Consider the following 56,022-nt stretch of genomic DNA (forward strand, 5'->3'; position numbering starts at 1 on the left):
GCGGTAATCGCGGGCGGGCGTCCGATTCTAGGCATGACTTCGAGGCTGTCCAGGCAGAAGAAATGGTAACTTTAGTTTATTTTGTCTACACCTTCTAGGGTCTCAGCGCTAACACAAAAGTCGGAAGAGTGGTCGAGCGGCAGGCGTACGGAGACTCTCCTTTATACCCGCGCATAATTAGGTCATTTGATGATCAGTGGTCGCGGAGCATCCAGTTGGCTAAAAATCGGCGAACACTGGAACGGGGCGAAGCTCATTCGCCCCGTGCGCCATGAATTCCCTCCAGGCGTGTTAGGCAGGACCGCCCGCCCCGACATCGGCTACTCGGCCCGGCCATCAAGACGCCCCATGCACCCGCGCCGTCATGTCCAGCCCCAGTGCACGCATCACCGCCAGCAGGGTCTTCAGGGTCGGGTTGCCCTTGTCGCTGAATGAGCGATACAGCTGCTCGCGGGACAGCCCGGTTTCATGGGCCAGCTCAGTCATGCCCTTGGCCCGCGCCACCACCCCCAGGGCTTTGGCGATGTAGCCGGCATCGCCGGTCTCGAAGGCGTCCGCCATGAACAGGGCAATGGCCTGCGGGTCGCGCAGGGCCGTGGCGGGGTCATAGTCGAAAAGCGGTTCGTTCATGATCGGCTCCAACGACGGGCCAGCTGTTTGGCCAGTTCGATATCGCGGCCCTGGCGACTCTTGTCGCCGCCGCACAACAGAATGACGAGTTGCAAGCCGCGCTGCTGGAAGTAAACCCGGTAGCCCGGCCCGTAATGGATGCGCAGCTCACTGACGCCTTCGCCCACCGGCGACACGTCCCCGGCAAGACCGTTGGCCAGACGAAAAATCCGCGCAGCAATCAACGCCCTGGCTCTGGAATCCTTGAGCCTGTTTTCCCACTCCATAAAGGTCGCGGTCTGTTTGATCTCGATCATCCCGCGACTGTAGTTTCAAGACTACAGCATTTGAAAGTGTATTTGTATTGCAAATCGCTGCCAGCGCACAGGCAGATAGCGATCCGAGACGCAGCGTGTTGAAATCGAGCACTCGGCCATAAACCTGATGTCTCAACGGCTCAATGTCTTAACTCCTGTAAGGACGTCCCCATGAGAAAGCTGTTCTCCCTGCTGCTCCTCGCCGCGGCTTTCCATCAACCCCTCGCTCTCGCCGACTGCGCCAGCTCGCCCAAGCCGGTGGCCGAGGCTTTCTACAACTGGTACCTGCAGAGTTTCAGCAACGAAAAAGACCCGATCACCGATGACCTGCCGCACCTGCAGCAGTACGTCACGCAAGCGCTGATCGAACGGATCAAGAAACAGATGAACAGCCCCGAGGGCCTGGAAGAGGATTATTTCCTCAAGACCCAGGACTACATGGATGAGTGGCTGACCCAGATCAAGGTCAGCGAACCCCAGGTGCAAGGCACCTCGGCGCGCGAGTCGGTGACCCTGGGCAATACGCCGGACACCACGCAGGTCGTCGACCTGCTGCTGGTCAAGGACAAGGGCTGCTGGAAGATCAACGAGGTGCTGGCCACCACGGATCAGAGCGAGTGATCCGCGGCGGCCGGCCAGGCAGGATCAGATATCGAGAATGATCTTGCCGAAGTGCTGGTTGCTTTCCTGGTAGCGGAAGGCATCGACTATCGCATCCAAGGCGAAATGCTTGTCGAGGATCGGATGCATGCCGTTGGCATCGATGGCGCGGACCATGTCCTGCTGCTGCCGGCGGTTGCCCACCAGCACGCCTTGCAGGCGCAGCTGCTTGACCAGCGCGGTGACGATCGGGAACTCGCCGGCCACTCCGGTCAGGATGCCGATCACCGAGATATGGCCACCGGCCCGGGCAGCGATCATCGACTGTTCCAGGGTGGCCGGGCCACCCACTTCGATCACGTGGTCGACGCCACGGCCGGCAGTGAGTTTCTGCACGGTTTCGCCCCAGGCCGGATCCTCGCGGTAGTTGATCAGGTGATCGGCGCCGAGGGCTTTCAGCCGCTCCAGCTTGGCATCGCTGGACGAGGTGGCGATCACGGTAGCACCGAGCATCTTGGCGAATTGCAGGGCGAAGATCGACACGCCGCCGGTGCCTTGCACCAGCACGGTATCGCCGGCGGTCACCCGGCCGTCGTCCACCAATGCGCGCCAGGCGGTCAGGCCGGCAGTGGTCAGGGTCGCCGCTTCGGCGTGGCTCCAGCCCTTGGGTGCACGAGTAAAGGAGGTGGCGCGGGCGGTAACGACTTCACGGGCGTAACCGTCCAGGCCGTCGCCCGGCACCGTGGCAAAGCCGACGACATTGGGCCTGCCATCCAGCCACTCGGGGAAAAAGGTGCTGACCACCGAGTCGCCAACGGCGAATTCACTGACCCCCTCACCCACGGCGATCACTTCGCCGGCGCCATCGGCCATCGGGATGCGCGACTCGGTCGGCCCCCACATGCCGCTGACCACCGCGAAATCGTGGTAGTTGAGGGAGCTGGCGCGCAGGCGCACGGTGATTTCGCCCGCTTGTGGCGCCGCGGCCGGCGCCTCGCCGACCACTACTTTGTCGTAGCCACCACCGGGTTGTACGTAGATTGCTTTCATGAACAGATCCTCCTGGGTTGCCTTTTCATTTCGAAAAATAACGAAATGTTCAAGTAAAAAAACTCAGAGTTCGCGCTTCAGTTGCTCGGCAAAAGCAGCAATGGCCGCTTCGTTACGGCGAAAGTAAGTCCATTTGCCGATACGCGTGGCCTCGACCAGCCCGGCCTGCTGCAGAATCGCCAGGTGGCTGGACGTGCTGGATGCCGAAAGCCCGGCCTTGTGCTGCAGGTGAGTCATGCAGATGCCGATTTCTTTCGGCGCGTCATGCCCCTGGGGCGGAAAGTTGCCTTCCGGGTCCTTCAGCCATTCGAGCATCTGCATACGGATGTCGCTGGCCAGGGCTTTGATTTGGTCGATGAGCATGGCGAGGATATTACGGACTTTTACGAAATGTTCAAGACCCGAGCAATATCCCCCGCCCGTCCTCCTATTACTTGCTTTCGACGATCGGCCCCGGCGCTTTCACCTGGGTCATCAGGTCATCGTCCCACTGCCCTTGCACCTTGATCTGGGCCAGGGCCCCCAGTTCCATGGCCTCGATCAGGTTGTGGCTGAGGTACACGTAGGTGCCCGGCTGCTTGAAGGTATACAGCGCCGCGACCGCGGAGCCGCCGGGGATAAACCAGGTTTCCATGTTGCGTTGCGGCGGGTTGGCGAATTTGCCGGTGGTCCAGACCCAGTCCCCATGGCCACCAATCAGGTGTGGACGGCTGTCGCGGTTGGCTTGGGAATGGATGAACAGCACGCTTTCACCGACCTTGGAGGTCAGCGCGTTGGCACCGCACCACGTGGCTCGGGGTCAGGGTGCGCATGACCGCGCGGGTGTCCTGGTAGCTGGACGCCAGGTCCGGGTAGTCCTTGTAGTGGCCGTCCTTGTCCTTGGGGATATACAGGTCGGATTCGCCTATGGTGTAGACGCGGTCGTAATGCAGGGGCTTGCCCTGAGGATCGCGCAGGCCGTCACGGGGCAGCACCATCAGTGCGCCGTTCATGCCCGACACCACGTGCCACGGCATCATGCCTTGCGGTGCGCAATGGTAGACAAAGGTATCGCTGCGATCAGCCTTGAAACGCAGCACCACTTCCTGCCCCGGCACCACCTGGGTCAGGCCCGCCCCGCCCAGGGCGCCGGTGGCCGCATGAAAGTCGACGTTATGGGGCATGCTGTTGGTCGGCGGATTGACCAGTGTCAGCTCCACATAGTCACCCTCATGCACCACCAGCGTCGGGCCGGGCATGGACCCGTTGAAGGTCATGGCCTGGAGCGTGGTGCCCTGGTCGTCGATGACCATTTTTTCTCTTCGATACTCATGCGGAACTGCACCACCTTGGGCGGCCCGTTGACCACTTGCTCATGAGGATGAACCAGCGGCGGTGCGACCAGCTCGACCTGCACCCGCTGCAAACCCTCTGCCCCACCGGCCAGCACCAGGCTGCTGGCACAGCTGCCAAGCAGCACACAGGCCCCCAATACACTTCGAAAAACACTCATTGCAGCTTCTCCTTGCCAATCAACGATGGGGCATTGCAAGGCAAGTGCGCGCAACTTTCCTTGTCGCAAAGCAAGAAATGGCGACAGAAGGTCGACCCGCGCAACCGGCCCTGATCCAGGGCAAAAAATCGCCCTGCCGATCCGTTCCGCGAGCGCCGCTCATTTGCCCCAAAACCCCATGTCTGCTAGTGTCGCGCCGGTTTAACGTCAACCGGGATAGCCGCCATGGCCCGCAAAAAAGCTGCCTTAGATTTCGAACAATCCCTCGCCGACCTGCAAACGCTGGTCGAGCGTCTGGAGAACGGCGAGCTGTCGCTGGAAGACTCGTTGACCGCCTTCGAGCAAGGTATCGGCCTGACCCGCGATTGCCAGGCGGCGCTGGCCCAGGCCGAGCAGAAGGTGCAGATCCTGCTGGAGCGCGATGGCGAACTGGCCGAAGAACCCTTCGACGCGGAACGACCAGAATGATTACGGCCTATCAGGCCAGCAGCCAGGCCCGGGTCAATGCTGCACTGGAAACCCTGTTCCACGCGCCAAGCCCGGAGCTGGCCCGTCTTTACCAGGCCATGCGCTACAGCGTGATGAACGGCGGCAAGCGCGTGCGCCCGCTGCTGGCCTACGCCGCCTGCGAAGCCCTCGGTGCCCGGCCGGAACAGGCCAACGGCGCGGCCTGCGCGGTGGAGCTGATCCACGCCTATTCCCTGGTGCACGACGATCTACCGGCGATGGACGACGACGACCTGCGTCGCGGCCAGCCAACTACCCATAAAGCCTTCGATGAAGCCTGCGCGATTCTCGCCGGCGACGGTTTGCAGAGCCTGGCCTTCAGCGCCCTGCTCGACCCGCGCCTGAGCGATTCGAGTGCCGAGATCCGCCTGCAGATGGTCAGCGCCCTGGCGCTGGCCGCGGGCCCGGCGGGCATGGTCGGCGGCCAGGCCATCGACCTCGGTTCGGTCGGCCTCAAGCTCGACCAGAAAGCCCTGGAGTACATGCACCGGCACAAGACCGGCGCGCTGATCGAGGCCAGCGTCAAGCTCGGCGCCCTGGCCAGCGGCCGGGCCGAAAAAGACGAGCTCAAGTCCCTGCAGACCTATGCCCAGGCCATCGGCCTGGCGTTCCAGGTGCAGGACGACATTCTCGACGTGGAAAGCGATACCGCGACCCTCGGCAAACGCCAGGGTGCCGACATCGCCCGGGACAAACCGACCTACCCGGCCCTGCTCGGCCTGAAAGCGGCCAAGGCCTATACCCTGGAACTGCGCGATCAGGCCCTGCACGCACTGCAACCCTTTGACGCGGGCGCCGAACCCCTGCGGGAGCTGGCGCGTTATATCGTCGAACGACGCAGTTGATCGACCCCGGCGCGGCAGACCGCATATCGGCCAAGTTCCGCGCTCTGCGTGGGCAGCTTGCGATGCATAAGGTAAACTGCCGCCTCTTTTATACCTATAACGATTCGCCTGATGCCCACGACGTTTCATGAGATTCCCCGCAAGCGCCCGACCACGCCCCTGCTCGACCGTGCCAACACGCCGGACGGCCTGCGCCGGTTAGGCGAAGCCGAGCTGGAAACCCTGGCCGATGAGTTGCGCCTGGAATTGCTCTATACGGTCGGCCAGACCGGTGGACATTTCGGTGCCGGCCTGGGCGTCATCGAGCTGACCATCGCGCTGCATTACGTCTTCGACACGCCGGACGACCGTCTGGTGTGGGACGTGGGTCATCAGGCTTATCCGCACAAGATCCTCACCGGTCGCCGCGAGCGCATGGCCAGCCTGCGCCAGAAGGACGGCCTGGCCGCCTTCCCGCGGCGCTCCGAGAGCGAGTACGACACCTTTGGTGTCGGCCATTCCAGCACCTCGATCAGTGCGGCGCTGGGCATGGCCATTGCCGCCCGCCTGCAGAACAGCGAGCGCAAGGCCATCGCGGTGATCGGCGACGGCGCCCTGACCGCGGGCATGGCCTTCGAGGCGCTGAACCACGCGCCGGAAGTGGACGCCAACATGCTGGTGATCCTCAACGACAACGACATGTCGATCTCGCGCAACGTCGGTGGCCTGTCCAATTACCTGGCCAAGATTCTTTCCAGCCGCACCTACGCCAGCATGCGCGAAGGCAGTAAGAAGGTACTGTCGCGCCTGCCCGGCGCCTGGGAAATCGCCCGCCGCACCGAAGAATACGCCAAGGGCATGCTGGTTCCCGGCACCCTGTTCGAAGAGCTGGGCTGGAACTACATCGGCCCGATCGACGGCCACGACCTGCCGACCCTGATCGCCACCCTGCGCAACATGCGCGACCTCAAGGGCCCGCAGTTCCTGCACGTGGTGACCAAGAAGGGCAAGGGTTTCGCCCCGGCGGAAGTCGACCCGATCGGCTACCACGCCATCACCAAGCTCGACCCTCTGGACAGCCCCGCCGCCGCGCCGAAAAAGGCCGGCGGGCCGAAGTACTCCGGAGTATTCGGCGAATGGCTGTGCGACATGGCCGCCGCCGACCCGCGCCTGGTGGGCATTACCCCGGCGATGAAGGAAGGCTCGGACCTGGTGGCCTTCAGTGAGCGCTTCCCGCTGCGCTACTTCGACGTGGCGATTGCCGAGCAGCACGCCGTGACTCTGGCGGCCGGCATGGCCTGCGAAGGCGCCAAGCCGGTGGTGGCGATCTATTCGACCTTCCTGCAGCGCGGTTACGACCAGCTGGTGCATGACGTAGCGGTGCAGAACCTCGACGTGCTGTTCGCCATCGACCGCGCCGGCCTGGTGGGCGAAGACGGCCCGACCCACGCCGGCAGCTTCGACCTGTCGTTCCTGCGCTGCATCCCCGGCATGCTGGTGATGACCCCGAGCGACGAGAACGAGCTGCGCAAGATGCTCAGCACCGGCCACTTGTACAACGGCCCGGCCGCCGTGCGTTATCCACGCGGTACCGGCCCGAACGCCACCATCGAGAAAGACCTGCAGCCGATCGAGATCGGCAAGGGCGTGGTCCGTCGCCGGGGCAGCAAGGTCGCCCTGCTGGTGTTCGGCGTGCAACTGGCCGAGGCACTGAAAGTCGCCGACAAGCTGGATGCCACTGTGGTCGACATGCGTTTCGTCAAGCCGCTGGATGAAGCCCTGGTGTGCGAGATCGCCGCCAGCCACGAACTGCTGGTGACTATCGAAGAGAACGCCATCATGGGCGGCGCCGGTGGTGCGGTCGGCGAGTTCCTGGCGCGTGAAGCGATCCTCAAGCCAATCCTGCACCTGGGCCTGCCGGACCTCTACGTCGAACACGCCAAACCGGCGCAGATGCTGGCCGAATGCGGCCTGGACGAAGCCGGTATCGAAGCCGCCGTACGGGCACGCCTGCAACGGCTCGGCCTGTAACCTGTAGCCGCTGCCGAAGGCTGCGATCGCCCCCGAAGGGGGCGTTGCTTTTGAGGTCGCAGGAAGGTCCTGCGGACCTTATCGCAGCCTGCGGCAGCGGCTACGGTTTTTCCTCGCATGCTCCATTCGCTATAGATTGCCGATGAAACCCTCGCACCTCACCCTGGCCCTTTGCCTGCTGCCCACCGGCCAACTGCTGGCCGACACTCTCGACCGTGAACAGGCCCTCAAGCTGCCGGACACGCTGATCAGCGCCAACCGCCAGGTAGAGGCACGCAACGACAGCAGCGCCGCCAACACCGTATTCACCCGCGACGACATCGACCGCCTGCAACCCTCCAGCGTCACCGACCTGCTGCAACGGGTACCTGGCGTGCAAGTGGCGCAGAGCGGCGGCCGGGCCAGCGTGCCGGGGATCTATATCCGCGGCACTTCGTCGGCGCAGACCCTGGTGCTGGTGGATGGCCAGCGCATCGGCAGTTCGAGCTCCGGCGACAGCAATCTGCAGCATCTGAATATCCAGCAGATCGAGCGGGTGGAAGTGCTGCGCGGCTCCCGCTCGGTGATCTACGGCAGCGACGCCATCGGCGGGGTGATCCAGATCTTCACCCGGCGCAGCGCCGAGCAGGGCCTGCAACCCCGCCTGCACCTGGGGGTCTGCAGCCACCAGACCTGGGAGCGCAGCATCGGCCTGTCCGGCGGCGACCAGCAGACCCGCTTCAGCCTGGGCGCCAGCCTCGACGACACGGCCGGGAGCAATCGCACCCATGAGTCCTATGCCAGCGATCGCGATGATGACGCCTACCGCAACCAGTCCCTCAGCCTGAGTCTGAGCCATGCGTTCAATGACGACTGGGAGGCGGGCCTGAACCTGCTGGATAACCGCGGCAAAAGCGAGTTCGACAACCCCTTCGGGCGCTTTGACAGCAGCACCTTCGAGAGCTTCCCGCAGAAGCCCTACAGCGAATTCGCGGTCAGCAGCTTCAGCAGCTATGTCGACGGGCGTATCAACGACGTCTGGAAGTCGCGCCTGGAACTGGGCCACAGCGAGAACCGCGAGAAGACCTTCGACAAGCTCAGCGACGAACGCACGGTGTTCAACACCTACCGCGACTCGGTCAACTGGCAGAACGACCTGACGCTCGACGAACGCAACAGCCTGATCGTCGGCGGCGACTGGTACCAAGACCGGGTCAACAGCAGCACCGCCTTCGCCGAGGACAGTCGCTGGAACCGCGCGGCCTTTGTCCAGCATCGCTTCAAGGCCGACAGCTTCTCCACCGAGCTGGGCTTGCGTCGCGACCAGAACCAGCAGTTCGGTGGCCAGAACAGCTGGAGCGGCACCCTCACCCTGCCGCTGAACGCCGACAACGATGTCCTCCTGACCTACAGCGAAGGCTTCCGCGCCCCGACCTTCAACGACCTGTATTACCCCAACTTCAGCAACCCCGACCTCAAGCCCGAGACCTCGAAAAGCTACGAGCTGCAATGGCGCAGCCAGCTGAACGAAACCACTCGCCTGGAAACCTCGCTGTACCGCACCGACCTGGAAGACGCGATTATCTTCGGCAGCAATTCGCGCCCGCAGAACGTCGCCTCGGCACGCATCAACGGCTTCGAGGCGACGCTGCAGCAGGAGTTGTTCGGCTGGCAGAGCAATCTGGGGCTGGCGATCATCGATCCCCGCGACCGCGACACCGGCCACACCCTGGCCCGCCGTGCCCGGCGCACCTTGAGCCTGGACCTGGATCGGCAGTTCGACCGCCTGGGCCTCGGCGCCAGCTGGCAAGCAGTGAGCAGCAGCTATGACGACCTGGCCAACCAGCAACGCCTCGGCGGTTATGCTCTGCTGGGCTTGCGCAGCAGCTGGGCGCTGACTCGCGAGGTGCGCTTGGAATTGAAGGTCGACAATCTGCTCGACAAGTCCTACAGCCGGGTGCTGTACAGCCATGACGGCGCGCAGTACGGGTATCGGGAACCAGGCCGGGCCTGGATGTTCGGGGTGACCTGGACGCCGGAGCTTTAGTGGCGCCAGTAGCCGCTACTCGGAATCAAGCAACTCACAAAGCTTGGCCGTCGCGGCGATCATCTGCCCGCTCGGCCGCTCCAGGCCTTTATCGCTGATCAGCAACAACCGGCCTTGCGCCACAGCCTTCAATTGCGGCCAGGCTTTCCAGGCGTCAAGTTGCGCCTGGGTGCTGGCCAGGATCACCTCGGGGTTACGCTGCAATACTGCCTCGACACCGACCTGGGGCGCCGGCAGCGACAGGTCGACAAACACGTTGCGCGCGCCGCACACACTCAAGGCATCACTGATGATTTGCCCGCCGCCCACGGTGTACAACGGCGAGTCCCAGACCTGATAGAACACCGCCAGGGGCGCGCTGCGGGCATAGCGCTGACGCAGACTGGCCAACTGCTGCCGTAACGCATGGGCACGCTCCAGGCCGCGTTGCGGGCGTCCTAACCGGGCGGCAACGGTTTCAATTTGAGTGGTGAGCTGGTCGAGGCTGTGGGGTTCGGCCACCAGGGTCGGGATGCCCAGCCGGCTGAGCTGCTCGCGCTGGGCCGGGCCGACGCTGCCGGGCCAGAGCAGGAGCAGATCCGGCCTGAGGCTGAGCAGCCGCTCCATGTCCAGCTGACCATAACGGCCCACCGACGGCAGGTTGTGCAATTGAGGGGGACGCTCGCCGGCGTCGAGCACACCGACCAGCAGGTCGGCGGAGTCCAGTTCGACGACGATTTCCGATAGCGAAGGCGCGAGGCTGACCACGCGCTCCACGGCCAGCGCCGGGCCTGCGAGGGCCAGCAGCAGGACTGCCAGCCAGCGGCGCATCAACCGAGCTGACGCGGGATGCGGTAGAGGTAGAACAGCACCGCGGTGGACAGCGCCAGGAGGATCAGCGGCACCGCTTCCAGGCCGACGAACACCGCCAGGGCGCCGACCCAGGCTGGCAGGGCCGCGGCCAGAAACGCCGCGCGACGGCGGGCCGCCAGCTCGATCCAGGCCGCTGGCTCTTCGGGGGTATCGAGGGCTTTATGGGTAGCGATCAAGGCCCGTTTGTAGCCGCCGAAAAAACGCAGGCTGACAAACATCGAAGCTACACCAGCAATGAAAAACGGCATCGCCAGGATCGGCAACAGCGGCTCGCCCTGGCCAAACACCAGGTTGATCACGAACAGCGGCAGCAGCGCCAGCGCCAGGTATTGCCACCAACTGACGGCCAGACGCCGCCGGACCTGACCGCGGGTCACGCTCGGTCTACCTCGCCCTGGTGCTCGTTGCCCATCATGTGGTCGAGCTTGCTGGCCTTGGTGGCCAGGTAGAGTTTGTTGTGCGGGTTGTGGCCGGTATGCAGCGGCACGCGCTCGGCGACGACTATGCCCATCTCGGTCAGGGCCTTGACCTTGCGCGGGTTGTTGGTCATCAGGCGCAGGGATTTCACCCCCAGGTGCTCGAGCATCGGCAGGCACATGGCGTAGTCACGCTGGTCGGCGGCAAAGCCCAGGCGTTCGTTGGCTTCCACGGTGTCGGCGCCGCCATCCTGCAACTCATAGGCGCGGATCTTGTTCAGCAGGCCAATGCCACGGCCTTCCTGACGCAGGTACAGGAGTACGCCACGGCCTTCGCGGGCGATCGCCTGCAGGGCGGCTTCCAGTTGCGAACCGCAGTCGCAGCGCTGGCTGAACAGGGCATCGCCGGTCAGGCATTCGGAGTGCAACCGGCCGAGCACCGGAGCGCCATCGGCAATATCACCCAGGCTGAGCACGACGTGCTCGCGGCCGGTGGCTTCATCGAGAAAACCGTGCATGGTGAATTGCGCAAAAGGGGTGGGCAGCTTGGAAGCGGCGACAAAAACGACGGGCACCGTTGTGCTCCTGATCTGTATGGGACTGGAGATTCGCAGAGGCGGCATTGTAACAGCAGCTTCCGACAGACGCTTAGGCTGAATTATCGGACATAAAGATCGAGAAGTTAGATCAACGGTCTTCAGGCGGACGCCCGGTATCGAACGGATAGGGCTGCTGCCAGCGCTGGAAAATCGGGCGCAAACGGCCGTTTTTCACCAACTCGGCCATCCGCCGATCGAACAGCGCGCGCAGCACCCGGCCCCGTTCATTGTCGGCAAAACCCAGGAACAGTGGCAGTTCGGCCAAATGGCTGCGCCGGAACTGCGAGCGGTCCCCGGCCTGGGACAGAACAAAATCGACCTCGGTCAGGGCATCGATATAGAAGTCGGCGCGACCTTGCTGGAGCATCGGCAAGATACCGACCCGCCGGCGGATTTCATTGAAACGCTGAATATTGGGCAAGTAGTCCTGGTAGCGGTAGCCGCGCACCCAGACCAGGCGGTAGTTGCCGAGCGTGGCTAGGGTCGGCGGCGGGTTCGTCGCCAGGCCCAGGCTGTAGATATGGTCGGTGTCGTAGTTCCAGCGCGGATACAGGGCACCATCGGTTTCGTCCCGATAGGAGCCGACCAGGGCGTCGACTTCACGCCGCTGCACCAGCCCGACCGAGCGGGTGTACGGCACGCTGCGCATGTCGAGCTTCACGCCCTGGGTCTCGAAGACCTCGCGCAGGATATCCCAGGCCATGCCCTGGCCATCGGCCTGGGTGTAGCTGTCCCACTCCTCGCTGGCCACCCGGATTTCCCCGGGCAGCGCCGCCGGCTCGGCGGCCCGGACCAGGCTGGCGGTCAAGACACAGAGCATTACCAGCAGAACGCGAACGGCCGGCATGGCTGACTCCTCAGGTAAAGCACCACACCAGCCCCTGCATGGCCAACCAGGCGAAGACACCGGCCAGCACGTCGTCGAGCATGATCCCGATACCGCCGTGCACATGCCGGTCGATCCAGCGAATCGGCCAGGGCTTGAGAATGTCGAAGAAGCGGAACATCAGGAAACCCGCCAGCAACCACTGCCAGCCTTCCGGCACCAGCCACAGGGTGATCCACATGCCGACCATTTCGTCCCAGACGATGCCTTCGTGGTCATGCACCCGCAGGTCGTCGGCCACCTTGCCGCACAGCCAGAAGCCGAACAGCATGGTGATGCCGAGCATCAGCCAGTAGCCCCAGTCCGGCAGCATCTGCCACAAAGGGATGAAAGGTAGCGCCACCAGCGAGCCCCAGGTACCCGGAGCCTTGGGCAAGGTGCCCGAACCGAAGCCGAAGGCCAGAAAATGCCAGGGATTACGCCAGACGGAGGGCGGCACGAACTCTGCCGGAACCTGTTTGGGATGATCTGTCACGGTGTCTCCCGAAAATGTTGATAGCCCCGAGTGCTCGGGGTGATGTCCCGCCCCTCGGCATCCAGCAGCACCACGCCCTGCCCGGCCACGACCCGGCCCAGCACATGCACCGGCCAGCCGGCGGCGAGCAGCGGCGCCAGCTCGGCTTCGGGCAAGGTGAAGACCAGCACGTAATCGTCACCGCCGCTGAGTGCCGCCGAGCGGGCGCCATTCTCACCGAGAAAGCTCAACAACGCCCGGGACATCGGCAGTTTTTCACTTTCGATCAGCAAGCCGACAGCTGAAGCGGCGGCAATGTGCCCGCAATCGGCCAGCAGGCCATCGGAGATATCCATGGCCGCGGTAGCCTTGCCGCGCAGCGCCTGGCCCAGGGCCAGTTGCGGTTGCGGCGACCAGTAATGGGCCAGCAAAGGCTCGGCGACCGCCGGCTCGGCGCTGCGTTGTCCGAGCACCAGGGGCAAGGCACCGGCGCCATTGCCCAGCTCGCCGCCGACACACAGCAGCTCGCCCGGGCGGGCACCGCTGCGGGTCAGGGCCTGGCCGGCGGGCACGCGACCGAATACGGTCATGGTCAGGGTCAACGGGCCACGGGTGGTGTCGCCGCCTACCAGGCGCACGCCGCAGCTCTGCGCCATGGCGCTCAGGCCGTTGGCATAGGCTTGCAGCCAATCGGCGTCAACCGTCGGCAGGGTCAGGGCAAGGGTGAAGGCGACAGGTGCGGCGCCCATGGCCGCCAGGTCGCTGACCGCCACCGCCAGCGAGCGCTGGCCGAGCAGGAAAGGGTCGCAGGGATCTGCGAAATGCACACCGGCCACCAGGGTGTCGGTGGAAATCGCCAACTGTTCGCCAGGGGCAACAGCCAGCAAGGCGCAGTCGTCGCCAATCCCCAGTGCAACGCCCTCGCCGCCCTGCGCACAAGGCGCGGCAGCGAAGAAGTTACGGATCAGCTCAAACTCGCCCATGGCAGCTACAAGCGCGGATCAGCGCTTGAATGCCTTCACTTCAGCTTCACGCAGACGCGGGGCCAGCTTGTCGAGTACGCCGTTGACGAACTTGTGGCCGTCGGTGGAACCGAAGACCTTGGCCAGTTCGATACCTTCGTTGATCACAACGCGGTACGGCACGTCGACGCGCTTGAGCAGTTCCCAGGTGGATAGGCGCAAAACCGCCAGTTCGACCGGGTCCAGCTCTTCGATGGTGAGGTCCAGGCAAGGGGTGAGAGCGTTGTCGATCTCATTCTTGTTGGCCGGAACGCCGTGCAGGATCTCACGGAAGTAGGCACCGTCGATGTCGGTGAAATCGTTGTCGACCCGGAACTGCGCCTCGATCTCGTTCAGCGAGTGCTTGGCCATGTGCCATTGGTACAGCGCCTGGGTCGCGAGCTGACGGGCTTCGCGACGCTTGGCGCTCTTGGATGGCTTGCCAGCGTCCGCAGGTTTCGGGTCGCGCGGGTTGAAACGATCGCTATCGTCGCTAATCACTTGGCCTCCAACTGCGCCAGCAGGCTGACCATTTCCAGAGCGGACAAGGCAGCTTCAGCACCTTTGTTGCCGGCCTTGGTGCCGGAACGTTCGATAGCTTGCTCGATCGAGTCGACGGTCAGCACGCCGAAGGCGACCGGTACGCCGAACTCCATGGACACCTGGGCCAGGCCCTTGGTGCACTCGCCCGCCACGTATTCGAAGTGCGGAGTGCCGCCACGAATGACCGCGCCCAGGGCGATGATCGCCGCGAACTCGCCCTTCTGCGCGACTTTCTGCGCAACCAGCGGAATCTCGAAGGCGCCAGGGGCACGGATCACGGTGATGTCGCTTTCGCTCACGCCGTGACGGACCAGGGCGTCAACGGCGCCGCTGACCAGGCTTTCGACGACGAAGCTGTTGAAACGGCCGACCACCAGGGCATAGCGGCCTTTGGGGGCGATGAAGGTACCTTCGATGGTCTTCAGGGTCATTCGACAAATCTCTTAAAGAGCCGGAGCGCGTTCACTACGCGCTCGCTAGTGATATTTGAACCGCGAATTTCAAGCCCGCAACAACCGGCTTTTATTCGGAGGGCACGTATTCTACAACTTCCAGGTCGAAACCGGATATCGCATTAAATTTCATCGGCGCGCTCATCAAGCGCATTTTGCGTACGCCCAGGTCGCGCAGGATCTGCGAACCGGCACCGACGATGCTGTAGGTGGTCGGTTTTTTCGCAGGCACGTGCTCGGCCGTTTCGCGGATATGCGCCAGCAGCACGTCGCCGTCCAGCGGGTGGCCCAGCAACAGCACCACGCCGCTGCCGGCCTCGGCCACCGTGGCCATGGCGGCCCGCAGGCTCCAGCGGCCAGGCTGCTTGACCATCAGCAGGTCGCGCAGCGGGTCCATGTTGTGCACGCGAACCAGGGTCGGCTCTTCGGCGCAGATGTTGCCCAGGGTCAGCGCCATGTGCACGTCGCCTTCCACCGAATCACGGTAGGTCACCAGGTTGAACTGGCCCAATTCGCTGTCCAGCGGCTGCTCGGCAATCCGCTGAACGGTACGTTCGTGGATCATCCGGTAGTGAATCAGGTCGGCGATGGTGCCGATCTTGATGTTGTGTTCGGCGGCGAAGGCTTCCAGTTCGGCGCGACGGGACATGGTGCCGTCGTCGTTCATCACTTCGCAGATCACCCCGCTCGGCTCGAAACCGGCCATGCGCGCCAGGTCGCAGGCGGCTTCGGTGTGGCCGGCACGGGCCAGGGTGCCGCCGGGCTGGGCCATCAGCGGGAAGATGTGGCCCGGGCTGACGATGTCTTCGGCCTTGGCGTCCTTGGCGGCAGCCGCCTGCACCGTGCGTGCGCGGTCGGCGGCGGAGATGCCGGTGGTCACGCCGGTGGTGGCCTCGATGGAAACGGTGAACTTGGTGCCGAACCCGGAACCGTTGCGCGGCGCCATCAAAGGCAGCTTGAGCAGCTCGCAACGTTCGCGGCTCATCGGCATGCAGATCAGGCCGCGGGCGTGCTTGGCCATGAAGTTGATGTGTTCGGCCTTGCAGCACTCGGCGGCTATGATCAGGTCGCCTTCGTTCTCGCGGTCTTCGTCATCCATGAGGATGACCATCTTGCCTTGGCGGATGTCTTCAACCAGTTCTTCGATGCTGTTGAGCGCCACGCGGCACCCCCTTGAGTCAGGATTTGAGGTAGCCGTTAGCGGCCAGAAAACTTTCAGTGATGCCACCGCTCGAAGGCTCCGCGGCCTTGTCGCCCAGCAGCAGGCGCTCCAGGTAACGCGCCAGCAGGTCGACTTCGAGGTTGACCTGCCGACCCGGCCGGTAGTCGGCCATGATGGTTTCGGCCAACGTGTGCGGGACGATGGTCAGCTCGAACTCGGCGCCATTGACCGCGTTGACCGTCAGGCTGGTGCCGTCGACGGTGATCGAGCCCTTGTGGGCGATGTACTTGGCCAGGTCCTTGGGCGCGCGGATGCGGAACTGGATGGCGCGGGCATTTTCCTCCCGGGCCACCACTTCGCCGACGCCGTCGACGTGACCGCTAACCAGGTGACCGCCCAGGCGGGTGGTCGGGGTCAGGGCCTTTTCCAGGTTGACCCGGCTGCCGGCCTTCAACTGATGGAAAGCGGTGCAGTCCAGGGTCTCGCGGCTGACGTCGGCCCAGAAGCCGTCGCCCGGCAGTTCCACCGCGGTCAGGCAGACGCCGTTCACCGCGATGCTGTCGCCCAGCTTCACGTCGCCCAGGTCGAGCTTGCCGGTTTCCACATACACCCGCACATCGCCGCCCTTGGGGGTCAATGCACGGATGCTGCCGATGGATTCGATGATGCCTGTAAACATGGAGTCCTCCTCGAGAACAGGGTCGCCGCGTGGCGAAGGCCCGAAATTATACGCTCACTGCTGGCAGAGGAATGGCAATGACTCGCCAGTCATCGCCTACAGCGCGCATTTCAATGATTTTCAGCTGCGGCGCCTCGCTCATCTGCGCCAGCGGCCAGTCGAGCAGCGGCCGGGCCGTAGAGCCGAGGAACTTGCCGGCGACAAAGATCTGGTACTCATCCACCAGGCCTTGCTGGGCGAACGCCCCCGCCAGGCGCGGACCGGCTTCCACCAGCACCTCGTTGACGCCGCGGGCAGCCAGCTCGCCCAGCAGCCGACGGAGGTCCACCTGGCCATCGGCACCCGGCACGATCAGGCATTCCGGACCGTTGGCGTACTGTTCTTCCACCGCCGCGCAGGTGGCGACCAGCGCCGGCCCCGCCTTGAAGAACGGCGCATCGAGCGGCACCCGCAGGCGGCCGTCGATCAGCACACGCAAGGGTGGACGGCTCATGGCCAGGGCGGTCTGTTCCGCGTCCAGTCCCAGCTCCTCGGCACGCACCGTCAGCCGGGCATTGTCCGCCAGCACCGTGTCGGCACCGGTCAACACCACGCTGGCCTGGGCCCGCAGGCGCTGCACCGCGGAACGCGCGGCGGGGCCGGTGATCCACTGGCTTTCGCCACTGGCCATGGCGGTGCGCCCGTCCAGGCTCATGGCCAGCTTGACCCGCACGAACGGCAGGCCCTGCTCCATACGCTTGAGGAAGCCCTGGTTGAGGGCACGGGCTTGCTGCTCCATCACCCCGCTGTGGGTAGCGATGCCGGCCTGGGCCAGGCGCTGCAGGCCACGGCCGGCGACTTCCGGGTTGGGGTCCTGCATCGCCGCCACGACCCGCGCCACGCCGGCATCCACCAGGGCATCGGCGCACGGCGGCGTACGGCCGTGATGGCTACAGGGTTCGAGGGTCACGTAAGCGGTGGCGCCGCGGGCGGTGGCACCGGCGGCACGCAGGGCGTGGACTTCGGCGTGGGGCTCGCCGGCCCGCACATGCCAGCCTTCGCCGACGACCTGGCCGTCGCGCACGATCACGCAACCGACGCGGGGGTTTGGGTGAGTGCTGAAGCGGCCTTTTGCGGCCAGCTCCAGGGCGCGCGCCATATAGTGGGCGTCGAGTACCGCCTGTTCGCTGGAGGTATTCATTCTTTGCCCGGCTCGCGGGCGAGACGGTCGATCTCTTCGCGGAACTCATTGAGATCCTGGAACCGTCGGTAGACCGAGGCGAAGCGGATATAGGCCACCTCATCGAGCTTTTGCAGTTCGGCCATCACCAGTTCGCCGACGACCAGGGACTTGACCTCGCGCTCACCGGTGGCGCGCAGCTTGTGCTTGATATGCACCAGCGCGGCTTCCAGGCGCTCGACGCTGACCGGACGTTTTTCCAGGGCACGCTGCATGCCAGCGCGGAGTTTTTCTTCGTCGAAGGGCTGGCGGCTGCCGTCAGTCTTGATCAGGCGCGGCAACACCAGTTCGGCGGTTTCGAAAGTGGTGAAACGTTCACCGCAGGCCAGGCATTCACGCCGGCGGCGCACCTGTTCGCCTTCGGCGACCAGACGCGAGTCGATGACCTTGGTGTCGTTGGCACCACAGAAGGGACAGTGCATGGTGGCAGGCAACAAAAAAAGGGAGGGCCATGGTAGCGCATCCCACTGGCAAGACAAGCCATAGCCTTTACGGTATACAGACCGACTATTATGTTTTGCACATGGAATTTCACCTTGTTGGAGCTTCGCATGCCACTACGACCGCTCGTTTTGCTCAGCCTTTTCAGCCTGCTGGTCGCTTGCAGCAGCGACGCCCCGAAACCGGCCGCCTCCACCGTGCCGCCCCAGCAGAGTGTGAAAAAAGCCCAGGAGTCCACCGACCTCGGCCCCCTGCCGGCCTACCAGCGTGAACTGAGCGGCACCCTGCAGGGCGTACCGAGCGGTGCCGAGGTGGAACTGGCGCTGCTGGTGATCGACGAACGCGGCCGGCCGCAACGTTTGCTGGCTAGCAGCAACCTGATCGGCAACAACAAGGTCCTGCCGTTTCGCCTGCGCTTCAATCCCGATGTCTTCCCGGTAGGCGCCCGCGTTGAACTGCGCGGCCGCGCCAGCCAGTCCGGCCAGTTGATCCTGCACCTGCCGGCGCAACTCATCACCCAGCCGACCACCCAGGCCGTGGGCCAGTTGCAGTTCGTCAAAGCACCATGACCCCACCGCTCGACCTGCAACGCGCCCTGAGCGAACTGCTGGGCGACGCCCAGCTGGTGGCCTGCGAACTGCCGGACACCGAGCTGAAGCTGTGGTTGATCGATGCCGACAACATGGACCGCGCCTTCACCCCGGAAGAAACCCGGCGAATTCTCCACGAACCGCCGTACTGGAGTTTCTGCTGGGCCAGCGGCTTGGCCCTGGCGCGCTATCTGGCCGAGCGTCCGCAGTGGGTGCAAGGCAAGCGGGTCCTGGATTTCGGCGCCGGCTCCGGCGTGGCCGGTATCGCGGCGCTGAAAGCCGGCGCGCTGGAAGTGGTGGCCTGCGACCTCGACCCGCTGGCCATCGCCGCCTGCAAGGCGAATGCGGCGCTCAACGGGGTTGAACTGGGTTACTCCACGGACTTTTTCGCGCAAGCGGATCGCTTCGACTTGATCCTGGTGGCCGACGTGCTCTACGACCGCGCCAACCTGCCGCTGCTGGATGAGTTCCTCAGCCGCGGACGCCAGGCGCTGGTGGCGGACTCCCGGGTCAAGGACTTCCAGCATCCGCTATACCGACGCCTGGAAATGCTCCACGCCCTGACCCTGCCGGATCTGGCCGAGCCCTGGGAATTCCGCGAAGTGAGCCTGTATCACGCGCAGCGCGATTGAGTCCCTGCCAGCGCTACGTGATAACCGGCGAACGGACAGCCACCGCTTTCAGGCACACCCCGCCAGCCCTTATAGTTGGCCCATTCACGTTCTTCGAGATCCCCCATGAGTCAGGACACGCCGTACATTTTCGACGCCAGCACCGCCGACTTCGACCAGTCGGTGATCGAGAACTCGTTCCACAAGCCGGTGCTGGTGGATTTCTGGGCCGAATGGTGCGCGCCCTGCAAGGCGCTGATGCCGATGCTGCAACAGATCGCCGAGAGCTATCAGGGCGAACTGCTGCTGGCCAAGGTCAACTGCGATATCGAGCAGGACATCGTTGCCCGCTTCGGCATTCGCAGCCTGCCGACCGTGGTGCTGTTCAAGGACGGTCAGCCGGTGGACGGTTTTGCCGGGGCGCAACCGGAGTCCGCGGTGCGCGCCATGCTCGAACCCCATGTGCAGATGCCGCCACCCAAGGCCGCCGACCCGCTGGAGCTGGCTGAAGCGCTGTTCGCCGAAGGGCGCATCGCCGATGCCGAAGCCACGCTGAAAGTACTGTTGGGTGAAGACAACAGCAACGCCAAGGCCTTGATCCTCTACGCCCGCTGCCTGGCCGAACGCGGCGAACTGGGCGAAGCCCAGACCGTACTCGACGCAGTCACCGGCGATGAACACAAGGCGGCGCTGGCTGGGGCCAAGGCACAGATCACCTTCCTCAAGCAGGCCGCCGACCTGCCGGACAGCGCCGAGCTGAAAAGCCGCCTGGCGCAGAACCCGCAGGATGATGAGGCGGTGTATCAGTTGGCCATCCAGCAACTGGCGCGCCAGCAGTACGACGCGGCACTGGATGCCCTGCTCAAGTTGTTCATCCGCAACCGCAGCTACAACGAAGGCCTGCCACACAAGACCTTGCTGCAAGTGTTCGAGTTGCTGGGCAACGACCACCCGCTGGTGACCACCTACCGTCGCAAGCTGTTCGCCGCGCTGTACTGATTCATAGCTGATAGCCGCGCCGGTTTATCGCAAGCCGGCGCAGCCCTTGTCTACTCGACCCAGCTGTAGAGCGGCGTATCACCGCCGCTCACCACCTTGACCTGTGCGCTATGGCGCAAACGCACCAACAGCCGCTTGCCCGCCGCGGCGCTGCCGGTCAGGCCTTCCAGTTGCTCCAAAAGATCCGGGCCGCTCAATTGCCCGGCCTTGCGCAGCAGGTCCTGGGTGATCTGCCACAACGCATCATCCTGGCTCGCCGGCTTGGCCACAGGCGCGCCGCTTTCGGCTTTGGCCGCCTGCAACGGCGTCCCCAGCCGGGCACTCAACTGATCCCAGTCGGCCTCGTCCAGTTCCAGGGTCAAATCCACCGGCCATTCGCCGATGCTTCCACGAATCCGCACCATCGCTCTGCTCCCGAATTTTCTGACGAGCATGCTCCCATGCGTCTTGCGCAACGCCAAGCAGGCGGTCAAACTCTCGCCACTTCCGTTATAAGATTACATAACATTATTTTCATGTTCGCTCCCGGAGACTTGCCATGCGTCGTCTGCTGCTCGCCCTGCCGTTCGCCCTGTTGCCCCTGGCCATCGCTCACGCGGCCGAAAAACACGACCACGACCATGAGCATGGCAGCCTCGGTGCTCACGAGCATGGCGTGGCCCGCCTGAACGCGGCACTGGACGGCCAGACCCTGGAGCTGGAACTGGAAAGCCCGGCGATGAACCTGGTGGGCTTCGAGCACGCCGCCAGCACCGACGCGGACAAGGCCAAGGTCGCCGCCGTGCGCGCCCAGCTGGAAAAACCGCTGGCGCTGTTCAGCCTGCCGCCCGCCGCCGGTTGCGTGGTGGCGCAACAGGAACTGGAAAGCCCGCTGTTCGGCGACAAGCCCGAAGATCACGACGAAGACCATGACGACGCGAAGGATGCCGATGGCCACGAACATCACCACGAACACAGCGAGATTCATGCGCACTACCAGTTCACTTGTGCCACGCCGGGCGCGCTGAAGAACCTGGACCTGGCCGGCGTGTTCAAGACCTTCCCCGCCACTCAGAAAATTCAGGTACAACTCATCTCGCCAAGTGGCCAGCAAGGCGTGGAAGCGACCTCCAAGGCCGCCAGCCTGAAATTCTGACCGCAACTCCTGTAGCCGCTGCCGCAGGCTGCGATCGAGCCCGAAGGGGTCGTTGCTCTTGAGGTCTTCGCAAGGTCCTGCGGACCTTATCGCAGCCTTCGGCAGCGGCTACAAAACTCACTCCATGATCGGCCCAACATGACCCAAGCACTTATCGAACTGTCCGACCTGGGCTTCAGCTGGCCCGGCCATCCGCAGTTGCTGGATATCCCGGCCTTTCGCCTGGAAGCGGGTGAAACGCTGTTCCTCAAGGGCCCCAGCGGCAGCGGCAAGACCACCCTGCTCGGCCTGCTCGGCGGCGTGCAGAAACCCGGCCGCGGCAGCATCCGCCTGCTGGGCCAGGAGCTGACCGAACTTTCCGCCGGAGCCCGCGACCGCTTCCGGGTCGATCACACCGGCTACATCTTCCAGCAGTTCAACCTGCTGCCATTTCTCTCGGTACGCGAAAACGTCGAGTTGCCCTGCCACTTTTCCAAATTGCGCGCCAGCCGCGCCGTGCAGCGCCACGGCAGTGTCGACCAGGCGGCGGCCACCCTGCTCGCCCACCTGGGGCTTAAAGACCCCGGCCTGCTCGGTCGCCGCGCCGACTCGCTGTCCATCGGCCAGCAACAACGGGTCGCCGCCGCCCGCGCGCTGATCGGCCAACCGGAACTGGTGATCGCCGACGAACCCACCTCGGCACTGGACTACGACGCCCGCGAAGCCTTTATCCGCCTGTTGTTCGCCGAATGCCGCGAGGCCGGGGCCAGCCTGCTGTTCGTCAGCCACGACCAGAGCCTGGCGCCGCTGTTCGATCGCAACCTGTCGCTGGCCGAACTCAATCGCGCCGCCACGCCCGCGGAGGTCTGAGATGTATCTGTTCCGTCTAGCCATGGCCAGCCTGGCTAACCGCCGCTTCACCGCGATTCTCACCGCCTTCGCCATCGCCCTGTCGGTCTGCCTGCTGCTGGCGGTGGAACGGGTGCGCACCGAAGCCCGCGCCAGCTTCGCCAGCACCATCAGCGGTACCGACCTGATCGTCGGCGCCCGCTCCGGTTCGGTGAACCTGCTGCTGTACTCGGTGTTCCGCATTGGCAACGCCACCAACAACATTCGCTGGGACAGCTTCGAGCACTTCGCCAATAGCCCGAAAGTGAAATGGGCGATCCCGATTTCCCTCGGTGATTCCCATCGCGGCTACCGGGTGATGGGCACCACCGCGGCCTACTTCGAGCATTACCAGTACGGCCACCAGCAGAACCTGCAACTGGCCAGCGGCCGCGAGTTCGCCAGCGATCCGTTCGAAGTGGTTCTGGGCGCCGAAGTCGCCGAGGCCCTGCATTACAAGCTCGGCGACAAGCTGGTGCTGGCCCATGGCGTAGCGGCCATCAGCCTGGTCAAGCATGACGACAAACCCTTCACCGTGGTCGGCATCCTCAAGCGCACCGGCACCCCGGTGGACCGCACGCTGCACATCAGCCTCGGGGGCATGGAGGCGATCCATATCGACTGGCACAACGGCGTGCCGGCCCAGGGCAACGGCCGCATCAGTGCCGACCAGGCGCGCAACATGGACCTGACGCCGCAAGCGATCACCGCCTTCATGCTCGGCCTGAACAGCAAGATCGCTACCTTCGCCGTGCAGCGCGAGATCAATGAATACCGCGGCGAACCGATGCTGGCGATCCTGCCCGGGGTCGCCCTGCAAGAACTGTGGAGCCTGATGGGCACCGCGGAAAAAGCCCTGTTCGTGGTGTCGCTGTTCGTGGTGCTGACCGGCCTGATCGGCATGCTCACGGCGATCCTCACCAGCCTCAACGAGCGCCGCCGGGAAATGGCGATCCTGCGTTCGGTCGGCGCCCGCCCCTGGCATATCGCGACCTTGCTGGTGCTGGAGGCCTTCGCCCTGGCGCTGTCCGGTGTGCTCGCCGGGCTGGGCCTGCTGTACCTGGGCATCGCCCTGGCCCAGGGTTATGTGCAGTCGAGCTACGGCCTGTATCTGCCGCTGTCCTGGCCAAGCGAGTATGAGTGGACGCTGCTCGGCGGTATCCTGATCGCCGCCCTGCTGATGGGCAGCGTGCCCGCCTGGCGCGCCTACCGACAATCGTTGGCCGATGGCCTGTCCATCCGCTTATGAGGAACTTCTGGTTATGAGGAGCTCCGGCATGCCCCGTGCCCTGCTTGCGCTATTGATGCTGGTCGCCCTGCCACTGTGGGCCGCCGAACCCCGTGATCTGGCCTGGTCGGAAATGATCCCGCCGGACGCGCCGGCGGAGGTGCCGAACATGCAGCCGCTGCACGACCTGTCGCAGATGAGCGACGCCCTGGCCGCCGAGTCTGCCCCGGCGGCCAAGCAGGACATGCCCAACGCTCCGGTGGTGCAGAGCCTGGACGGCCTGTCGGTGCGCCTGCCCGGCTACATCGTGCCGCTGGAAGTCAGCGAGGAAGGCCGCACCACGGAGTTTCTGCTGGTGCCGTATTTCGGCGCCTGCATCCACGTGCCGCCACCGCCGTCGAACCAGATCGTGCATGTGAAAAGCGACGTCGGCGTGAAGCTCGATGAGCTGTATCAGCCGTACTGGATCGAGGGGCCGATGCAGGTCAAGGCATCCACCAGCGAAATCGCCGATGCGGGTTACCAAATGGAGGCAGAGAAGATTTACGTGTACGAATTGCAGGAGTGAAACCACGTTTTTCGCAGAGCCATTCATGACCTCATCGCAAGCAAGCCTGCGCCCACAAAACAGCACAGTTCCCTGTAGCCGCACGTTTGCCCGCGATCAGTTGCACAGCGTACACAACACCCGCAGTTCCCCTGCCTCCACGCTGATCCGCTTTTCATTGAGCTGAGTCAAAGCCTGTTCCTTGACGATCCTTACCATTGGACCTAGCCAACTCGAATCGTCCTTTGGAGCTCCCATGCACAAGTCCCTGCTCAGCGCCTCCCTGTTCGCGCTCGCGCTCGCTGCCCCGATCGCCCACGCCCACGAAGCCGGCGACATCATCGTTCGCGCCGGTGCCATCACCGTCAATCCGAAAGCCGACAGCGGCGACGTCAAGGTCGACCGCGGTCCATTGGCCGGTGCCAACCTCGGCGGCAAGGCGACCATGAGCAGCGACACCCAGCTGGGCCTGAACTTCGCCTACATGCTGACCAACAACGTTGGTATCGAACTGCTCGCGGCCACCCCGTTCGAGCATGACGTCAAGCTCAAGGGCACCGCGCTGGACGCCGCCAACGGCAAGCTCGGTACCCTCAAGCATCTGCCGCCGACCCTGAGCGTCGTGTACTACCCACTGGACCACAAGGCCGCCTTCCAGCCTTACGTGGGTGCCGGCATCAACTACACCTGGATCTATGACGAGCACGTCGGCAGCCGCGCCAGCGCCGCCGGTTTCGACAATTTCCGGGCGAAGAACTCCTGGGGCCTGGCCTGGCAGGTCGGTGCCGACTACATGCTGACCGACAACGTGATGATCAACGCCCAGGTGCGCTACGTCGACATCGACACCACCGCCTACGTGAACAACAACGCGGTCGCCGGCGGCACCCGGGCCAAGGTCGACGTGGACGTCGATCCGTGGGTCTACATGGTCGGCCTGGGCTACAAGTTCTAAATCGGCCAGACAAAAAAAGGCGCCTGCAAGGGCGCCTTTTTTCATGGCTGGGGGAAAGCTCAGCGGCCCAGCAAACGTGCCAACCCGACGCTCATCGGCGTCGGTTCGGGGAGCTTGAAGCGCTGCAACAGGCGCTGGTTGTTCGCCCGCGAATGGCGAATATCCCCGGAGCGCGCCGGGCCGTAGCTGATCGGTGGCAACTGCCCCACCACCTTGCCCAGGGCCTCGAGCAATTGCTTGAGGGTGGTGGCCTGGTTCAGGCCGACATTAACCGCGCCGACTTCCAGTTGCGGTGTTTCCAAGGACTGCACCAGCACGTCCACCAGGTCTTCGACATACATGAAATCGCGAGTTTGCTCGCCATCGCCGAATACGGTGATCGGCAGGCCTTTCTGCGCGCGCTCGCAAAAGATGCTGATGACCCCGGAGTACGGCGAGGATGGATCCTGGCGCGGCCCGAAGATATTGAAGAAGCGGAAGATCGCCGGCTCCAGCCCATGCTGGCGGCGATAGAAATCGAAGTAGTACTCGCTGGCCAGCTTGTCCGACGCATAGGGCGTCAGCGGTGCCTTGGGCGTGTCTTCGTCGATCGATTCGCCCTCGCCATTGTTGCCATAAACCGCCGCGCTGGAAGCAAACAGCACGCGCTTGACGCCAGCCTGGCGCATGGCTTCACAGACGTTGAGGGTGCCGATGAAGTTGCTCTGGTGGGTACGCACCGGGTCATCCACCGAAGCCTGTACCGAAGCGACCGCGGCCAGGTGCGCCACCGCGCGGCAGCCGCTCATCGCCCGCGCCACCAGGGCTGCATCGGCGACGTCGCCTTGGATCAGTTCGACCCGAGGGTTGTCCAGCGGCAGGTTGCCGGGTCTACCCGTGGACAGATCGTCGAGGATCCGCACCGAGTAGCCCTTGGCGAGCAAAGCGTCGGTCAGGTGCGAACCGATGAAACCGGCACCGCCGGTGATCAAGATTGGGCCATCAGCCATGACGATAAAACCTATCCAGTAGAGCCGGGAGTGCCGCGCGCCAGGCGCGAGGCTTGATCCCGAAGGTGTGCAGAATTTTTTTGCAGGCCAGCACCGCGTGCTGCGGTTCTTCGGCAGCGTCCGGCCGGGCGGCGTGGGCCTGGGCGGTCGGCGCTTCGATGGCCAGCGGATGCAGGCTGCGGGCCTCGGTGAGGATCGCCTGGCCCAGCGCCAGCGGCGTGGTCGCCTCATGGCCGGCGTAGTGGTAAGTGCCCCACAGCGGCGCGGCGCAATCGAGTTGCTTGAGTACCGAAATAATCACCCGGGCGGCGTCGTCCACCGGCGTCGGGTTGCCCCGGCGGTCGTCGGCCAGCAGCAGCTCTTCGGGTTGCTCGGCACGGGCCAGGAAACGCCCCAGGGTGCCTTCGGCGCTATCGTCCAGCAGCCAGCCGAAACGCAGCAGCACATGCTGTGGGCAGGTGGCGCGCACATTCTGCTCGATCCGCCACAAGGCCTGGCCACGCAGGCCCAGCGGTACCGGTTCGTCCTTTTCGCTGTAGGCGGTGGCCCGCGAACCGTCGAACACGCGATAGCTGGAAGGCTGCAGAAGAATGATGTTGTGATGCTGGCACAGCTCGGAAAGCCGCTCGACCGCCCGTTCCTGGCTGGCCAGGCGTGCCTCGGGGACACTCTCCGCCTGGAACCAGTCGAAGTAGTACGCAAGGTTGATCAAGGCATCCGGACGGGTGTCGTCGAGCAGTTGCGTCAGGCTCGCGGCATCCCAACCGTCTTGCGGCGGACGGGGGGCGAGGAAACCGATGTCTTCCTCCGCACCGAGGCGAATCAGCGCCTGCCCAAGGGCATTTCCGCCGCCCAGTAACATAAGGCGCATTCGCATAGAGTCAGCAGGCCCAATCTGTTCGGAACGATGGTTTGAATCGGCCAGACCCGCGGGGCTGGCCATGAATATTGCTCAGAATCGTTGCATTTTGCGGGTTTCCGGCGCAACCGTCACTGAGAAAGTGTAGAGCAACAAAGCACACAGCCCTTCAGGGCCGCTGCCGCCAGCGGCGACAAGGCAGGCTTGCAACTTCACTCCGGCGGTCGCATAACGTTGTGCATGAACCTTCCCCAGATCCCCGCCAACGCCCTGCCGGGTTTTCATCCCGCGGTCAGCGCCTGGTTCGACAGCTGCTTCCCGGCGGCGACCGCCGCCCAGGCCCGGGCCTGGCCGCTGATCCGCCAGCGCCGTTCGACGCTGATCGCCGCGCCCACCGGCTCGGGCAAGACCCTGACCGCCTTCCTCGCGGTGATCGACGAGCTGGTTCATCGCGGCCTGGAAAACGGCGGCACGCTGCCGGAACAGACCCTGGTGGTCTACGTCTCGCCGCTCAAGGCTTTGAGCAACGATATCCAGATCAACCTGCAGGACCCGCTGGCCGGGATCACCGCGCAACTCGAACGCATGGGCCTGCCGCAACTGCGCATCAGCACCGCGGTGCGCACCGGCGACACCCCGCAGAAAGACCGCAGCGCCATGCGCAAAAGCGCGCCGCACATCCTGGTGACCACCCCCGAATCGCTGTATGTGCTGCTGGGCTCGGCCTCCGGCCGGCAGATGCTGGCCAGCACGCGCACAGTGATCGTCGACGAGATCCACGCCATCGCCGCCAGCAAACGCGGCAGCCACCTGGCCTTGAGCCTGGAGCGCCTGCAAGCGCTATGCGCCGAGCCGCTGACGCGCATCGGCCTGTCGGCCACGCAGAAGCCCATCGAAGCGGTGTCGCGTTTCCTGGTGGGTCATGAACGCCCCTGCGAGATCGTCGATATCGGCCACGCCCGCCCCCGGGACCTGGCCATCGAAGTGCCGCCCGTGCCGCTGTCGGCGGTCATGGCCAACGACGTCTGGGAACTAGTCTACGAACGTATCGCCGAACTGGCGCGGGAACACCGCACCACCCTGGTGTTCGTCAACACCCGGCGCCTGGCCGAACGCCTGAGCCGCCACCTCAGCGAACGCCTGGGCAAGGACGCGGTGGCCGCCCACCATGGCAGCCTGGCCAAGGAGTTTCGCCTGGACGCCGAACAGCGTCTCAAGCGCGGCGACCTGCAAGTACTGATCGCCACCGCCTCGCTGGAACTGGGCATCGATATCGGCGATGTCGACCTGGTGTGCCAGATCGGCTCGCCGCGTTCGATCTCGGCCTTTTTGCAAAGGGTTGGACGCTCCGGGCACCAGGTCGGCGGCACGCCCAAAGGCCGCCTGTTCGCCCTGAGCCGCGACGACCTGATCGAATGCGCCGCCCTGCTCGACTGCGTGCACCGCGGCGAACTCGACACCCTGCAGATCCCCAGGGCGCCGCTGGATGTGCTGGCGCAGCAGATCGTCGCCGAAGTCAGCAACCAGGAATGGCAGGAGCAGCCGCTGCTGGACATGATCCGCCGCGCCTCGCCTTATAGCGACCTCGACGAAGGGCATTTCCAGGCGCTGCTGCGCATGCTCGCCGAGGGCTACAACGGGCGCCAGGGCATTCGCAGCGCCTATCTGCATCGCGATGCCGTCAACCGTAGCCTGCGCGGCCGGCGGGGCAGCCAGCTGACGGCGGTGACCAGCGGCGGCACCATCCCCGACAACGCCGACTACGCCGTGCTGCTGGAGCCCCAGGCGCTGAATATCGGCAGCGTCAACGAAGACTTCGCGGTGGAAAGCATCGCCGGCGATGTGTTCCAGCTGGGCAACACTTCGTACCGCATCCTGCGGGTGGAAACCGGCCGGGTGCGGGTCGAGGACGCCCACGGCCAGCCGCCGACCATTCCGTTCTGGCTCGGCGAAGCCCCCGGGCGCAGCGCCGAACTGTCGTTTGCCGTGGCGCGCCTGCTGGGCCGGCTCGACGAGTTGCTCGGCGCCACCCCCGGCCAACTGCAGCCCGCCCTCGACTGGCTGGGCGACAGCCTGGGCCTGGACGTCGCCAGCGCCGAACAACTGGTCGAGTACCTGGCCCGCGCGCGCCAGACCCTGGGCGCACTGCCGTCCCAGGACACGCTGATCATGGAACGCTTTTTCGATGAGTCCGGCGGCACCCAACTGATCATCCACACGCCGTTCGGCAGCCGGATCAACCGCGCCTGGGGCCTGGCGCTGCGCAAGCGCTTCTGCCGCACCTTCAACTTCGAACTGCAGGCCGCCGCCAGCGAAGACGCCATCGTGCTGTCGCTGTCCACCGGCCACAGTTTCGAGCTCGACGACGTCTGGCGTTACCTGCACAGCAACAACGCCGAACACATCCTGGTCCAGGCCGTGCTGGAGGCGCCGCTGTTCGGCGTGCGCTGGCGCTGGAATGCCGGCGTGGCCCTGGCGCTGCCGCGCTTTGTCGGCGGGCGCAAGGTAGCGCCGCAGATCCAGCGGATGAAAAGCGAAGACCTGATCGCCAGCGTGTTTCCCGAGCAGATCGCCTGCCTGGAAAATCTCGCCGGCGAACGGCAGATTCCCGATCACCCGCTGGTGGAACAGACCCTCGACGACTGCCTGCACGAAGCCATGGACAGCGAGGGCTGGCTGGCACTGTTGCGGCGCATGGAGCGCGGCGAGCTGCGCCTGATCAGCCGCGATCTGCCGGCGCCCTCGCCCCTGGCCGCGGAAATCCTCAGCGCCCGGCCCTACACCTTCCTCGACGACGCACCGCTGGAAGAGCGCCGCACCCAGGCCGTGCTCAGCCGCCGCTGGAGCGACCCCGAGTCCAGCGACGACCTCGGCGCCCTGGATGCCGAGGCCATCCAGTCGGTGCGCGAGGAAGCCTGGCCCGCCCCCGGCAACCCGGACGAAATGCATGAAGCGCTGATGAGCCTGGCCTGTATCGGCGAGGACGAAGCCCAGGCCAACCCGAGGTGGACCGACTGGCTGCAAGCCCTGGCGGACAGCGGGCGCGCCAGCCGCCTGCAGATCGGCGACGGACAGGCCCTGTGGCTGGCCGTCGAGCGCCTGGGCTGCCTGCGGGCGATTTATCCACAGGCGCCGCTGCAACCGCTCCTCGAGGCGCCGCCCGGCTTCGATGAGCGATGGCAGCGCGATGAAGCGGTGGTCGAAGTGATTCGAGCCCGGCTCAGTGGCTTCGGCCCGTTGCCGCTGGAGAGCATCGCCATGCCCCTGGGCCTGAGCGCCGGCGAGGTCGCCCAGGTCCTGGCGCAGCTGGAAGGCGAAGGTTATGTGCTGCGCGGCCGCTTCAGCCCCGGCGAGGCCCGGGAGGAGTGGTGCGAACGGCATCTGCTGGCGCGGATTCATCGCTACACCGTCAAACGCTTGCGCCGGGAAATCGAACCGGTGTCGCTGCAGGACCTGATGCGTTTTCTGTTCGACTGGCAGCACCTGTCCAGCGCCACCCAGGGCCAGGGCAGTGCCATGCTGGCGCAGACGGTCGCCCAGCTCGAAGGCTATGCCGCCGCGGCCGGCGCCTGGGACAGCGACCTGCTGCCGGCGCGGATCAAGGATTACTCCGCCACCTGGCTGGATGAGCTGTGCCGCAACGGCAAGGTGGTCTGGAGCCGGCTCAGCGCGCCGCACAAAACCGCCGGCGCGACCCTGCGCAATACGCCGATCGTGCTGCTGCCGCGCAACCAGGTCGCGCTGTGGAGCGGGCTGGGCGCACAGCCCGACAGCAGCGAGCTGTCGCCCAAGGCGCAGAAGGTCCATGAAGCCCTGAGCCAGCACGGCGCCTTGTTCTTCGATGAATTGCAGCATGAAGCCCATGTCCTGCGGACCGAGCTGGAGATCGCCCTGCAGGAACTGGTGGCCGCCGGGCTGGTGAATGCCGACAGTTTTGCCGGCCTGCGCGCCTTGATCACCCCGGCCAGCAAGCGTCTGGCCCGCAGCGGCCGACGCGGGCGCGGAGCCGTGGTCGGTGGTATGGACGATGCGGGGCGCTGGGCGCTGCTACGGCGTCCGTCGCCAGTACCGGAGGACGTCGGCGGTCATGGGCAGGCAACCCCACCGGCCATCCTGGAACACATCGCCATGACCCTGTTGCGGCGTTATGGCGTGGTGTTCTGGCGCCTGCTGGAACGCGAGGCCGACTGGCTGCCGAGCTGGCGCGAACTGTTGCGCACCTTCCATCGGCTGGAGGCCCGCGGCGAAATTCGCGGCGGGCGTTTTGTCAGCGGCCTGGCCGGCGAACAGTTCGCCCTGCCCGAGGCCATCGCCCTGTTGCGCGAAGTGCGCCGCCGCCCGCTGGATGGCAGCCTGATCGCGGTGTGTGGCGTCGACCCGCTGAACCTCGCCGGCACCTTGCTGCCCGGGCCGAAGGTTCCGGCCCTGGCCGGCAACCGGCTGGTGTACCGCGACGGCCTACCCGCGGCCGCCGAGATCGCCGGCAAACCGCATGTCTGGCTGGACCTTGAGCCGCAGGCCAGCCTTGAGCTGCGGACCCGGTTGATTCGCCGCTGATATCGGGCCGTGGGCCGCCTGGTGCATCGCGCCGGCCTTATCGCGAGCAAGCGTCGCGCCTACAGAAGCGCAGTGATCGCGCTCAGCTCGATATTTGCCTTCAGGTCAAATATCAAATACCGGAACCGCTATTTTTCCGCACGATTCAAATCCGGACACTGCGCTCCATTGTCAAATCCACCGGAGTTGCAGCCATGCCCATTGCCTTGCTCGCGCTGACCCTCAGCGCCTTCGCCATCGGGACGACTGAGTTCGTCATCGTTGGCCTGTTACCCACCATCGGCGCCGACCTCGGCGTCAGCCTGCCGTCCGCCGGGCTGCTGGTCAGCCTGTACGCCCTGGGTGTCGCCGTCGGCGCGCCGGTGCTCACCGCGCTGACCGGCAAGGTCCCGCGCAAACTGTTACTGCTGTCGCTGATGGTGCTGTTCACCCTCGGCAACCTGCTGGCCTGGCAAGCGCCCAGCTATGAATCCCTGGTCCTGGCGCGCATCGTCACCGGCCTGGCCCATGGCGTGTTCTTCTCCATCGGCTCGACCATCGCCACCAGCCTGGTGCCCAAGGAAAAAGCCGCCAGCGCGATTGCCATCATGTTCACCGGCCTGACGGTGGCCCTGGTCACCGGCGTGCCGCTGGGGACCTTTATCGGCCAGCATTTCGGCTGGCGCGAAACCTTCCTCGCGGTATCTGCCCTGGGTGTGATCGCCTTTATCGGCAGCCTGATCTACGTGCCGAAAAACATCACCCACAGCAAACCGGCGTCCTTGCTGCAACAACTGCAAGTACTGAAACAACCGCGCCTGCTGCTGGTGTACGCCATGACCGCGGTGGGCTACGGCGGCTCGTTCATCGCCTTCACCTTCCTCGCGCCGATTCTCCAGGACATTTCCGGCTTCAGCGCCAGCACCGTCAGCCTGGTGCTACTGGTCTACGGCATCTCGGTCGCCGTAGGCAACATCTGGGGCGGCAAGCTGGCGGACAAGCGCGGTCCGATCAGCGCCTTGAAGATCATCTTCGCCCTGCTGGCCGGCGTGCTGTTCCTGCTCACCTTCACCGCCGGCAACCCATGGCTGGCACTGGCCACCGTACTGGTGTGGGGCGCCGTGGCCTTCGGCAACGTACCGGGCCTGCAGGTCTACGTGGTGCGCCAGGCCGAACACCACACCCCGCAAGCGGTAGACGTGGCCTCGGGCCTGAACATCGCCGCCTTCAACCTCGGCATCGCCGGCGGCGCCTGGGGTGGCGGCCTGATCGTCGCCCACCTGGGGCTGATCCACACCGCCTGGATCGGTGGCCTGGTGGTACTGGGCGCCTTGGCCCTGACCGCCTGGAGCGGTCGCCTGGATCGCCTCGGCCCGGTATACGCCGAGCCGGCCGAGGGGTCGAGCCGGGTGGTGGTCGGGCACTGAGCCCACCAGCAGGCCCCAACCAGAAAAGCGCAGCCCTGGCCGGCTGCGTTTTTTTATGCCCGGTCGCAAAGGGTGGCGCCTGGCGGGGCTGGCGTCAGCGACTGCCCGGCGCAGGGTTTGCCACCGTCGGGCAGCCCATTGCCCGCCAGCCCGCGGCTACAGGCTGGAAAACACCGTCCGTAGGAAGGTCGAAACTTTCCCGTCAGCCGGGCAGTCATCAAAAGACAGAGGTGGTTCGAAGGCCCCAAGACGGGAGCGGACATGGCGGCGATTCATATCGGTATTTCCGGCTGGCGCTACAAGCCCTGGCGTGGAGATTTCTACCCCGAGGGGCTGACGCAGAGGCGCGAGCTGCAATTCGCTTCGCGCGCCGTCAACAGCATCGAAATCAACGGTTCGTTCTACGCGCTGCAGACCCCCGAGCGTTATGCCGACTGGTATGCCGATACGCCCAAGGATTTCGTGTTCAGCGTCAAGGCGCCACGCTACATCACCCATATCCTGCGGCTGCGGGATGTGCACAAGCCGATCGCCAACTTCTTCGCCTCGGGCGTGCTGGAGCTCAAGAACAAGCTCGGGCCGATCCTGTGGCAGTTTCCGCCAAGCTTTCGGTTCGACGCCGAATTGTTCGGCGCCTTTCTTCAGCAATTGCCCGCCGATACCGAACAGGCCGCCGCCCTCGCCCGCCAGCACGAACCACGCCTCAACGGCCACGCCAGCACCAAGGCCTATGGCAAAAAAGCCATGCGCCATGCCGTGGAAATTCGCCACGCAAGCTTTGCCGTGCCCGAATTCACCCATCTGCTGCGCCAGCACGGCGTGGCACTGGTGGTGGCCGACACCGCCGGTAAGTGGCCCTATTGCGAGGACCTGACCGGCGATTTCGTCTACCTGCGGCTGCACGGCGACAAGGAGCTGTACGCCAGCGGCTATACGCCCCAGGCCCTGAAGCGCTGGGGTGACCGGATCGAGGCCTGGCACAGCGGCAAGCAGCCTGCCGATGCCCGGCTGATCGACGCCCGGCACCCACCCAGGGCGCGCAAGAGCCGGGAGGTGTTCTGTTATTTCGACAATGACCTCAAGGTCCGCGCGCCCTTCGACGCCCGTCGGCTGCTGCAGCGCTTCGGGCTCGACAAGACACTGGCGACGGCACCCGGCGAGCCTGCCGCGCCCGGGGTGCTGCCATGAGCCATGACGAGTCGGCCAACAACCCGATACCACCCGCGATCGGGCTCGCCGCCGCGCGCCGCTTCACGGTGCTGACGGTAAATACCCACAAGGGGTTCACCGCCCTGAACCGGCGCTTCATCCTGCCCGAGCTGCGCGAGGCGGTGCGCAGCGTGGCCGCCGACGTGGTGTTCCTGCAGGAGGTGCACGGCGCCCACGACCAGCACCCGCAGCGCTACAACAATTGGCCGAGCATGCCGCAGTACGAATTCCTCGCCGACAGCATCTGGCCGCAGTTCGCCTATGGACGCAATGCGGTGTACCCGGCCGGCGACCACGGCAATGCGTTGCTCTCGAAATTCCAGATCATTCGCTACGACAACCTCGACATCTCCCTGTCCGGGCACGAGAGCCGCGGCCTGTTGCATTGCGTGCTGCGCCTGCCCGGCGACGGCCTGGAAGTGCATGCCATTTGCGTGCATCTGGGGTTGCGCGAAAGCCACCGGCAGCAACAGCTGGATCTGCTGCTGCAACTGATCGCCGAGCTTCCCGTCGATGCGCCCTTGATCGTCGCCGGCGACTTCAACGACTGGCGGCTGCGCGCCGATGCACAGCTCGCCCCCAGTGGCTTGCAGGAGGCCTTTGTCAGCCAGCACGGCAAACCGGCGCGCAGCTTCCCCGCGCGCCTGCCGCTGCTGCGGCTGGACCGGATCTACGTACGTCACCTGAAAATCCACCGCCCCCAGGTCCTGGACACCCATCCCTGGTCCCATCTCTCCGATCACGCACCGCTGTCGGTCGAGGTCGAGTTATGAACGACATGCCCCTGGAAAAAACCACGGTGGACCACCAGCCTGGCGCGGAACTGGCCCACGAGCCGCTACGGATGGACCTCGAATACGGTTGGCACAGCAACAACCGGGTGGTGCTGCTGGAGAATGGCGAAGCGTATTTCCCCCGGGTGTTCGAAGTGCTGCGCCAGGCGCAGAACGAGATCCTGCTGGAGACCTTCATCCTCTTCGAGGACAAGGTCGGCCACGAGCTGCACCGTATCCTGATCGAGGCCGCACAGCGTGGCGTGCATGTCATCGTCAGCCTGGACGGCTTCGGTTGCGGCGATTTGAGCACCGAGTTCCTTGCCGCCATGAGCAACGCCGGGGTGCGTTTGCAGATATTCGACCCGGCGCAGCCGATTTTCGGGGTGCGCACCAACTGGTTCCGCCGCCTGCATCGCAAGATCGTGGTGGTCGACGGCGCCATCGCCTTTGTCGGCGGGATCAACTTCTCCGCCGACCATCTGGCCGATTTCGGCCCCCAGGCCAAACAGGATTACTCGGTAGAGATCCAGGGGCCGGCGGTGGTGGATATCCACCATTTCGCCCTGCTGCAAGGCGACCGCCCGGCCCGCGCCCGCTACTGGTGGCAACGCCGCCGGCAGCGCCGCGCGGAACTGGCCCTGAGCGACCATGACGGCCAGGTGCGCCTGGTCTACCGCGACAACCGCCAGCACCACAGCGATATCGAAGAAGTCTACCGCCAGGTATTGCGCGGGGCCCGCCAGCGGGTGGTGATCGCCAATGCCTACTTCTTCCCCGGCTATCGGCTGCTGCGCGAGATCCGCAACGCCGCGCGCCGTGGCGTCAAGGTGCGACTGATCCTGCAGGGCGAGCCGGACATGCTGGTGGCCAGGCTGGCGGCACGCATGCTCTACGACTACCTGCTCAAGGACGGCGTGACCATCTACGAATATTGCGAACGGCCACTGCACGGCAAGGTAGCGCTGGTGGACGACGACTGGAGCACCGTGGGCTCGAGCAATCTCGACCCGCTGAGCCTGTCGCTGAACCTGGAAGCCAATGTGCTGATCCGCGACCGGGCGTTCAATCGCGACCTGTTCGAGCGCCTCGACCGGCTCAGTCGTGACCACTGCCAGGCCATGCCGGCCAAGGGCTCCGGGCGTGGCCGCTTGTGGCGCCTGACCGTGGGCTTCCTGGTGTTTCACATCCTGCGTCACTTCCCGGCCTGGGCCGGTTGGCTACCCGCCCACAAACCGCAATTGAAGCCCTTCGGCCAGGCCGCCACCCCGCGGGAGTCGCCCCATGAGCCGCACTGACGCCCATGGCTCGACGCCCGCCGCGTCGCACTCCCGGTCGCGCTGGCAACGCCTGAAGAAACCGCTGACCATCGCCTTCTTCCTGCTGTTGATCGTGCTGTTCACCCTGCTGGCCCGGCGCATCGACTGGAGCGAAGTGCTCGCCACCCTGGCCGACTTCAAGGAGCGCACCCTGGTCATCGCCGCGGGCCTGACCCTGGCCAGTTTCCTGGTCTATGCCTGCTTCGACCTGGTCGGTCGCACCTATATCCGGCAGAACCTCGGCTGGCAGCAGATCCTGCCGGTGGGGTTCATCAGCTACGCCTTCAACCTCAACCTCAGCGCCTGGGTCGGCGGGATCGCCATGCGCTACCGGCTGTACTCCAGGCTCGGGGTGAGCACCGGCAATATCGCCAAGATCCTCGGCCTGAGCCTGGCCACCAACTGGTTCGGCTACATGGCCCTGGCCGGCACGGTATTCGCCAGCGGCCTGATGACGTTGCCGCCCGGCTGGAAACTCAGCAACGACGCGTTGCAGGGCGTGGGCGTCCTGCTGCTGGTGCTGGGCGTGGGTTACCTGGCGGCCTGTCGGTTTTCCCGACGGCGCGAGTGGTCGATACACGGGGTCGAGATCAACTTGCCCTCGTTGCACATGGCCCTGCTGCAACTGGCCCTGGGCGCACTCAACTGGTCGCTGATGGCAGCGGTGATCTTTACCCTGCTGCCCAGCAAGCTTGATTACCCGGTGGTGCTCGGGGCGCTGCTGATCAGCAGCATCGCCGGGGTCATCACCCATATTCCGGCGGGGCTCGGGGTGTTGGAGGCGGTGTTTATCGCCCTGCTGCAACATGAGGTGTCCCGCGGCAGCCTGCTGGCCGGGTTGATCGCCTACCGGGCGATCTACTTCATCCTGCCGCTGCTGATCGCGTTGCTGATGTACCTGGTGGTGGAGGCCAGGGCCAAGGCGTTGCGCGTGGAGAAAAAGCCGCGCAAAAGCAGTTGAGGCTATCGCGTGCGCTCCTCTCCAGGAGCGAGCTTGCGCGCCTATTCGAGCAACGCCTTCAACCAGCGCTTGCGACTATCGCGACTGAATGATGCTCAAGCGTTCTCCCACCACCATTTCCGTGATCCAGTCCACCAGGATCGAGGTGTAGGCCTGCTGCGACACAGGATCGCTCAGGGCATGGTCGGCGCCGTCGATGATCCGATGGGTCATGGAATGGGTCTGCTGGCAGGCCGCGCGGTAGCTCATGAACGTGGCATGGGGCACATGCTCGTCGTTTTCCGATTCCACCAGCAGCACATCCCCGGTGAACGTCGAACAGGCATGCAGCGCCCGGTTGCTGTCGGCGCGCACCAGGCTGCTGCGGTAATCCAGCAGGTCGGCCTTGTCCAGGTCGCGCTTGGGGCTGTTCCAGGCTTCGTCGCGATACAGCGCCGGGACCCGCAGCGCCAGCCAGCGCACCGGTCGCAGCGAGGTCAGGATGCTCGCCAGGTAGCCGCCATAACTGGTGCCCACCACCGCAATCGCCGAGGTGTCGAGGGCCGGATGGGCCAGCAGGCGGTCATAGGCCGCCAACAGGTCGCGCAGGTTGTCTTCGCGGGTCACCCGGTTCAGCGGGATGCCGCTGCCGGCATGGCCCCGCAGGTCGAAGGTCAGGCACACGCAACCCAGCCCGGCGATGCCGCGGGCGCGCTCCAGGTCGCGCTCCTGGCTCCCACCCCAGCCGTGGACAAACAGTACGCCGGGGACTTTCGACTTGGGGCTGAGGAAAGTCCCGCGCATCTGCTCGTCATCGATGTCGATTTGAATGCTTTCGCTTCTAGCCGTCATAGGATTGGACCGTTACATATTTGAGAAGAAAGTCACTGCGCTCCGCGGGCCCGCGATAGACCTCGATGGCATCGGCCGGCAGGGGCCGGTCGACATAGGTTTCCACCGCGGACACACGAATCGCGCGCATCTCCGGATGATCGATAAAGGCCTGCAAAGCCGCCACTTCGGCGCTGCTGGCACCGCCCATGCGCCACGATTGCTCGAGTACGCCGCTGCGCTGCCGGCCTTCGGCGTCCAGGCCCTGGGCGATGTCGTAGTTGCGCCGGGAGGCGAAAAACCGTGGATAAGCCTCATCGGCGGCGGCATCAAAAACCCGCGCCTGCTGCACCGCCAGGCGCACGTCCTGCGGCAGTTGCAGCGCCAGCAACTCAGGGTAGCCACCCTGCACCACCAACAGCTCGGAACCGCCATAGACCTGCTCGCCGTCGCAGTCTTCGGTCAGGTACTGCTGGCCGCAGTAACTGAGGACGTGGCCGCCGATAAAGGACTGGCCGACGCTGTAGGTGGCCACCTGTTGCAGATCCTGCTCCAGGACCACGCCTTCATTGAACTGCCGGGCGACGTCCGGTTGCGCCAGCATCTCGTCGAAGCGATCCAGGTTCTCGATCACCTGCTGGCCGCGACCGGCGCAGGCATGGATCGGTTTCATGCGGATCGGCCCGCTGTAAAGCAAATGACTGGCCGCTGGCCGGGCGTCATTCAGGGAAAACACGCTCAGGCCGTCCAGCACCACATTGCGCACCCGCTGGGAGAACAGCGGCGCCCAGCCCGGCGGGGCCACGGCGTTCCTGTTCAACAGACCATGGGTAATGGCCTTGGTGCAGATAAAGTCATGCTCGACATACCCGCCCCACAGGTCGTCCGGCCCCTTGAGCCGCAATTGCCGGGCCGCGGCGGGGCCGACGATGGTCTGCGTCGGCAACAGGTACAGCTCGTCCTGGCCATGCACGAGCGGGTCGTAGTCACCGGCGAACTGCAACCCGAGGATCTGCGCCAGCCAGCGGGCCAGCGCGCGATTGGTCTCCACGACATGCTGCGAGGCCCCCGGATGGACCGAGTGGGCGACCACCAGCTTCTTGCGTTGCGTCGGGGTCATGCGTCCCCCTTCGTCATCGGCGTGATGAATGTACAAGACAGGGTGCAGGGATCACGCCAAGGCCAGGGAGAAGTCGAATGCCCCCATGGAATAAGCGCTCCAGGCCATCGCTGCTGGCATTGCGCCTGTTTTATTTTGCACGATCGGCCCACGACGCCCGGTATTTTGCACGACCCGCGGGGTCAGCCCTGCCCGGCCCGCGCCAGCGATGCCGGCGGGGTCACGCCGAAACGCGCGCGATACTCGCTGGGCGCCAGCCCGGTGATCTTCTTGAAGGTGGCGCGGAACGCCCCCGGGTCCTGGTAACCGACCGTCCAGGCGATATGGTCGATGGTGCCGTTGGTGAACTCGAGCATTTCCCGCGCCTTGCCCACCCGCAAGTGCTGGCAATATTCAGTGGGCTTGAGCCCGGTGGCGGCCCGGAAGCGCCGCAGGAAGGTGCGCTCCTCCAGCCCGGCCTGCTGCGCCATGACGGCGAGGGAAACGTCCACCGCGCCATTGGCCTGCAGCCAGTGCTGCACCTTGAGGATCGCCGCGTCGCCATGGCCGAGGATCGGCGCGAAGTTACTGCCGCACTGGCTGGCGCTGTCGCTGTGTTCGATCACCAGGAAACGCGCGGTGCCGCTGGCGATGCTCGGGCCCAGCAGGCGGTCGACCATGCGCAGCCCCAGCTCGGACCAGGCCATCAGGCCGGCGGTGGTGATCAGGTCGCCGTCGTCGACAATCGGCTTGTCGGCGTTCAGGCGGATGTTCGGGTAGCGCTCGGCGAACCGCTTCGCCGAGGTCCAGTGAGTGGTGGCTCTGCGGCCGTCGAGCAGGCCACTTTCGGCCAGCAGGATCGAACCGACACAGACCCCGCCCAGGGTCGCGCCATTGGCATGCTGCTGGCGCAGCCATTGGATCAGCGCCTGCGGTGCCTGCGCCTGGGAAAAACCGGCCATCGAGGGTGGGATCAGCACCGCCAGCAGTGGACCGTCAGCACCCGGGCGACTGTCGTACACCCGTACGGGCGCCTGGTCGGCCTGGGCCTGCCAGTGGCTGATGCGCAGCAACGGCAACTGTGTGCTGCGCTGTTCGGCGGCAATGCGGTTGGCGACCTCGAACAGGTCAGTCAAGCCATGCACCGCGGCCATCTGTGCGCCGGGATAGATCAGCACGCCCAGTTCGGCCACTGCGCTTTCCATACCCATTGTCAGTTTTCCCCCTGCTATTGTCGGTGCGGCCAATCCTCGACCGGCCTGCCGGAGCCAATACTGGACTCCACAGCCAACCACTACTTCAGAGGAAACACCCATGGCCAAGCAAGCGCTCATCGTAGTCGATATCCAGAACGACTACTTCCCCAACGGCAAGTGGCCCCTGGTCGGCGCCGAAGCCGCCGCCGACAACGCCGCGCGGCTGATCCAGGCCTTCCGCGACAGCGGCCAGCAGGTGGTGCACATCCGCCATGAATTCACCTCTGACAGCGCGCCGTTCTTCACCCCCGGCTCCAGCGGCGCGCAACTGCATCCTAAGGTCAGCAACCGCGCCGACGAGCCGGTGGTGCTCAAGCACTTCGTCAACTCGTTCCGCGAAACCGAGCTCAAGGCCATTCTTGACCAGCACGGCATCGAACAACTGGTGGTGGTCGGCAGCATGAGCCATATGTGCATCGACGGCGTCACCCGCGCTGCCGCTGACCTGGGCTATGGCGTCACAGTGATCCATGATGCCTGTGCCACCCGCGACCTCGAATTCAATGGTGTGGTGGTGCCGGCGGCCCAAGTCCACGCTGCATTCATGTCGTCCCTGGGATTCGCCTACGCCAGCGTGGTGTCCACCGATGAGTTTCTGGCGGGTAGCCGCTGATTCTTATCGGCTCATTCTTTGCTGGAGCCTCTGGGACGAACTGAAGGTTTCCAACACTGAATTCGCGATAGAAAGCAAAAGGCCCGTAGCGTTTGCGCGCTACGGGCCTTTTTCATGCCGTTGCCGAGAGGCTTCTCTTAAAATGGATATGCATACCTCAAAACGGTAAATATCTAGATTTATCCTTATAAAACAACACAGTAGGTAAAAACACCGTATTTCTGTGCGTTTTTTTGTAAATAAATCGAGTCATTCACACGTGTTCGTTTACACCTCATCTTGCGTTTGAGGCGTATCGACCATGAGGTTAACAAGTGGGATATTCAATGAAGCAGGTCTCCTTGAAAAGTGGACCTGCCCCCATGGGACTGATCCCAATGAGTGGTTTCGCTGTATGAAGGTGGGTGGCTGTTTGTTTGAGTAGGCCAGCAACCTACCATGACAGCAGGTTCTCAAGAGCCTGCTAGCAAGTACGCTACATTCTTCGCTGAGACAAAATAAAGGTCAAGGACTAAAAAGGCCGATTGACGCCAGACGCCAGGCCCGCAGAGCCTAGTCAAGGTCACAATTGAGCCCGAACGCAATAGGTGGTTCGGAGGGTGTATGAACTTCATACGCTTAAGAATATTTAACGCCTAGAATTCTAGGCATTGGAGCATCATTTCTCGCATTATGCCTAGATTTGTAGGCGTTAACTTGCACCGAATCCCTCCGGGCTCTATGAGTTGTCCCTAGTTTCGTAGACACCTCCAAACCTCATAATGAGGCCAAAATAGAAGATGCGATGAGTCGCCAGCGTTACCTCGAAGAATTCAAGATCGAAGCGGTCAACCTTAAACGCCGACACAGCAGTGCTATGCAGCTGTCACCAGTAGAATATGAGAAATGCTATTTTCTGAGCTTGGAGAGTATTTAGGAAACCAGGGGCGATTCAGACTTTAGGATTTTATCTGAAAGTTAGGATATTTTAAGTGTGCCTGCGCGCTTATAAGCTCGAGAAGTGCACGGCTTGTTATTTTTTGCATGCCAGCTATCTATTGTTTTTTGTTTTTATTGGTCGTGAAATCATAGTCAGGCACGCTTTCGAAATACATAAATTTATATTACGGCTTTGTAGTGTCCGAGTAGATTCTTGCGTTGCTTTTTTTGATGAGGTGGACCGGCTCAACCCCTCGTACGAGTGGGCTTCACCACTCGTCGACTTGAGCAAAAAAGTCGGAAAAGCTCTTTAAAAACACTGGACAAAAACCCACCACTGGCGATACTCTGAAGTCATCTTAATGTTCGAGTTTTATTGACTCGATATGGGTATGACAAAGGAATGGAGTCCTTTATATGTTAGCTCTCATTGATTCAGCCTGTTAGTTGTACTGCTTAGGGCAAGAATTGGTTTCACGAGTTGACGACTCTGAGAAACAACCTTATTGCAGGGCATATCAAATGGCTAATGGAAAAATACTCAGGCAACTCTTCAAGGCTGGGACACTCGGTGATCAAGCGGCATTTCGACGTGCTTCGGAAGCCATCATTGAAGAAGAACGCCAAAAGCAACATCACCTACTGGCAAATGACTTAGAGCAGATTCTCTATGGCGGGGATATGCATGTTCAATCTGCCCGTAAGCCGCAGTTCACTGTCGACATCCCTGTCGATAAAGAGCGGGGACTACCGCTGCTCGATATCAGGCCACCAAAGCGATCGCTTGAGGAAATCATTCTTCCCGAGAGCAGTGCCGCGATGATCGAAGAAATGCTGGAGGAGCACCGTCGAGCGGAGGTGCTACGCAGTTATGGCATGAAGCCATCTGGCAAGGTGATTTTCTTTGGCCCGCCAGGTTGCGGTAAGACGCTTGCTGCTGAGGTTATCGCTTTCGAACTTGATCGCCCGCTGGCAATCGTTCGTCTCGACGCGCTTGTCTCCTCTTTCCTCGGTGAAACCGCCGCTAACCTGCGAAAGGTTTTCGATTTCATCGCCAAGCATCAACTGGTCGTGCTGTTTGACGAGTTCGATGCTATTGGCAAAGAACGTGGCGATAGTGGGGAGCATGGCGAACTACGCCGCGTAGTTAACGCCGTACTGCAAATGATGGATGCCTACGACGGGCAAAGTCTTATTCTGGCGGCAACCAACCACGAGAGCATTCTTGATTCAGCAATTTGGCGTCGGTTTGATGACGCTATTGAGTTCCCATTGCCGGATCAGAAACAGCTGATGGAATTGTTGAAACTCAAGCTACGTGGCATTCGTCGGCAGTTCGAACTGGATGAGCCAGAACTTCTAAAAGAGTTTCAAGGTAAAAGCGGTGCAGACGTCGAGCGTGTTATTCGGCGCGCGGTTAAACGTATGATACTCAGAAACCAAGAGTTCCTCACCGTCAAAGAGCTACGTGGCGCGCTGGTGCGAGAGGGGCTTCGAAAACACTAACCTGCTGCAATCAAGGACGATGAATTGGCAACTTACAAACACCTGAGCTTCGAGCGCGAGAACCTTAATAACCCTCGGCGGACGAAAAATCCGCCCAAGTTTACAAAACGTGATGACTTGCGCGGTCATGGTCAGAAATTGAATGGCTACTTTGCCACGGCTGCAGGGGCTGCCCGCCGGCAGCACAAATCCGCTGAAAACTCACCCTTTGTGTTCAAGCTCCAGTACGACGGTGCGATGACCTTCGAGAATCTCCAAAAACATGGTCTGGAGTTCATCAGCCAAGAAGGTCGGCAGGTGTGTGTCGTGTTTGCAACCGAGGCCGGTTTGGCCATGTTCCAGGATCACCTGAACAAACTGGGTGTGCTCGGCCAAAGCGTTAGCTATAAGCAGATCCTGGAAGCAATCGAGGGAATCGATGCCTGGTCTGCGGAGGATCGCAAAAGCTGGGCGCTGCGGCATATCGGTCTGCCAGGTACCGATACATTCAAGCTGGATGTTGAGCTCTGGCCACACCACGTGGCCAACCATCCCACGCGTATCCGTCTTTGCGCCGCTTTTGAGAAGTGGCTTGCAGAGGCCGGCATCACGACGATCCACAAGCTTAATTACGACAGCCTGGTCATGTACCGCGTCGAGGTGAGCGAAGCCCAAGCACAAATGCTGCTGGATCATAGCGATGTACGCTTGGTGGATCTCATTCCGCAGACAGGCATCTCCTATCCCCAGTTGAACCGTGACATTGCTGAACTGCCGGGGAACATTCCGATGCCCGCCCAAGATGCGGCACGGATTTGCATCCTCGACAGCGGCATCAACACCAACCATCCCTTGCTCAAGTCGGCCATTGCTGAGAGCCAGTCATTTGTCGCAGATCAGGACGCATTCGACGAGGCCGGCCACGGTACCGCTGTGGCGGGCATTGCACTGTACGGAGATGTGGAAGCCTGTGATCGAAGCAATTTCTGGCGGCCCGAGTTCTGGCTATACAACGGTAAGGTGATGCGCAGGTGCCCAGTTACCAGCAATGCCGTGTACGACGAACATACAGTGGAAGCGACTCTGACTGAGGCCGTGGAGCATTTTGTCGGACTGGGCTGCAGGGTGTTCAACCTTTCGTTGGGCAATTCCAACGCACCCTACGACGGTACTCACATTCGAGGTCTGGCCTATATCCTGGACGTGCTTGCCCGCAAGCATAACGTCCTATTTGTCGTGTCGACCGGTAACTTTGTCGGATCCGAGGAGCCGACAGTTCCTCTGAACAGCTGGCGAGAGGAATACCCTGAGTATCTACTGCATGAGCGCAGCGTCATTATTGACCCGGCACCTGCACTGAATGTGCTCACTGTGGGAAGCGTTGCACGCCATGACGCCACCTATGACAGCCAGCGTTACCCTGAGATTCATCAGTTGACCCCCGCGTCTGAAAATCAGCCGTCGCCGTTCACCCGGCATGGCCCATCGGTCAAAGGCGCTTTGAAACCGGAGCTGGTGGCTCCTGGTGGGAACCTGGCCTGTCCAATGCACCTTCCGAACAATCAGTGGAAGGCCGACATGCGGGGGTTGGGCGTTCTGACGATGAACCACCAGTTCCAAGGCAGCACGCTGTTCAAAGAGATCAGCGGCACTAGCTTCTCTGCGCCCTACATCACCCACTTGGCAGGGCGGCTTCTGAACGAGTACCCCGACGCGTCGGCCAACCTTTTGCGGGCGATGCTGGTCAACCATGCCTCACTGTCTAGTGATGTCGAAACCACGTTCCCCGACGAGATGAGGAAGGCCTACAAAGCCAACAAGGCCACGTACAACCGTGAAATATCCCGCGATGTGGGCGGTTACGGCCAGGTAAGCGAGAGCGACCTGTTCCGATCCTCCGATCATTGCGTGGTGTTGATGTGCGAGGAGGCTATTGAGAAAGATACTTGCCAGTTCTACGAGCTACCTCTTCCGGTCTCGTATCTTCGCAAGACGAGGGGGCTCAGAGAGTTGAGCATCACGCTTGCCTACTCGCCTGCCGTCAGAACCACCCGGCTGGATTACCTTGCGACCCAGATCAGCTATCGGCTGGTTAAAGGCAATTCGTTGGATGAGGTTCAGACCTTCTTCAACAAGGACAAGCAGGATGAAGCCGATACGCGCAATGATGATGCCGCGCCAAACCGTGACATCTCCGCTCAGCTGAGAAGCCGGGGCACGGTGCAATCATCGAAGTGGACCTTTAAGCAGCGTAATCCTGCTGAAAAGTGGTACGTGGTGGTGATCCGCCAAGACCGTGAGTGGAACCACCCAGATGTGTTGGACAAAGAGCCGTATGCTCTGGTGGTGACTGTGGCTGACCGTGACAACGAACAGGCTCAGCTGTATACCGAGATCCAGGCCACCCTTGCAATTCAGGTTCAAGCACGCGAGGAGGCGAGACAGCGGGCAGCGCTATAATTGCGTCGTGGAGTGAGGCTTGTACTGATGTCGAGGTGAATCGCCCCGGCTTTTGTGGAGGCCGTTTCATTTAAGTCAGGCCGCCATGGCCTGACCTGTTTGTTGCTGGTGGAAGTTTGCCTCAGCCTCCGCAGGCGGGATATAGCCGATAGATCCCAACAGGCGCTGGTGGTTGTACCAGTGCACCCATTTCAAAGTCGCCATTTCTACAGCTTCGCGGCTCTTCCACGACTGGCGGTAAATCAGTTCGGCCTTGTACAGGCCGTTGATGGTTTCGGCCAAGGCGTTGTCGTAGCTGTCGCCCTTGCTACCCACCGAGGGCTCGATACCGACCTCAGCTAGCCGTTCGGTGTAGCGAATAGAAACGTACTGGGCTACCACGGTCGCTGTGATGAATCAGGGCACCCGTGCGATGCGGCTGCCGGGCATACAGGACTTGCTCCAGGGCATCCAGTACGAAGTCGGTCTTCATGCTGGTACTGACTCGCCAGCCGACGATCCGTCGCGCAAACACGTCAATCACAAAGGCCACGTACAGCCAGCCCTGCCAGGTCGACACGTAGGTGAAGTCCGACACCCACAACTGGTTCGGGCGGTTGGCATGGAATTGGCGCTGGACACGATCCAGCGGACAGGCCGACTTGTCGCCGGCCAGCGTTGTCCGCACGACCTGGCCACGCCTTATACCCTGCAATCCAGCTCGGCGCATCAACCGCTCCACCATGCATTTGGCTGCTCCGATGCCTTCTCGCCGGAGCTGCTTCCAGACCTTCCGCGCCATAGCACTGCATATTGGCGTCCCATACGCGAGGCGGAACCTGGTCCATTTTTTGATAGGTGGCCTGGACAATTCTCCAGAACAGTCAATCCTTTTTGGATGGGAAGCTTGCTCGTTACGGCCTAGGGACGGTCAATCATGTATATCTCCTCAAATAGTACTCCCTACCCTGCCGAAGTCTTCGTCCACGCAGACAAGCGTGGCCAAAGGCACTGCGTTGTGGTCTTGAAAGCGACTTTTGATGTAGCCCCCGATGGCTATTGCCGGCCAGCCGAGCAGCAACTCCCCTTGGTTTATGTCGACCAGCATTGGGAAGATCCAAGCTGCACCGCGTTGCGCTATGAGAGTGACTTCTCCCCAGTGAAGCCGAGGGCGGATGTCTTGATCGATGGCTATGCTGTGGATCCTAGTCAGAGTGGAGTGAAGGTGCTTGACGTGGCGGTCGCTGGGCCAGGTTTGATGAAGCGTGCCCGAATAAGTGGGGACAGAGTCTGGGTAGGTGGCCTGTTGCAAGAAATCTTAGCCTCGGAGCCGATTCCATTCGTATTGATGCCGTTGAGCTGGGATCGAGCCTTTGGCGGTTCGGATCTATCCCATGAGTCGACCTCTCGTCGAGGCTCTGAGTTGCGAAATCTGGTGGGGCGCGGTTTTCGGCTCAACGGTGGTAAGGCATCGGTACTGGGGAGTCTGCTACCGAACATCGAACGTCTGGACAGGCCCATGCGCTACTGGGATGACAAGCCAGAACCTATCGGTTTTGGCCCGGTCGGGCGTGCTTGGCAGCCACGGGTTAATTATTGCGGGACCTATGACCGGCACTGGATGGAGCAAGTGAAACCATTCCTACCGCAGGATTTTGATGACAGGTACTTCCAGTCAGCGCCGACTGATCAGCAGCTCGACAGGCTCATTCCGGGTAGCAGCTTTGCCTGTATGAATATGAACTTGAGGGGCAGATTCGTTGCACACCTACCAAATCTGAATGTTCCGATACGTTTCTGCTTTCAGAGTCGCTCCGAGCTGTTGACCCTGGTTGCGGACACATTAACTCTCCAACCTGGCCAGGATCGAGTAGTGCTGGCGGGACGCGTTAGCGTTCCCCTGCCGCGTAAGGTGGCTGCTCTGCAGGAAGTTCAGGTAGGCAGGCAGCTTTACGTAGAAGATGGATCGAAGAAACGCTACTCGGGTCTCAATGAGGCTATCGCAGCCCTGAGCAGGAGGTACTAGCGATATGGCTTCTTCCCTCAACGTCAGTTGCCTTGGCCTTGTTTCTGCAGTTGGTTTAACACCGGAAAGTACTTGTGCTGCCATGCGTGCGGGCTTGATCGGCTTCGAGGAAACGCCATTCAAGGACGACTCCGCCGAGCCGATCATTGGGGCAATGGTACCAATAGTGGATGCTGGGGTACGTGGCAAGGAAAGGGTCGCGGAGCTGATGATTCATGCCCTTGCTTGTCTGCCGGAACGACTTCCTTCAGATGTCTTTTGCTCCGATGCGCCACTGTTGCTTTGCACACGGGAGGCTGGAAGGCCTGGTGCCGAACTGCAAGGTGTCGTCGCCCAAGTTGAGTCACGGTTGGGCTTTTCCTTCTGTCGAGAAGGTGCGCGACACTTTCCAAGCGGGGCCGTGGCCGCGTTCGAATCCCTTGCGTATGCGAGGAGCCTGCTGGATGAGGGGGTGACAAAAGCTTGTCTGGTGGTCGCTGTTGATACGTTGATAGATGTCCGCACCTTGCACTGGCTGGACAATGCTAGGCGCCTGAAACGGGATGGCAACAGCGACGGAATAGTGCCAGGCGAAGCAGCCTGTGTTGCCTTGGTGACTGCCCAGCCGGTTTCACCTTCATTTATCGGCGTACAGGGGCTGGGGTTTGCCACTGAGACAGCAACGGTATTCAACGACGACCCCTTACTGGGCCAGGGGATGGCGCAAGCCATTCGTGGAGCACTGCGGGAAGCAGATGTTGAAATGCACGAGATTTCTTTCCGCCTCAGTGATGTGAGCGGCGAAGCCTATGCATTCGAGGAAATTGCGTTGGCCCAGTCACGCCTTCTAACGCGTACTCGTGAATCTCAGGATGTACTGCACCCAGCGGGCTATGTGGGAGACTGTGGAGCGGCGAACGGTCTGTTGCAAGTGGCCTGGGCAGAGCAGGCCATGGTAAGACGCTATGCATGCGGGCCTTTGGCTCTGGCTCATGCCACCGCTCCTTTCGGCGCGCGAGCTGCCGCGGTATTAAAGGGAGAGCACGATGGGACATAAGGTTTACGCGGGTGGTATGGCCATCGCAGGAAAGAGCGGCACTAATAAATCCATTGCGCGATTTCCCGATGTCTGCATGTCTCCTCCAGCCCCTCCGGCCGGCCCTATTCCCGTTCCATATCCTGATACCTCCCTGTCCGGTGACCTGAAGAAGGGTACTCGTACCATCAAGCTGGGCGGTCAGCCTGCTGCACTCGCTCAGCAGTCCTATTATCAGCCGTCGGCTTTGGGGGATGAGGCTGCTACTCGCGCTTGGGGCATGAATGTGCTGACACACCAAATTACTGGCAAGACCTATTTCCAGTCTTGGTGCCTGGATGTGATCTTTGAGGGCAAGAATGTTTGTAGGCACCTCGATCTGACTACCAGTAACCATGCAAGCGCTGGCTCGACCACTGTGACCGCACCAACAGGGGAGGACCAGACCAAGGCCTTGATAAAAGATGGCAAGTGTCCATGTTGTGAAAGGGACCTCCACCCAAACCAAGTCGACGCCAATGGCCGTCCCTATGATTTGATTTCCGAGGAGGAGTATTATGATAAGGGTGTAGCCACCATGCAGAAAAAGCTGGACAGCATTCCTAAAGATATAGCTGAAGGTAAATCGTATACTCAAGACCCAGCGACGCTGGAAATTGTGGTACAGGCTACCGCGAAACAGCTCGACGCCGCTAAGGCCGCACGGCAGATTGTTGCTGGTGCGCGGAGCATTGAGCCACCCTGTCAGAACTTGCACAAGCCCAAGGGAGAGAGGTGTGGCGCTCATTTCGACACGAAGCGCTCGCTCCGCAGCCTTGCTCCCGATAGCCTCGAAGAGAAGAGAAAGAAGAACTATGTGCGAGAGAATGTCCTTGGCTTCGATAACGATGTAAAGCAGTTGTGTCGTAAGTTATGGCGAGATAAAGGACATAAAATCTCAAAAAAGGCGCCGGTGAACCATATGACCCCACTCGACGCTGGAGGCTGCCCCACTAGCCAGGAGAACTTGGTTCCTTCTGACGCTTTGCCGCCGGAATGCCTTAAAGTCGATGTTGCTCAGACCAAACTCCAAGGGATTGGAGAGAAAGAATGGTAGCAAGGAAACCCTACGACCATTTGCTCTTTCTCTCGCGAGGAAGTGGCTTTCATTTTGTCTCTGCTCCGCCGCCCAACCTGCGCGATCTTGTCTATGATCAGGATCCGCGCATTGCCGTTAATGCAGTGCTTGCCAATGCCTTGGAGGGCGATTTCGATCATTTCACCAGGCTTATTGACCTTATGCGAACGCACGACGATGGTGTCGTATGGGGGGACTGTGCGGCTCTGTATTCCTATGCAGCGCCTTACTCGGCGCTTCGTGAAATGATGGAAGCCTTCGCACCGGTACTGTTTAGCGGCAGGGATATCGTCTCTCAGCAGTGGATCAGCGAAATTCTCTGTAAGAGTGGTGCTCTGTGGTGTGTACCCTATGTATTAAAGATCTTCCGACTCAATACCGAGCGAGAGCATTATTTCGCAACACCTATGTATCTGTCGCGTTTGCTTGAAGAGGAGCGCGACGACATTGCCAACGGCCCGCCGATCTTACCGAGGACGGATGTCTTACCCGAGTGGTTCAATATTCCCCTAGAGTATAATGACGATAGCTTTGAGGAGCGCGTGATGACCCGTCACTCCGAGCTGTGTGACTTGGTCGCTGAATCGGACCGCGCGGCCGTATGGGAAGGACGTCCTCTGTCGTTGGTAAGTATTGCAGAAAAGGCTCGTACACGAATTGAGGCCGGAGAAGACATCGAGGAAATTTCCATCGCGCGCGCATGGCTGGAGGCGACTACAGGAGAAAACTTTTCATCTTGGTATAACAAAGATAATCTACTAGCGAATCTAACTGCGTCCGCCCATGTCGAGACGTTGTTGCGTTCCAGGCGCTTAGAGGCTTTCATTCCCGGGCATCGCTATTTCTTTAGTCGCAGAATTCCAGATTGAAATAGCGACTCTTCAGAGCTAATTGTGGGAAATCATACCGCCCATCGAGCTAGCTTGGCTAAACGGGAGTCAAAACACTATGAACATAGTGCTGCCGATTCCGCTAGTTGTAGCGACTTGCAATCGAAAACGGCCATACTTTAAATCAACGCTATTTCAGGTTCGGATTAATTGCGATTGAAGCGTATCCGTCCGGCCAAGCCATCTACCCAGCCCCCGCAAAGCCATGACATGGTATGCACTTAAATTTAAGTGGGCACCAGTTCTAGGGAAGTTCCGATTAACTTGTCGGGCTTTGTCAGCCCATTTCTCCGTGTTACACGCGTAACTCGCCCATACCCATCAGCTGTTTTCGAACCAGAACTGTAAGCGTCCGGTAATTACACATTTCAACTTTGAAATGTCTGTGCGTTACCAGAGCACGTTGACTCCGGGCGGCTACAATTGGCCGGCTAATGTGCAGTTCAAATCATACTGTTCAGCCATGCTGACAATCCTGCGCGTACTTATTGCCACTGAGCCCTCTTTTGTCCATAGGAATGGATAGAACGACACGCACTGATCACCGCTCACACGCTGAATGTCATCGTGCCAGGATTCCCAGCGCAGGCTCTCATAGAAGGCCGCCGTACGATTGCTCACAGCCCATTCCAAGAAGGCCGTATAACCGATGCCCAAGGGTTCCCAACGCAGATTGTCGGGCGCCCAGTAGTACACCGCTCCCACATCATCACCCAAGCCGCCGCCGTTGATGGAAAAGCATCCACCTGCCGCGTCATCTGCTACCAGCAGATGCCCTTGCGCCCGTCCCTCGCTCCATCCCGCTAAGGTTCTTGTGAGTTTTTGATGACCTGAACCAAGAATACGAAGCCAGCCATGATCAATCAGTATCCCGCCAGTCTCAAATGCTATAGCGCCCAAAGTTGACTTGGTCGTTACCTGTAGCTGTAGGAGGACGCTGGTGTTCTTAGGTGAGGGCGGAAGCAGGTCGTAGGGGCGGTCGGCCTGCTCCAGCATCTCTCGTATGTAGATCATGGCTGGGTCATTAGTTTCAACCAAATCTTCTATGCATTTCATTAGCCAATCCTTGATGGCAAGAATTCTAAGTTAGACGGACATCCACTGATGCGGCAGTAACTTCCCGATCTCACTGGCCCGCGGCGTTGGCAGTCGCGTCAGCACATCTTTGAGATAGGCATACGGATCATGCCCATTCATGCGCGCCGACTGGATCAGGCTCATGATCGCCGCCGCCCGTTTGCCGCTGCGCAGCGATCCGGCAAACAACCAGTTCGAGCGACCTAGTGCCCACGGCCGGATCTGGTTCTCAACCTGATTGTTGTCGATGGGCACAGCTCCATCGTCCAGGTAGCGCGTCAGCGCTACCCAGCGTTTCAGGCTGTAGTCGAGGGCTTTGGCCGTGCCTGATCCGTTGGGCACCAGATCGCGCTGGGCCAACATCCACTCATGCAGTTTTTTGAGGATCGGTACCGCCAGTTCCTGACGTATTCGCCAACGATCTTCATCACTCATGTCCCGCGCCTGGCGCTCGACCTCGTACAAACCGCTGATCGAGTGCAGCGCTTGCTCGGCCAACTGACTTTTGTTCGCCACATGCAGATCGAAAAACTTGCGACGGGCGTGGGCCATGCAGCCGATCTCAGTGATGCCTTGCTCAAAACCAGCTTTGTAGCCAGCGAAGTCGTCGCAGACCAACTTGCCGCTCCAGTCGCCCAAGAAGTTGCGCGCATGTTCGCCAGCACGGCTTGGGCTGAAGTCGTAAACCACCGCGTTGAGCACCGAAAACGGCGTAGTGCTGTAGGCCCAGACGTAGGCCCGGTGGGTTTTCTTCTCGCCCGGCGCAAGCATTTGCACAGGCGTTTCATCAGCGTGAATCACGCCCTGGTTCAGCACAGCTTCACGCAGTGCATCGACCAGAGGCTGGAGCCGCACGCCGGTTTGCCCAACCCACTGGGCCAAGGTCGAGCGAGCGATTGCCAGCCCGGCGCGGCCAAAGATCTTCTCCTGCCGGTAGAGCGGCAAGTGATCGGCAAACTTGGCCACCATCACGCGGGCCAGCAGGCCTGCGGTCGGGATACCTTTGTCGATAACCTGCGCTGGCACCGGCGTCTGGATCAGTGTTTCGCACTGACGGCAGGCCCATTTGCCACGCACATGTTGCTCGACAATAAACACGCCCGGCGTGTAATCCAGCTTCTCGCTGACGTCTTCGCCGATGCGTTGAAGTTGGCAGCCACAGGCGCACTGGGTGTTTTCGGGTTCGTGACGAATCACCGTGCGTGGAAACTGCGGCGGCAAGGGCGTACGTTTCGGGGATTGCCGTGGTTCGGCCTGTGGCGAAGCGGGAAGAAGCTGTTTTAGCTCTGCCTCGATAGCTTCAAGGTCTGTATCGAGCAGGTCATCCAGCAAGCTGCCTTGCGCCGGGCTGATTTGCTCGCTCCGCTTGGCAAACTTGTGGCGTTTGAGCAGGGCGATTTCGAACGTGAGCTGTTCGATGATGGTTTCATCGTGCTGGATCTTCCTGCTCATCGCCTCGACCTGTGACTGCAACTGCAACGCCTGTGCCGCCAAGGCACGAAGCTGTTCCGGGGTCATCTGGTCGAGGCTGGGCGAGAAAGTCATGCCGCCGATTGTGCCAGAGCAGGCCCGAAACAACGACAAGCAGACCGGTCAAATGGCCGGCGGTTACAGCATGCTGATCACACCACCTACGCCAACTCGCTGCCACGGCAAGCCCAGTATCAACGCCTGGAGTTGTTCACTGTCGAGTTCGACCTCGCAACCATGGCGAATGCCAGGCCAGTGAAACTTGCCTTGATTCAGTCGTCTCGCGGCAAGCCAGACTCCCACGCCATCGTGCACCAGCACCTTCATCCGGTTGGCCCGGCGATTGGCGAACAGATAAGCGCAGTGCGGCTTCGCCGCACCGAACACCGCGATCACCCGGGCCAATGCCGTCTCGGTGCCGGCGCGCAAGTCCATCGGCTCGGTGGCCAGCCAGATTGCATCGATGCGAATCATTGAGCGACAGCCCGAATAAACTGAGCACAGCCCTCAGGATCCGAGGCTGGCCATTTCACCGAGATCACCTGCCCGGCCATGGGCAACTCTATGATCACTGACGCTTCGGCTGGCCGTTTAGGTGAGGCTTTTAGCGGGACGAAGGCTGGCAGTAAGGTTGTTGCGGACTGGTCTCGATAGAGCGGCATCCATTTGCGGATGACGTTGGCGTTGATGCCGTGGCTGATGGCGACACTCGACACGGTTGCACCAGGTTGCAGGCATTCCTGAACGACCTGGGCTTTGAACCGTTTGGGATAAGAGCTTCGTTGGCGCATGGAAATCCTGGCGATAAGGGCGATCGCGTCCGCTTAAAAATACGCGGACACCATCGCCCTTAATGCTGGAGTTCGGAAGGTGAGTTCGCCGGACGCTTACCCAGAACTGCGCCCTTTAGCGATGCAGTTGATGCTAACTCACCAAAGTGGCCCCGGTAGGCGCGTATGTCTTGCATTCATCCAAAAAATTGGGCTACCGTCATCGCTGTGCTAGTGCGGCGCATTGAAACCTGAGAGGGACGCACTGCTGTACTCATGGCTCTATCTAGCTGACGTTATCTGTCGTAAGCGAGCCGACCTTTACCACCGTAAGGTGCCCATATCTCGGGCGCCAAGGGGCAAATATGGCGATTTCCTTGATTCGCAGTCTCACTGCGTCTGTCGTTCGTAACGTTTCGGCATTGAAGCGCGATGCTAAACGTCTCCAGAAGCACTCCAAACTCGTATTTGGAACAGAGTACCCGCTTAAGATTTGCCAGCAGGCCGTGGCTGTTTCACGGGGGTTCCGTTCGCTCACCGATGTTGAGAATCTAGCCCAGCGTCTTGGTATGGATAAATCGACACCTTTCTGGACGATTCTTAGCCGCAACGATACGCATCAGGATGTGTTAGATGCGATCTATCGCCTAAACCTTGAATATACAGAGAACGGCCCAGTTGTCTTCACTGGCGAGCAGAAGTACTCCGTGCTTCCGGCTCTAGTTCTTTTTCTTGAGCAAATGAGTTTCAAGAAAATGCCGGGCCTGATTCTCATAGAGACAGAGGCCCCCTCAATTCAGGATACGCTCATTTGCGACGAAATAAAGAAACTTGAGGTTGAGGCGGTTCTCGAGGGTTTCCGTTCGTTGGATTTGCGAGAACGGAATTTACCGGTATCACTTTGCACCGAGGCCAGGTGCTGGGTTAACGCGATCACTGACGTATTGCCAATGGATCTTCAGACCTCGCTGAATAGAAACGGATGGTCGATAGGACTGGAAGTTAGCGCTAGGGAGAACGCAAAGTCGCGTCATCAGGTAAGTGGTTCAGCAGAGTTTGCAGCTATCCCGTTTTTCTCGGTGAAAGAGGCTGCATTTCACCTTACCTCAGGATATTCGTGGCCTTCTTGGATAGGTGAAGATGCCGCACGGTACACGTCTGAAATAGGTACGCGACCTCCAGAGCTCCATATGGAATCGAAGGACGCTGTACTAAATCTTATCAAGGCATTAGACAGTCGCAATTTCGGCCTGGGCGTGTCGTGCGAGCACGAGAGCCGGTGGCGTCCGCACATTGTTCTCTTTTCAAGAAATGACCCGGTGAGCGAGGTACTTGCAGGCGTAGTCCGTTCCTACTTTTCTTGGCGACAGCATCGAGATCATCACTCGCCAATCCTATATGTGTCTGATGGAGCAACGCCATATGCCCCTCGGTGCCTAAGCTTTGGCGGGCATACCATAGTGGTAAACGGGCTTGATTCGATTCCTGTGGGCGATGGTTCTGGAGAGTTTTACGGCTACAAAAATGCTCTCAAGGTGGTCGGTACTCCAGACGGGCTTCAGTTCATGGGCAAGCGAATCCCTTGGAAATAACTGCCAGCGAATAGGTGTAGATGGTGATCAGGTGAAGTTCCACGCTGAAGCTGATCGCCATCAGATTTAGACCAGACAGGTTTGCCGACATACATTTCCACTGACTGGTCAGTAGCAATGCAAATGGGTGGTCAAGTCCGTGCAATTACCCAGAAGGGGGCGGTGATCAGCTGATCATTGTTCCGCTGGGCCGCGCAGCGGCCCTAATTGCTGCAGCCACATCTCTTCAGTGTAGTGGTCAACTAATCCCGGACACTGCGTTAAGTTTCACCTCGGCCAC

At 62.0% G+C, this 56,022-nt stretch carries 53 protein-coding genes and 3 pseudogenes (1 of these 56 only partly in view); 27 read left to right on the forward strand and 29 right to left on the reverse strand.

What is annotated here, in order from left to right:
• Positions 1-336: 336 nt before the first annotated feature.
• Both CRO75_RS23255 and CRO75_RS23260 read right to left on the reverse strand, forming a co-directional pair.
• Positions 337-630 (reverse strand): addiction module antidote protein, encoded by a 294-nt coding sequence (locus tag CRO75_RS23255; protein WP_007924096.1) that lies wholly within the window; start codon positions 628-630, stop codon positions 337-339.
• The gene (locus tag CRO75_RS23260) at positions 627-926 is read right to left on the reverse strand and encodes a type II toxin-antitoxin system RelE/ParE family toxin (RefSeq protein WP_062824477.1); all 300 of its coding nucleotides are present in this window, start codon (positions 924-926) and stop codon (positions 627-629) included. Before CRO75_RS23260 ends, CRO75_RS23255 begins: the two co-directional genes overlap by 4 nt.
• Before the next feature lie 171 nt (positions 927-1,097).
• Between CRO75_RS23260 and CRO75_RS23265 the strand changes: the two genes are divergently transcribed.
• Positions 1,098-1,547 carry a DUF3828 domain-containing protein gene (locus tag CRO75_RS23265; RefSeq protein WP_097138518.1) on the forward strand — a complete coding sequence of 150 codons (450 nt, stop codon included), beginning with the start codon at positions 1,098-1,100 and terminating at the stop codon, positions 1,545-1,547.
• A gap of 24 nt (positions 1,548-1,571) precedes the next feature.
• Here CRO75_RS23265 and CRO75_RS23270 read toward each other — a convergent pair whose 3' ends face one another.
• The 3 genes and pseudogenes from CRO75_RS23270 to nirK all read right to left on the reverse strand — a co-directional run bounded on the left by CRO75_RS23270 (position 1,572) and on the right by nirK (position 4,068).
• Positions 1,572-2,582 carry an NAD(P)-dependent alcohol dehydrogenase gene (locus CRO75_RS23270; RefSeq protein WP_177409782.1) on the reverse strand — a complete coding sequence of 337 codons (1,011 nt, stop codon included), beginning with the start codon at positions 2,580-2,582 and terminating at the stop codon, positions 1,572-1,574.
• 57 nt (positions 2,583-2,639) lie between these two features.
• Positions 2,640-2,939 carry a helix-turn-helix transcriptional regulator gene (locus CRO75_RS23275; RefSeq protein ID WP_097138522.1) on the reverse strand — a complete coding sequence of 100 codons (300 nt, stop codon included), beginning with the start codon at positions 2,937-2,939 and terminating at the stop codon, positions 2,640-2,642.
• A 67-nt stretch (positions 2,940-3,006) separates the two neighbouring features.
• Positions 3,007-4,068: pseudogene (gene nirK, locus CRO75_RS23280) on the reverse strand (copper-containing nitrite reductase).
• 225 nt (positions 4,069-4,293) lie between these two features.
• On the opposite strand from nirK, the gene CRO75_RS23285 reads away from it, so the two are divergent.
• The 4 genes from CRO75_RS23285 to CRO75_RS23305 all read left to right on the forward strand — a co-directional run bounded on the left by CRO75_RS23285 (position 4,294) and on the right by CRO75_RS23305 (position 9,456).
• Entirely contained in the window at positions 4,294-4,536 is a 243-nt protein-coding gene (locus CRO75_RS23285; protein ID WP_097138523.1) for an exodeoxyribonuclease VII small subunit, read from the forward strand.
• The gene (ispA, locus tag CRO75_RS23290) at positions 4,533-5,420 is read left to right on the forward strand and encodes a (2E,6E)-farnesyl diphosphate synthase (RefSeq protein ID WP_097138525.1); all 888 of its coding nucleotides are present in this window, start codon (positions 4,533-4,535) and stop codon (positions 5,418-5,420) included. Before CRO75_RS23285 ends, ispA begins: the two co-directional genes overlap by 4 nt.
• 111 nt (positions 5,421-5,531) lie before the next feature.
• Entirely contained in the window at positions 5,532-7,430 is a 1,899-nt protein-coding gene (gene dxs / locus CRO75_RS23295) for a 1-deoxy-D-xylulose-5-phosphate synthase (protein ID WP_097138527.1), read from the forward strand.
• A 142-nt stretch (positions 7,431-7,572) separates the two neighbouring features.
• Positions 7,573-9,456 carry a TonB-dependent receptor gene (locus tag CRO75_RS23305; RefSeq protein ID WP_097138531.1) on the forward strand — a complete coding sequence of 628 codons (1,884 nt, stop codon included), beginning with the start codon at positions 7,573-7,575 and terminating at the stop codon, positions 9,454-9,456.
• Positions 9,457-9,471: 15 nt separating this feature from the next.
• Here the strand turns inward: CRO75_RS23305 and CRO75_RS23310 are convergent, their stop codons facing one another.
• The 12 genes from CRO75_RS23310 to nrdR all read right to left on the reverse strand — a co-directional run bounded on the left by CRO75_RS23310 (position 9,472) and on the right by nrdR (position 18,141).
• Positions 9,472-10,266 (reverse strand): cobalamin-binding protein, encoded by a 795-nt coding sequence (locus CRO75_RS23310; protein ID WP_097138533.1) that lies wholly within the window; start codon positions 10,264-10,266, stop codon positions 9,472-9,474.
• Positions 10,266-10,685 (reverse strand): hypothetical protein, encoded by a 420-nt coding sequence (locus tag CRO75_RS23315; RefSeq protein WP_009045819.1) that lies wholly within the window; start codon positions 10,683-10,685, stop codon positions 10,266-10,268. Before CRO75_RS23315 ends, CRO75_RS23310 begins: the two co-directional genes overlap by 1 nt.
• The gene (ribA, locus tag CRO75_RS23320; protein WP_007924108.1) at positions 10,682-11,299 is read right to left on the reverse strand and encodes a GTP cyclohydrolase II; all 618 of its coding nucleotides are present in this window, start codon (positions 11,297-11,299) and stop codon (positions 10,682-10,684) included. The genes CRO75_RS23315 and ribA overlap by 4 nt, the downstream gene beginning before the upstream one ends.
• A 112-nt stretch (positions 11,300-11,411) precedes the next feature.
• Positions 11,412-12,170 (reverse strand): transporter substrate-binding domain-containing protein, encoded by a 759-nt coding sequence (locus CRO75_RS23325; protein ID WP_097138534.1) that lies wholly within the window; start codon positions 12,168-12,170, stop codon positions 11,412-11,414.
• 10 nt (positions 12,171-12,180) lie between these two features.
• Positions 12,181-12,684: a phosphatidylglycerophosphatase A gene (locus CRO75_RS23330; protein ID WP_053262819.1), complete on the reverse strand. Its 504-nt coding sequence runs from the start codon at positions 12,682-12,684 to the stop codon at positions 12,181-12,183.
• Positions 12,681-13,646 (reverse strand): thiamine-phosphate kinase, encoded by a 966-nt coding sequence (gene thiL / locus CRO75_RS23335; RefSeq protein WP_097138537.1) that lies wholly within the window; start codon positions 13,644-13,646, stop codon positions 12,681-12,683. Before thiL ends, CRO75_RS23330 begins: the two co-directional genes overlap by 4 nt.
• 18 nt (positions 13,647-13,664) lie before the next feature.
• Positions 13,665-14,165, reverse strand: coding sequence for a transcription antitermination factor NusB (gene nusB / locus CRO75_RS23340; RefSeq protein ID WP_007924115.1), 501 nt, complete (start codon positions 14,163-14,165; stop codon positions 13,665-13,667).
• The gene (ribE, locus tag CRO75_RS23345) at positions 14,162-14,638 is read right to left on the reverse strand and encodes a 6,7-dimethyl-8-ribityllumazine synthase (RefSeq protein ID WP_007924117.1); all 477 of its coding nucleotides are present in this window, start codon (positions 14,636-14,638) and stop codon (positions 14,162-14,164) included. The genes nusB and ribE overlap by 4 nt, the downstream gene beginning before the upstream one ends.
• Before the next feature lie 91 nt (positions 14,639-14,729).
• A complete protein-coding gene (ribBA, locus tag CRO75_RS23350) occupies positions 14,730-15,821 on the reverse strand; it encodes a bifunctional 3,4-dihydroxy-2-butanone-4-phosphate synthase/GTP cyclohydrolase II (protein WP_097138539.1) in 1,092 nt (363 codons plus the stop codon).
• Positions 15,822-15,837: 16 nt separating this feature from the next.
• Positions 15,838-16,500 carry a riboflavin synthase gene (locus CRO75_RS23355; protein WP_007924128.1) on the reverse strand — a complete coding sequence of 221 codons (663 nt, stop codon included), beginning with the start codon at positions 16,498-16,500 and terminating at the stop codon, positions 15,838-15,840.
• 46 nt (positions 16,501-16,546) lie between these two features.
• Complete coding sequence (ribD, locus tag CRO75_RS23360) at positions 16,547-17,680, reverse strand: bifunctional diaminohydroxyphosphoribosylaminopyrimidine deaminase/5-amino-6-(5-phosphoribosylamino)uracil reductase RibD (protein ID WP_097138541.1); 1,134 nt, start codon at positions 17,678-17,680, stop codon at positions 16,547-16,549.
• Positions 17,677-18,141, reverse strand: a complete 465-nt coding sequence (gene nrdR, locus CRO75_RS23365; RefSeq protein WP_007924133.1) for a transcriptional regulator NrdR — start codon at positions 18,139-18,141, stop codon at positions 17,677-17,679. The genes ribD and nrdR overlap by 4 nt, the downstream gene beginning before the upstream one ends.
• 129 nt (positions 18,142-18,270) lie before the next feature.
• Here nrdR and CRO75_RS23370 point away from each other — a divergent pair, with 129 nt between their 5' ends.
• From CRO75_RS23370 to trxA, 3 genes are all read left to right on the forward strand, one after another.
• A complete protein-coding gene (locus CRO75_RS23370) occupies positions 18,271-18,729 on the forward strand; it encodes a hypothetical protein (protein WP_087091866.1) in 459 nt (152 codons plus the stop codon).
• Positions 18,726-19,382, forward strand: a complete 657-nt coding sequence (locus CRO75_RS23375) for a 50S ribosomal protein L11 methyltransferase (protein ID WP_009045827.1) — start codon at positions 18,726-18,728, stop codon at positions 19,380-19,382. Before CRO75_RS23370 ends, CRO75_RS23375 begins: the two co-directional genes overlap by 4 nt.
• Before the next feature lie 105 nt (positions 19,383-19,487).
• Complete coding sequence (gene trxA, locus CRO75_RS23380; protein ID WP_097138542.1) at positions 19,488-20,360, forward strand: thioredoxin; 873 nt, start codon at positions 19,488-19,490, stop codon at positions 20,358-20,360.
• 50 nt (positions 20,361-20,410) lie between these two features.
• On the opposite strand, the gene CRO75_RS23385 is transcribed toward trxA, so the two are convergent.
• Positions 20,411-20,764 (reverse strand): hypothetical protein, encoded by a 354-nt coding sequence (locus tag CRO75_RS23385; RefSeq protein WP_085534487.1) that lies wholly within the window; start codon positions 20,762-20,764, stop codon positions 20,411-20,413.
• A gap of 134 nt (positions 20,765-20,898) precedes the next feature.
• Here CRO75_RS23385 and CRO75_RS23390 point away from each other — a divergent pair, with 134 nt between their 5' ends.
• From CRO75_RS23390 to CRO75_RS23410, 5 genes are all read left to right on the forward strand, one after another.
• Entirely contained in the window at positions 20,899-21,495 is a 597-nt protein-coding gene (locus CRO75_RS23390; protein WP_097138544.1) for a DUF2796 domain-containing protein, read from the forward strand.
• A gap of 138 nt (positions 21,496-21,633) precedes the next feature.
• Positions 21,634-22,344 (forward strand): ABC transporter ATP-binding protein, encoded by a 711-nt coding sequence (locus CRO75_RS23395; RefSeq protein ID WP_009045830.1) that lies wholly within the window; start codon positions 21,634-21,636, stop codon positions 22,342-22,344.
• 1 nt (position 22,345) lies between these two features.
• Positions 22,346-23,611, forward strand: coding sequence for an ABC transporter permease (locus CRO75_RS23400; protein ID WP_085534483.1), 1,266 nt, complete (start codon positions 22,346-22,348; stop codon positions 23,609-23,611).
• A 28-nt stretch (positions 23,612-23,639) separates the two neighbouring features.
• Positions 23,640-24,158, forward strand: a complete 519-nt coding sequence (locus CRO75_RS23405) for a DUF3299 domain-containing protein (protein ID WP_097138546.1) — start codon at positions 23,640-23,642, stop codon at positions 24,156-24,158.
• 235 nt (positions 24,159-24,393) lie between these two features.
• Positions 24,394-25,092 carry an OmpW family outer membrane protein gene (locus CRO75_RS23410; protein WP_087092695.1) on the forward strand — a complete coding sequence of 233 codons (699 nt, stop codon included), beginning with the start codon at positions 24,394-24,396 and terminating at the stop codon, positions 25,090-25,092.
• Between the two features lie 59 nt (positions 25,093-25,151).
• Here the strand turns inward: CRO75_RS23410 and CRO75_RS23415 are convergent, their stop codons facing one another.
• Together CRO75_RS23415 and CRO75_RS23420 are read right to left on the reverse strand one after the other, a co-directional pair.
• Positions 25,152-26,081, reverse strand: a complete 930-nt coding sequence (locus CRO75_RS23415; protein ID WP_097138548.1) for an NAD-dependent epimerase/dehydratase family protein — start codon at positions 26,079-26,081, stop codon at positions 25,152-25,154.
• Entirely contained in the window at positions 26,074-26,958 is an 885-nt protein-coding gene (locus tag CRO75_RS23420) for a sugar nucleotide-binding protein (protein ID WP_023969342.1), read from the reverse strand. The genes CRO75_RS23415 and CRO75_RS23420 overlap by 8 nt, the downstream gene beginning before the upstream one ends.
• Before the next feature lie 222 nt (positions 26,959-27,180).
• On the opposite strand from CRO75_RS23420, the gene CRO75_RS23425 reads away from it, so the two are divergent.
• The 6 genes from CRO75_RS23425 to CRO75_RS23450 all read left to right on the forward strand — a co-directional run bounded on the left by CRO75_RS23425 (position 27,181) and on the right by CRO75_RS23450 (position 37,165).
• Positions 27,181-31,497: a DEAD/DEAH box helicase gene (locus CRO75_RS23425; RefSeq protein ID WP_097138550.1), complete on the forward strand. Its 4,317-nt coding sequence runs from the start codon at positions 27,181-27,183 to the stop codon at positions 31,495-31,497.
• Between the two features lie 194 nt (positions 31,498-31,691).
• Entirely contained in the window at positions 31,692-32,903 is a 1,212-nt protein-coding gene (locus CRO75_RS23430) for an MFS transporter (RefSeq protein WP_097138552.1), read from the forward strand.
• Between the two features lie 261 nt (positions 32,904-33,164).
• A complete protein-coding gene (locus tag CRO75_RS23435) occupies positions 33,165-34,091 on the forward strand; it encodes a DUF72 domain-containing protein (RefSeq protein ID WP_097138554.1) in 927 nt (308 codons plus the stop codon).
• Entirely contained in the window at positions 34,088-34,885 is a 798-nt protein-coding gene (locus tag CRO75_RS23440; protein ID WP_097138556.1) for an endonuclease/exonuclease/phosphatase family protein, read from the forward strand. Before CRO75_RS23435 ends, CRO75_RS23440 begins: the two co-directional genes overlap by 4 nt.
• On the forward strand, positions 34,882-36,183 hold the full coding sequence (clsB, locus tag CRO75_RS23445; RefSeq protein ID WP_097138558.1) for a cardiolipin synthase ClsB: 1,302 nt from the start codon (positions 34,882-34,884) through the stop codon (positions 36,181-36,183). The genes CRO75_RS23440 and clsB overlap by 4 nt, the downstream gene beginning before the upstream one ends.
• Positions 36,170-37,165, forward strand: a complete 996-nt coding sequence (locus CRO75_RS23450) for a lysylphosphatidylglycerol synthase domain-containing protein (RefSeq protein WP_097138560.1) — start codon at positions 36,170-36,172, stop codon at positions 37,163-37,165. The genes clsB and CRO75_RS23450 overlap by 14 nt, the downstream gene beginning before the upstream one ends.
• 75 nt (positions 37,166-37,240) lie before the next feature.
• Here the strand turns inward: CRO75_RS23450 and CRO75_RS23455 are convergent, their stop codons facing one another.
• From CRO75_RS23455 to CRO75_RS23465, 3 genes are all read right to left on the reverse strand, one after another.
• On the reverse strand, positions 37,241-37,996 hold the full coding sequence (locus CRO75_RS23455; protein WP_062824457.1) for an alpha/beta fold hydrolase: 756 nt from the start codon (positions 37,994-37,996) through the stop codon (positions 37,241-37,243).
• Positions 37,986-39,095: a DUF3182 family protein gene (locus CRO75_RS23460; protein ID WP_097138562.1), complete on the reverse strand. Its 1,110-nt coding sequence runs from the start codon at positions 39,093-39,095 to the stop codon at positions 37,986-37,988. Before CRO75_RS23460 ends, CRO75_RS23455 begins: the two co-directional genes overlap by 11 nt.
• A 182-nt stretch (positions 39,096-39,277) precedes the next feature.
• On the reverse strand, positions 39,278-40,285 hold the full coding sequence (locus CRO75_RS23465) for a GlxA family transcriptional regulator (RefSeq protein WP_097138564.1): 1,008 nt from the start codon (positions 40,283-40,285) through the stop codon (positions 39,278-39,280).
• A 103-nt stretch (positions 40,286-40,388) separates the two neighbouring features.
• Between CRO75_RS23465 and CRO75_RS23470 the strand changes: the two genes are divergently transcribed.
• The 3 genes from CRO75_RS23470 (at position 40,389) to CRO75_RS23485 (ending at position 45,806) form a co-directional block, all read left to right on the forward strand.
• Positions 40,389-40,943, forward strand: a complete 555-nt coding sequence (locus CRO75_RS23470; RefSeq protein WP_009045845.1) for a cysteine hydrolase family protein — start codon at positions 40,389-40,391, stop codon at positions 40,941-40,943.
• Between the two features lie 1,440 nt (positions 40,944-42,383).
• Positions 42,384-43,367, forward strand: a complete 984-nt coding sequence (locus CRO75_RS23480; RefSeq protein WP_097138566.1) for an ATP-binding protein — start codon at positions 42,384-42,386, stop codon at positions 43,365-43,367.
• Positions 43,368-43,391: 24 nt separating this feature from the next.
• Entirely contained in the window at positions 43,392-45,806 is a 2,415-nt protein-coding gene (locus tag CRO75_RS23485) for a S8 family peptidase (RefSeq protein WP_097138568.1), read from the forward strand.
• Between the two features lie 75 nt (positions 45,807-45,881).
• Here CRO75_RS23485 and CRO75_RS23490 read toward each other — a convergent pair.
• Positions 45,882-46,615: pseudogene (locus CRO75_RS23490) on the reverse strand (IS3 family transposase); the annotation flags it as partial.
• Between the two features lie 107 nt (positions 46,616-46,722).
• On the opposite strand from CRO75_RS23490, the gene CRO75_RS23495 reads away from it, so the two are divergent.
• From CRO75_RS23495 to CRO75_RS23510, 4 genes are read left to right on the forward strand one after another with little or no spacing between them, the layout of a single operon-like run.
• Positions 46,723-47,811, forward strand: a complete 1,089-nt coding sequence (locus tag CRO75_RS23495) for a DUF2169 domain-containing protein (RefSeq protein WP_097138570.1) — start codon at positions 46,723-46,725, stop codon at positions 47,809-47,811.
• A 4-nt stretch (positions 47,812-47,815) separates the two neighbouring features.
• Entirely contained in the window at positions 47,816-48,847 is a 1,032-nt protein-coding gene (locus CRO75_RS23500; protein WP_143504023.1) for a 3-oxoacyl-ACP synthase, read from the forward strand.
• Positions 48,837-49,922 carry a DUF4150 domain-containing protein gene (locus CRO75_RS23505; protein WP_097138574.1) on the forward strand — a complete coding sequence of 362 codons (1,086 nt, stop codon included), beginning with the start codon at positions 48,837-48,839 and terminating at the stop codon, positions 49,920-49,922. Before CRO75_RS23500 ends, CRO75_RS23505 begins: the two co-directional genes overlap by 11 nt.
• On the forward strand, positions 49,916-50,812 hold the full coding sequence (locus CRO75_RS23510) for a hypothetical protein (RefSeq protein WP_097138576.1): 897 nt from the start codon (positions 49,916-49,918) through the stop codon (positions 50,810-50,812). The genes CRO75_RS23505 and CRO75_RS23510 overlap by 7 nt, the downstream gene beginning before the upstream one ends.
• 438 nt (positions 50,813-51,250) lie before the next feature.
• Here CRO75_RS23510 and CRO75_RS23515 read toward each other — a convergent pair whose 3' ends face one another.
• The 4 genes from CRO75_RS23515 to CRO75_RS23530 form a co-directional block, all read right to left on the reverse strand.
• The gene (locus CRO75_RS23515; RefSeq protein WP_097138579.1) at positions 51,251-51,889 is read right to left on the reverse strand and encodes a DUF2625 domain-containing protein; all 639 of its coding nucleotides are present in this window, start codon (positions 51,887-51,889) and stop codon (positions 51,251-51,253) included.
• Between the two features lie 30 nt (positions 51,890-51,919).
• Positions 51,920-53,455, reverse strand: coding sequence for an IS66 family transposase (locus tag CRO75_RS23520; protein ID WP_097138580.1), 1,536 nt, complete (start codon positions 53,453-53,455; stop codon positions 51,920-51,922).
• A gap of 63 nt (positions 53,456-53,518) precedes the next feature.
• The gene (gene tnpB / locus CRO75_RS33325) at positions 53,519-53,854 is read right to left on the reverse strand and encodes an IS66 family insertion sequence element accessory protein TnpB (RefSeq protein ID WP_143504025.1); all 336 of its coding nucleotides are present in this window, start codon (positions 53,852-53,854) and stop codon (positions 53,519-53,521) included.
• Positions 53,851-54,171: a transposase gene (locus CRO75_RS23530; protein ID WP_097138583.1), complete on the reverse strand. Its 321-nt coding sequence runs from the start codon at positions 54,169-54,171 to the stop codon at positions 53,851-53,853. Before CRO75_RS23530 ends, tnpB begins: the two co-directional genes overlap by 4 nt.
• A gap of 344 nt (positions 54,172-54,515) precedes the next feature.
• Here CRO75_RS23530 and CRO75_RS23535 point away from each other — a divergent pair, with 344 nt between their 5' ends.
• The gene (locus CRO75_RS23535; protein ID WP_097138585.1) at positions 54,516-55,742 is read left to right on the forward strand and encodes a hypothetical protein; all 1,227 of its coding nucleotides are present in this window, start codon (positions 54,516-54,518) and stop codon (positions 55,740-55,742) included.
• Positions 55,743-55,980: 238 nt separating this feature from the next.
• On the opposite strand, the pseudogene CRO75_RS23540 reads toward CRO75_RS23535, so the two are convergent.
• Positions 55,981-56,022, reverse strand: a pseudogene (locus tag CRO75_RS23540) (integrase core domain-containing protein); its annotated part runs 263 nt beyond the window's last position; the annotation flags it as partial.

It is taken from the genome of Pseudomonas sp. LAMO17WK12:I10, from assembly GCF_900215185.1.
GTDB lineage: Bacteria > Pseudomonadota > Gammaproteobacteria > Pseudomonadales > Pseudomonadaceae > Aquipseudomonas > Aquipseudomonas chlororaphis.

Bases quoted from the DNA above. Each gene is read 5' to 3' on its own strand.
- ispA (WP_097138525.1), top strand. From the start codon at position 4,533: ATGATTACGGCCTATCAGGCCAGCAGCCAGGCCCGGGTCAATGCTGCA.
- tnpB (WP_143504025.1), bottom strand. From the start codon at position 53,854: ATGATTCGCATCGATGCAATCTGGCTGGCCACCGAGCCGATGGACTTG.
- CRO75_RS23375 (WP_009045827.1), top strand. From the start codon at position 18,726: ATGACCCCACCGCTCGACCTGCAACGCGCCCTGAGCGAACTGCTGGGC.
- nrdR (WP_007924133.1), bottom strand. From the start codon at position 18,141: ATGCACTGTCCCTTCTGTGGTGCCAACGACACCAAGGTCATCGACTCG.
- CRO75_RS23395 (WP_009045830.1), top strand. From the start codon at position 21,634: ATGACCCAAGCACTTATCGAACTGTCCGACCTGGGCTTCAGCTGGCCC.
- CRO75_RS23450 (WP_097138560.1), top strand. From the start codon at position 36,170: ATGAGCCGCACTGACGCCCATGGCTCGACGCCCGCCGCGTCGCACTCC.
- CRO75_RS23310 (WP_097138533.1), bottom strand. From the start codon at position 10,266: ATGCGCCGCTGGCTGGCAGTCCTGCTGCTGGCCCTCGCAGGCCCGGCG.
- CRO75_RS23415 (WP_097138548.1), bottom strand. From the start codon at position 26,081: ATGGCTGATGGCCCAATCTTGATCACCGGCGGTGCCGGTTTCATCGGT.
- CRO75_RS23440 (WP_097138556.1), top strand. From the start codon at position 34,088: ATGAGCCATGACGAGTCGGCCAACAACCCGATACCACCCGCGATCGGG.
- CRO75_RS23255 (WP_007924096.1), bottom strand. From the start codon at position 630: ATGAACGAACCGCTTTTCGACTATGACCCCGCCACGGCCCTGCGCGAC.
- CRO75_RS23385 (WP_085534487.1), bottom strand. From the start codon at position 20,764: ATGGTGCGGATTCGTGGAAGCATCGGCGAATGGCCGGTGGATTTGACC.
- CRO75_RS23305 (WP_097138531.1), top strand. From the start codon at position 7,573: ATGAAACCCTCGCACCTCACCCTGGCCCTTTGCCTGCTGCCCACCGGC.
- CRO75_RS23430 (WP_097138552.1), top strand. From the start codon at position 31,692: ATGCCCATTGCCTTGCTCGCGCTGACCCTCAGCGCCTTCGCCATCGGG.
- clsB (WP_097138558.1), top strand. From the start codon at position 34,882: ATGAACGACATGCCCCTGGAAAAAACCACGGTGGACCACCAGCCTGGC.
- CRO75_RS23495 (WP_097138570.1), top strand. From the start codon at position 46,723: ATGTATATCTCCTCAAATAGTACTCCCTACCCTGCCGAAGTCTTCGTC.
- CRO75_RS23460 (WP_097138562.1), bottom strand. From the start codon at position 39,095: ATGACCCCGACGCAACGCAAGAAGCTGGTGGTCGCCCACTCGGTCCAT.
- CRO75_RS23530 (WP_097138583.1), bottom strand. From the start codon at position 54,171: ATGCGCCAACGAAGCTCTTATCCCAAACGGTTCAAAGCCCAGGTCGTT.
- CRO75_RS23390 (WP_097138544.1), top strand. From the start codon at position 20,899: ATGCGTCGTCTGCTGCTCGCCCTGCCGTTCGCCCTGTTGCCCCTGGCC.
- CRO75_RS23425 (WP_097138550.1), top strand. From the start codon at position 27,181: ATGAACCTTCCCCAGATCCCCGCCAACGCCCTGCCGGGTTTTCATCCC.
- ribD (WP_097138541.1), bottom strand. From the start codon at position 17,680: ATGAATACCTCCAGCGAACAGGCGGTACTCGACGCCCACTATATGGCG.
- CRO75_RS23265 (WP_097138518.1), top strand. From the start codon at position 1,098: ATGAGAAAGCTGTTCTCCCTGCTGCTCCTCGCCGCGGCTTTCCATCAA.
- thiL (WP_097138537.1), bottom strand. From the start codon at position 13,646: ATGGGCGAGTTTGAGCTGATCCGTAACTTCTTCGCTGCCGCGCCTTGT.
- CRO75_RS23355 (WP_007924128.1), bottom strand. From the start codon at position 16,500: ATGTTTACAGGCATCATCGAATCCATCGGCAGCATCCGTGCATTGACC.
- CRO75_RS23455 (WP_062824457.1), bottom strand. From the start codon at position 37,996: ATGACGGCTAGAAGCGAAAGCATTCAAATCGACATCGATGACGAGCAG.
- CRO75_RS23505 (WP_097138574.1), top strand. From the start codon at position 48,837: ATGGGACATAAGGTTTACGCGGGTGGTATGGCCATCGCAGGAAAGAGC.
- CRO75_RS23370 (WP_087091866.1), top strand. From the start codon at position 18,271: ATGCCACTACGACCGCTCGTTTTGCTCAGCCTTTTCAGCCTGCTGGTC.
- CRO75_RS23470 (WP_009045845.1), top strand. From the start codon at position 40,389: ATGGCCAAGCAAGCGCTCATCGTAGTCGATATCCAGAACGACTACTTC.
- CRO75_RS23520 (WP_097138580.1), bottom strand. From the start codon at position 53,455: ATGACTTTCTCGCCCAGCCTCGACCAGATGACCCCGGAACAGCTTCGT.
- CRO75_RS23465 (WP_097138564.1), bottom strand. From the start codon at position 40,285: ATGGGTATGGAAAGCGCAGTGGCCGAACTGGGCGTGCTGATCTATCCC.
- CRO75_RS23480 (WP_097138566.1), top strand. From the start codon at position 42,384: ATGGCTAATGGAAAAATACTCAGGCAACTCTTCAAGGCTGGGACACTC.
- CRO75_RS23420 (WP_023969342.1), bottom strand. From the start codon at position 26,958: ATGCGAATGCGCCTTATGTTACTGGGCGGCGGAAATGCCCTTGGGCAG.
- CRO75_RS23500 (WP_143504023.1), top strand. From the start codon at position 47,816: ATGGCTTCTTCCCTCAACGTCAGTTGCCTTGGCCTTGTTTCTGCAGTT.
- CRO75_RS23260 (WP_062824477.1), bottom strand. From the start codon at position 926: ATGATCGAGATCAAACAGACCGCGACCTTTATGGAGTGGGAAAACAGG.
- CRO75_RS23405 (WP_097138546.1), top strand. From the start codon at position 23,640: ATGCCCCGTGCCCTGCTTGCGCTATTGATGCTGGTCGCCCTGCCACTG.
- CRO75_RS23435 (WP_097138554.1), top strand. From the start codon at position 33,165: ATGGCGGCGATTCATATCGGTATTTCCGGCTGGCGCTACAAGCCCTGG.
- CRO75_RS23325 (WP_097138534.1), bottom strand. From the start codon at position 12,170: ATGCCGGCCGTTCGCGTTCTGCTGGTAATGCTCTGTGTCTTGACCGCC.
- dxs (WP_097138527.1), top strand. From the start codon at position 5,532: ATGCCCACGACGTTTCATGAGATTCCCCGCAAGCGCCCGACCACGCCC.
- CRO75_RS23515 (WP_097138579.1), bottom strand. From the start codon at position 51,889: ATGAAATGCATAGAAGATTTGGTTGAAACTAATGACCCAGCCATGATC.
- CRO75_RS23275 (WP_097138522.1), bottom strand. From the start codon at position 2,939: ATGCTCATCGACCAAATCAAAGCCCTGGCCAGCGACATCCGTATGCAG.
- CRO75_RS23510 (WP_097138576.1), top strand. From the start codon at position 49,916: ATGGTAGCAAGGAAACCCTACGACCATTTGCTCTTTCTCTCGCGAGGA.
- CRO75_RS23285 (WP_097138523.1), top strand. From the start codon at position 4,294: ATGGCCCGCAAAAAAGCTGCCTTAGATTTCGAACAATCCCTCGCCGAC.
- CRO75_RS23535 (WP_097138585.1), top strand. From the start codon at position 54,516: ATGGCGATTTCCTTGATTCGCAGTCTCACTGCGTCTGTCGTTCGTAAC.
- trxA (WP_097138542.1), top strand. From the start codon at position 19,488: ATGAGTCAGGACACGCCGTACATTTTCGACGCCAGCACCGCCGACTTC.
- CRO75_RS23400 (WP_085534483.1), top strand. From the start codon at position 22,346: ATGTATCTGTTCCGTCTAGCCATGGCCAGCCTGGCTAACCGCCGCTTC.
- CRO75_RS23410 (WP_087092695.1), top strand. From the start codon at position 24,394: ATGCACAAGTCCCTGCTCAGCGCCTCCCTGTTCGCGCTCGCGCTCGCT.
- ribE (WP_007924117.1), bottom strand. From the start codon at position 14,638: ATGACCCTGAAGACCATCGAAGGTACCTTCATCGCCCCCAAAGGCCGC.